Here is a 57,671-nt window from a genome sequence, read left to right as displayed (position 1 = left end):
CCAGTAATTCGACGCGTGGCGGAGCTGGTCGGGGAGTCCATCGCCGCGGCCGAACTCTCCGCCAGCGACCTGGCGGGGATCTATTGCGTCGGTGGCAGCGCCCGCCTGCCGCAGTTGGACACGGTCGTCGCAGAGCACACGGGCATCACCCCCGCGGTTGTTCCCGAGCCTCAGCTCGTGGCCGCCCGGGGTGCCGCGGACGCTGGTGCCTCGAACCCGGGGATGGCAGTCCCGGTGGAGGTTCCGGTACCGCCAGTGCGACGGGCCGTGGCAATCGCGGTGCCCGGCTTCGCGTCGCTGGCCCTGATCTGGCAATGCCTGCTGACTGCCGAAGAGCACAACGTGATGAACGTATACCGCTCGGTGCGCTTGAACTGGGGCGAGTTCACGATGGCCGCCGTGTTCGCCCTGCTGGCATGCCTCGCCGCCGGCACTGTTCTCGGTTCCCTGATCGCCGCGCGCAACCCGACGCCGAGTACCCGAACCGAGGGCGGGAAGGTCAGTATCGGCATCCTCGCCGCAGTCAGCCTCGGCGCGGCGATCGCCGGCCTCTACGCGGTCGTCACCAGCCAGTACTTCGGCGAACCCGTAGGCCCTTTCCTGAGGTGGGCCCTGTGGCCGATCACGCCGATCGTGGTGATGGCCGTGGCGATGGCCGTCGTCGCCGCCCGGCAATGGCGTGCCCCGCACGGCGGCTGGTCGGCGCTGCTGGCCGCACCGACCGGATCGATCGTCACCGCAGGGCTCGGCATGGGGCTGATCCAATACTCGCTGACGGCCGACAGGTGGCCCGACCGGCTGTTATGGATCGACATCGCCGGGCGCGTCGGTGGACTCCTCCTCGGCGTCGGATTGGTCATGGCGCTGGTGGCCCCGCTGATGTTCCGCCTCATACTCTGCGCTCCCGTCGCGGTGATCAGCGCCGCGATCGTCAGCAAGCAGGCCGCAGGCATTCTCGGCGTCAGCTACGCCGTGGCCGTAGCGATGTGGTGGGCGGCCCGGTTGTGGACCAGGATTGTCCGCCCCGCCACCACGAGCCCTGTCAGTGCCCAACGATCAGCGGGTACCGGGCCCTCGGGTGGGGGTGGATGAGGTGCGCTGGCCGCGCCAGCTGATGTCGCTGCTGGTCGTCCTCGCGCTCCTGGCCGGCCCGCCCGTGGTGCTGGTACTTCTGGTCGGACCACCGGTACGCGGGTGGCCGAGCACCGAGCAGGTACGGGCGTGGGTGCAGCAGCCCTTGACCGAGCAGACCCTCACCGCCGCGTTAACGATCGGAGCGTGGCTGCTGTGGCTGCTGCTCGCCTACACCGTCGCCGTACGGGCCTTAATCCGTCTGCGCAGGACCGTGGGATGGCTGCGCCGGCTTCCGCTGCCGACGCCGCTGCAGGCGACGGCAAGCGGAATGGCGGGAGCCGCAGTGTTCGGCGTCGCCACCAACACGGTCACCATCGCCCCGCCGCAGCCGTCGCCTCCGCTTACAGCAGGGATGCCCGAGGATTCCGACGGGGTCAGCCCCATCCATGAGGACACGGCGGCGAGCGATGACGGGATTCACCTGGCCGGCGGCTGGCTGCCTGATGAGGTCGCCGAGCAGGTCGCTGCTGCCGCAGCCCTCGTCTGGCTGCGCCGCCGCCGCGACTACCGACCCCACCAACCCGACCCGAACCGCCGCGAGGAACTCAACGCCGCAGGACTGCCCCCGACCGTCGCGGCCGTGCAGGCAGCCCTCGCCGACGCTCCCGCCCCGTCGGTTGCACCGGAGCCGTCGGGCAGCTTCGCCGCCCTTGTCGGTGTCTTCCCGGTCGGCGGTGTGGGCGTCAGCGGACCAGGGACGCTATCGATCGGCCGAGGTCTGCTGATCACCGCCCTGCTGGCCGGGCAACACCTCCGCACCCCAACGCTGGTCACCACCAGGGCAACGCTGACCAGTCTCCTGGGCGGCAACGCGCAGGCGCTCGACCGGCGTCTACCACAGCTCAATGCCGTGGAGACCATCCACGACGCAACGCGGCTTGTCGAGTCCGCCCCCTCACTGAGGATCGTCCTCTTGTTGGAGGAGGAATGCGACGGCTACAACGTGAGGGACCTCGCTGACATGGCGGCCATGGCCGGTGGCCGGGCCGTTGTGCTGGGAGGATGGCCGGCGGGCCCAACCTGGCAAGCCGCACCGACAGGCCATCTGCACGACCCCTCGCGCCCCGAAGAGCCTGGCCCTCGACTGTGTGTCCTGGACCAGGTGGCGGCGACTGACCTGCTCGCCGTCATCGTCCACCCCGACCCGGCACCGCCCACCCCAGCAACCCCGCATCCTCCCCTGCCGCACGTGGCGCCACCGAAGGCCCGGCTGCCGCGGCAGGCGACCCGAGGCGAGCCCCGCAGCCGGCCCGATGCTTCCACTCGGCGGCTTCGCCTACGCGTCTTGGGCGAGCCCACCCTTCTCGTCGATGGCGAACCCCTCACCATCCGCCGCAGCGCCGCCCTCCAGATCCTCGTCTTCCTCGCCGCCGCCCACCCCACCGGCGCCGACACCCCGCAACTGACCGACGCAATCTGGCCGGGCGTACCCCGCCGGTCCCTCACCGGACGCCTCTACACCACCCTCAGCGAACTCCGCACTGCCATCCGAGATGCCAGCGGGCTGCACGTCATCGAACACACCGACGACCGCTACCGCCTCAACCCGGCACACCTGAACGTCGACCTGTGGCAGCTGCAAGCCGCCATTCACCACGCCGCCACCGCCGTCACCAACACCACCGCTGCCTGGCAGACGGTCGTTGACGCCTACCCCGCTGACCTCGCCGCCGGACGCACCTGGCCATGGCTCGACCCCATCCGCGAAACGACCCGCCGGCATGTCATCGACGCCTGCGCCGCCCTCGCCGACGCCGAACCCGACCCGCAGCGCGGCCTTGCCGTGCTGCAGGCGGGCCTCCGCATCGACCCGTACAACGCAGACCTACACGCCCGTGCCCGCAGCGCGCTCACCGCTCACGGTGACCACGAAGCGGCCACCGAACTGCACGACCATTACCTGCGCCTCCTGTCGCACGCTGGGCTCGACGACAATGCGCTCGATCGTCTCTCGAACAGCCCAAGTAGCAGAACCGGCGCCAGCCACGAGTAGCTCGGCTCGACGGATCTGCACTGCTCATTCCCCGACCCCGCTACCGACAAAGCCACTGAGCCGGTGAGGCAGCAGGATCTCGGTGAGTGATGCTGACATCGGCGGGTGCGTCCATCTCGGGATCATGTGGCTTCGCAACTTCATGATCACCGAAAGGTCGCACCCGTCCTACATGGACCCCGACCCCCGCTCAAACTCCCAGCTCAGTCGACCTCAATCGACTACGCAATAGCCCTGGCTATACCCCTGCGGTGCTTCCAGTAGCCACGAACTCCTTTGCAACCGCTAGCAGCTTGTCCAAGAACGACTGGAAGTCAGGCGCGATATGGCGTGGGTTTTCGAGCCCGCCAGTATAGAGCCCATCCGCAATGTGACCCGACGGCAGATAGTAAATTGCACCGCTATCACGAATTACGCAATAGAAGCCGCCACCGCCGTCGGAGCCGAATGTCGCCACATCTGCGCTAATTGAGGATTCAACCCTGACAGGCTGCCCCCAGTCGATCGCTTCCGCAAGTCTCTTAGCCGGATGAATGAAGTATCCGATGTGAACATCTGGAAGGGAAACCTCACCGACTTCCGCGTAGAAGCTGGCCAGGGCGGGCGGGAACAGTGCATCGTCCTCGCCCACCTGAAATCCCAGGTCAGCATCACTTACGAAGTTGGCGTCAGGGTCGGCCGGGTAGCCAAACCTATCCTCGAACACGGCTTCTAGTTCGACGACTGCCGATCGAACGTCGGCCTTCCATTGCCTGAACGATTCCATTGAACTACTTCCAGAATTGTCTGCCGAAGAGGTTGTCTATGTGTCCTTCAAACATTTCAATTGACGATCCACTTGCGTTGGGGGCAGCCCTTTGGAAGTCCGCCCACATGTTAGTGATCTGTTGATGGACGTTGTTTCCAGGCCCAGAACGTGAACCTTGTACGCCCCGCATGTTGGCAGGCGAGTCGAAGTCGAAGTCCGCGAACTCCGGGTGGTCCCGATAATACTGCGGAATCGAGTGGTGAGCGTCCCAATCGCTAGGCAGTCTCGATTGGCCATTCTTGGCAAGGTCAGCGTTGAATCGCCCACGATAGTTGTCGGCTCCGATATTGCAACTACATGGGTTTCCACAATGATCGACACCGCCGCCGCAGTTGTGGACGAGGGCCGGAGTTTCACCGGCGATCACATAGTACGTGTGGCCTCGTTACGGTGGCTGCAGCGACGTCACATCACTGATCTTGGTGGGGAGCTGGGCTTTCGTTCAACTGCCTGTCGGCAGTTCATCGACTGGCAGCGATTTTGACAGCGGCCGTGACAGCAACGTGGGCGCACGCTGGGCTGAGCGCACGGGGTGTGACGTCGGTCGGGCGTCTACTCGGTCCGTTGCCTGCTGCTGGTGGCGGGCTTCCTCTGTGCACGACGGTCGATGAGCCGGTTTACGGCGGTGATGCGTCGTTGGAGGCGTGCGGAGCCGGCGTCGACGGCGGTGGTGTCGATGCGGGCGAGAACAAGCCACCGAAGAACTCGCCACCCTCCAACAAGCACACACCGACCTCGCCGACGACCTCGCCGCCTACGAAGCCAACCTCGGACGAGCCGCCAGCAGCGAAACGCCCGAGCCCGCCGACCAGCCGGCACCGAAGAAGCAGCGACCCAACCCCAAGGCATAGCCCAGCAGCCCCGCCACCCACGGAGCCACTGGGCTAAAAACTGCTTCACCAGATCAAGTACGGCCCGGCAGAGCCGGGCCGCGCGCACGCGCTACGGCCTACAGCCCCGCGCGCACGCGCCCGCGCACCGGGCCACCGGAACGCGCACCAGAGCCAGCCATCGGCACGGCGAAGAACGAACATCAGGGTGTCGGGCCGCGACGATCGCTTCAGAAGGCAAGCACCGTGACGCTTGCGGCGATCGACGCCGCGACGCTACGCGCCGCGCCACCGGCCACCAAGGGCCCCGTCGAGGCCTGGCAACCATCCATAAATGAACATACATACTCGTCGCCTGATATCAGCCGTGACAGCAACCGGCCTACACAACCACGCACACCAGTACACGAAATCGCGACGCTGCTACGGATCGTAGTGACGACCTGGCCATCCTCACGTCGATATCAACGCCCTATGCGGAGCCCCTTTGTCAAGGCAAATTCATAGAAGTCGGCAGAGTCAAACTGAACACTACCCTCCTCATGGTCAAGGAAGCTCACCTGCTCACGACACACGCCATTCTCGGACACGAATCCCCACCAGTCACCAGTACCGACCGGTGCAACCGCTACGAAATTTGGCGCGGCATATATGCCAGTATTCACGGACAGCAGATCTTCGCTACGGCCATCAGGCGATTTGGCGGGCAGCAACTCCACAAACGAAAAGACGCCGCCGCCGAACACCCGCATGAATCTCTTGTACTTCGATGGCAGATGCGTCCCCAGCTCCGCCTCCACCTCGGCAAGATCAGCATCTGTTGCGGTCCAGGAGTCGAAGAGCTGAAACCCAGGAGGGTACTGCTTACCTGCCCTTTCCGTGCGGAAGGACTCAACCTGGGCTTCAAACTCTTCGAACTCCATCGCGGTCTCCTTATCGCCTTCTAGTCGTACCAAAGGTCAGGTCCGTAGTGACCCCAACCCTGTTCCTGCGAGCGATACCACCAGTGTAGTCGCGTGTCTTCCGCTCGCATCGCTCCGGTAACGCCCTGGTGAATCGCGTTTGGATGGAGCTGAGATCCGCGGCCTCTATGTACAACCTGATCCAATTCATGAATTGGCGATCCCGGCATCTGGTCTGCGTGGTGAATCTCAATCCGGCCACCCAGATGATTTGGGCGCAATCCATGCGCACCGCGACCAATATCGCCACGAGTCCACGGCCCCTCAACCCGAATTGGCGGAACATTCGGACCCGCGCCCGTCGCCGGGAAACAACTGCAACTAACGCCTGGAGGCGTATCGCCGCAGTTGTGGACAAGCACGGGAGTGTCACCAGCCACCACATAGTACGTGTGGATGTCGGTAACGGTGAGGTCGCGCATGGTACGCGAGCCAAGATAGTTGTGAACTTCAACTACCCGGATCGGCGCGCTGTCGTCGGAAAGGAGCCCTTCGCCGGGGCGCAGGTCTTTCGCTTCTACCCAGTCGCTGCGGTCGACGCTCCAGAACGGGTGGTTTTGGGTGGTCTCGAGGACCGTGTGGTGCTCGTTTGCCGCTTGAACGGTGACGTTGGCAAGGTCGATGTCTTGGTTGAGGTGGAGCTGTTCGACCTGCTCGGTGTCAGTCTCACCGGTTTCCGGATCGAAGGCGAGAACCTCGTCGCCGATCTTGACGTCGCCGATGGCACGGGTCGTGCCGTTGGCAAGTAGGACTGGCGTCTGGGGGGCAAAGCTGTGGCAGGCCTTACCAGGCTTGGGTATGCCGCCCGACATGGCGGCCTTGGCCGCGTCTTTGCCTGCTTGGGCCGCCAATTTAGGCCCTGCGCCGCGGGCAATTGCGACTGTTGTGGCGACGACTGCTGGTGCGCCAACTGCCGTTACTGCGCCGACGACGAAACCTTCGACAGCGCCGAGGACGGCGCCCTTCACCACCTCTACCGGGGTTTCCTCTTCGCGGTCGAGGGCGTCTTCGGTGAGTGATCCGATGGCGCCTCCGAAGGCTGCACCCATCGCGACGCAGGCGACAGAGCCAACGCCCAGCGTGCTCCCCAAGCAGACGCTGGTGGCCCAGACACCGGCGCCGACACCGGCCACGACACCAACGACCTGAGCGTTGTCACGGGCCACCTTGACGACGCTGTTGTAGGTCTTCTTCACGTTGCACATCGAGAAGAAGCCACACTTGCTCTTCTTCGGGGGCTTCGTCACGGTTCCCGACGAGGGGGTGGTGCCTGAAGTTCCCGACGTTCCTGCGGTTGCTGGGGCAGCGGCCGGCGCGGTACTGCCACCACCACCGTCGGCGATGATCATTCTGCCGGTGGGGTCGGAGAAGGTGATGGGGCTGTAGGAGGAGTAGGAGTACCCCTGCATCTGCTGCGGGTTGTTGAAGTCGATGAGGGGGTCGACGCTGACGAACTGTCCGATGCTCGGGTCGTATGAGCGGGCACCGATATGAGTTAGCCCGGTGGGGTCGCTTTCACCGTCGACGTTGCCGCCGACGAATCCCTTGTCGTTGGGCCACGCCGGGTTGGTGCCACGGGGGGTGCCGTAGGGGGTTTGGCGGCGCTTGGTGATCGTCTGGTTGCCGGCGTTGATGGCGGTTTGTTGGGTGCCTTGGTGGTCGCTGACGAGCCAGGTCACTCCGGTGCTGGTTTGCCGCATGGCGCAGGTTTCGCCGGCGTAGGTGTAGTACCGGGTTGCGGTCTTTTGTTGGGTGGCGGTGGTGTAGCGGATTTCCGTGCCGGGCAGGTAGAGGGTCGCTCCGGTGGGGTCACGGGCGACGAGCCGATTCCCGTCGCCGCCGTAGAGGTAGGTGTGAGTCTTGGCGCCTTCGGTGAGACCGGTGAGGTGGCCTTCGACGTCCCAGGTGAGGTTCTGGCTGCCGGCGCCGGGCGGGCAGGTGTTCGTGGTGGCGGTGCTGGTGGGTCGGCAGGTGGTACTGCCGCTCTCGTCGTACCGGTACGTCTCGGTCCCCGCGCCGACGCCGGTGGCGGTGATGCTCGTGACGGCGTGGGGGCGGCTTGTACCGGGGTTGGGGTAGGAGTAGCTGCGATTGGTAGTGCCGGCTGGAGTAATGCTCCGGTCGCTGCGGAGGTTCCCGGCGGTCGGGGTTCCGGGGGCATCGAACGTCCAGGTCGACCAGTAGGGTGCCGGTCCGCCGAGGGCGTTGGCCTGCGGGGTGACGTCACAGTCGCCGGACGTCGGCGTCCACGCCTGGGTCAGGCGCCGGAGATAGTCGTGGTCGAAACACTGCACGTCGGCAGCCGCGCCGGCGGGGGTGTCGGCGATGCGTTCGATATTGCCGGCGTTGTCGTAGTCGTAGTGGACGTCGGACACGTACTGAGGTGCGATCTGGCGGGTGGTGGTCGCCTGGGCGAGTCGGCGGGTCGCATCGTCGTATTTGAAGCTGCGGTCGACGTAGTTCTGGGCGGTCTGTTGGTAACGAACGAGCCCGAGCTCGCCGTACTCGGTGTATCCGGACTCGACGACGTACGTGCCAGTGTTCGGGTAGTTCGACAGGAGCTGTTCGGGTTGGCCGGTAACCGAGTCATAGGTATGAGTTACGGTTTCACCGCCGAGACCGCCCGCGTTGGGGTAGGTCTCGGTGTCGACGCTGCCGTCCTGCTTGTACTGGCGGGTGAAGATGTAGGTGCCGGCGAGCCCGGTTTCCGAGGTCGGGATGACGTAGTCCTCGCCGGTGGACTGGTATAGCGGGCTGTAGCCGCGGATGCGGACCTTGTATTCCTGGGTGCGGGTGGCGCCGGTCCAGCGGCTGGTGGAGGCGAGTTGCCCCTTGGCACCGCTCGGGTCGTACGCCCAGGTAATACGTCGGGTGGCGTCGGAGATCGTGCTGTCGTAGAGACCGGTCCGGCGCCCCAGCAGGTCGTAGCCGAAGACCAACTTCTCACCACGGGCTTTGGCTCGGGCGTCGACGACTTCGGTAACGTCGCCGTAGTCGTTGTAGGCGGTAGTGGTGAGGCCCTTGTCGGGGTCGGTCGCCGAGGTCTGCCGGCCGCGGATGTCGTAGCCGTAGGTCCAAGCGTTAGTGGCGGTGGCGTCCTTGACCGCGGTCAGCTGGTTCTTGCGGTTGAAGGTGTAGGACGTGGTGTCGAAGGCCCCGTCGGTGGTGCCACCGGCGTGCTGACGCAGTTCCACAGTGTTGCCACGAGCGTCGACGATGGTCGTGGTGGGCGTGCCGCCTTGTGAGGGTCTGGGGCCTTGCGGGGGCGTCACGTAAGTGCGGTCGCCGCCGTAGCGGGTCTTGGTGCGCCACTTCTCGGTTAGTGCATTGTTGACCGAGGATCGGAAGATCGTTTCGTTGACGCGACCGGCGCGGTCGTACTCGGCGACCGTCTGACCCTTGATCAGCCACTCGTCGATCGTCTTCAGGTTGACGCTGGGCGTGATGTCCATGTCGTAGTGGTGGTCGGTGCTGGTGACGACTCGCCCAGCGGCGTCGTAGGTGTTCTCGGTGAAGATCGTGCCGGTGCCGGCCTTCGCTGCGGTTTGGGTTTGCCGGTCGCGTAGGAGGCCGTCGTAGAGAGCATAGGTAGTGAGGTATTTGCCTTCAGGGTTGATCGACTTAGTGGTGACAGCGTTGACGCCCCCGGACGACCGGAGTGTGTAGGAGAACTCCGTTGACGGAGAATCCTCGTGGGTGCTTTTGAGCCGGTTGGGAAGCCATACCTTCGTGAGGCGGCCGTGCGCGTCGTACCTCTGGTCGGTGCGCTTGGAGTTGACGTCAATGTTGCCGGTGGCGCTACCCCACGCCCCTTCGAGTTCGGCTGTGGTGGTCCAGGTTTGCGTGCCGACCGTCTGCGCGGTGTCGACCTTGGTAACGGGTCCGCCAGCCTGCGGTGTGTAGGTGGTGGTGCTCTTGTTGCCCCGTACGTCGGTGCTTGCGGACACCCGACCGTAGGGGTCATAGGAGACAGTGCCGGTGGTGAGCCAGGTGGTGGTACCGCCGTTGACCGGAGTCCAGTCCTTCAGCTCCTCAGATCTGGTGAGGTCGCCCTTGGTGGGAGACGTTCCCCCTGCTTGCCCATCGGCGTAATAGCCGTTGCCGTCGTAGCTAGTGCGGGCGTCGCCGATGATGTCGTCGGCACTGGTCGGGGCTGTGCCGCAGGGCAACGCAAAGGTCTGCATCCGGGCGGTCAGCCCCAGAATGTTCAGCGACGGGTTACGGGCGTAGGTGGTCTTTATGCAGGACTCGTCACCGCTGACGGCGAGGTCACCCTGGTTGTCAACCTGCTCAGGCGCGCCGTAGGGATCGAAGGTCGTGGACGCACGGGTTACTCGCCACCCGCGGGCGGCGTCGAGCTTGACCGCCTGCCAGGTGGTATCGGTGCCGGAGTGGCGGGCGTAGACAGTGGTATCGCCCATGTCGCGGCTCGCGGTCGGCGCGGACTGCCACGGCTTGTTGACAGACGTCGAGATGGGATCGGTGTCGACGCCGTTGAAGACGGTCTGCTGCCGGGGCATGCCAGCCCAGGCTTCCTCATCGTTGGCCTGGGGGGCGTCGCCGGAATCAGTGGTGTCACCGTCGGCGTTGACGTCGACAGCTGGGAGGGTCACCGTGCTGGTGCTGGTGCCCCCGGCGGCTGTCTTGTCGCCATGCAAGCCGCGGAAGTAGCGGGTTTCGGTGAGAGTGTCCTTGCCGGGAATGCCCTGCCGGACACGAACTCTTCCATAGCCGCGGTAGTCGGCCCAGGTGCGGAGCTTGTCCTTGGTGAGCCCGTCGTCGTCGGTGTGTCGCCAGCCGGCGCCGCCGAGGTATTCGTAGCTGGTGATCTTGTCGGTGCCGCCGCCGGTCCAGTCGGCCTCGGTCACCTGGTTCACGACGTACTTGTGGAAGTACTCCGTCTCCATCTTCTTCGTGTACGGGTCTTCGGACAGGACGGGGTAGCAGCGCAGCGTGTTCGTCTCAGGCGACGAGGGCATGGTGACGTCTTTGACGCACTGTGGGTCCGAGTACGTTATGGAGATCTTTCCGCCAGACTCGGTCCAGATGGTTCCCATCCGCATCCAGTGCATCGGCGGAGCATCGTCGCCGAGCGCGTCGACGCGATTGGGCTTCTGTACCCAATCGAAGTTGACCTCAGGTAGGGCATCACCCGACCCCTTAGGCAGGCCGACATGTCCCGATTTGACGATGCTCTCGAGCCACATGCCGTCTCGGCTGGAGTCACCGTTGTTCGGGAAGGTGTGTGTGAATGCCCACGAGTCCACGTCCTTGTAGTCGACGGGCACTGCGGCCGGATTCCAGACCTGAGTGGTGATCTTCGCGAGTCGGCTGGTCGTCCAGAATGTCGGGCTGTACTTGCCCTCGCAACTGGTCTCGGTGCACTCCTGGTCCTTCGGAGTGTCCTTCCAGTTGGCGTCCTGATCACAGGCGCTCAAGCACCGGTCGGCGGGGGTGAACAGGACCCGCATCGGCGCCTTGGTCGTCGTGTAAACGGTGTCGACGCCGGCGCGGTTGTCGGTGCCGTAGTCAATGTGTTCCAGGACGCCGCCGCGGACGTAGCTGACGTCGTCGGAGTCGGTGACGTTGCGGGCGTACTTGTTGGTCTGGGGGGTGTACCACATCGACATGGTGTTGCCGTGGACGTCAACCACGTAGTCGAGATTCCACCGCCACGCCTGGTCGCAGAACGAGTCGATGAAGGCAGGCTTGCGACAGGGGTCCGTCGCGTTGTTGCCGGCCACGGGCACGGTCCACGTGGATTTGGTGGTCGGCTTGCCGGACGTCCACCCGGTGAGTCGATTCAGGCCGAAGAAGTACTGGGTGCCCTCGGCGTCGGTGACCTTCCAGTACTCGTTGTCATCATCTTCGTTATCCGTGTCGGTCAGCCGCTGGATCCGCGAGCCGTCGTCGACCTTCGGCTTCCATACCCCGGTGGCTCCGTCTCGCACCAGCTCGTTCGACGACCCGTTGAGTGACATGACGGCGTTGTCGGTGCCCCAGCACTCGTCGTAACTGTCGGTGGTGTTGTTGGCGTCGCCACCCTTGTCGTCGTTGCACGCCTTGTACTGCCGCTCGATGAAGCCCGGCCAGTAGTCGAAGCCCTCGCCGATCCACGACGGCTGGTTGTTGGAGGCGTCGCTGCGACCATCCACCGCCGACGACGAGTAGGACAGATTGAGTTCCGGCGCGGGACCACCGAGCGAGGGTGGTGTCCGCATTGGGTACGACCAGGAGAAGTCGCCCGAGGAGCCGCCTGCAGACCAGCTCGACGACGCCTGTAGCGAACTAGCGGAGTAGTCCCCAGTACTCCCAGATGGTGCTGCCGCCAGTGCCAGCATCAGTCCCGAAGTCTCGGAACGCCCCGTCCCCGAGCCCGTGGTCGCACCAGCTGCGAGATCGACGTCGGCGGAGACCCGCTTGTTCGCCAGATCGTTGTGGGAAGGCAGAGCCTGCGCTCGGCAGGACGCGGACTGCACCTGGGTCAGCGCGCATTCCGGGACCGCGAGCAGCCGCAGGCGGTTGGACCAGTCGCCGCCATAGGCGTTGGCGAAGGATGAGTAGTCGACGGCGAGGTTGACCCGTCCCCTGCTGGTGACGGCATGTGCCTGCTCGAGACGCAGGAGCAGGCCGTCCTTCCAGCCTTCGGGGGTGGAGGCCCGGTCGAGCAGGTGCACGCGTACCTGCGACACCTCCGGCAGTGGAGCCCTGGTGGCGAGACCTGGCGTCGCTGCGCCGGGACTGCCAACCCATACAGGCAGCGATCCCGCCTTCGCGCTGACCGTGACATCCTGTTCGCCAGCACGCCGCGCGGCCTTAGCCTGCTCGACGGAGAGGCTGACGTCCGCAATGCCACCCGCGGGCCAGACCGGTGCCGGCTCCGCGGCAGCGCTCGCACCCTGCGAAAGATCCTTGGGTCGAGGTCTCGCCTTCACGGGATGAGACTTGACGGATTCACGCTCCTGCACCTGGAGGCGGACCACGTCGGGCGTCTCGGCCCGGGCCGGCACGGCGCTGAGCAACCCGGCCGTCAAGGTAAGGCTCAGGCTAAAAATCAGCGCGTGGCGTGCCCTGCGCCGCACGTCGGCGACTGCCCGCCTGACGCGCCAGGCGCGAGGCGAACGGCCACGACCGGATGTGGACGGACCAACCATGATCAACCTCCGTGCGTGCAAAGGGCGAGGTGCTCAAGCCGTGGCAGGAGCAGACAAAGACGTAGGGGCGAGGTGTCACTGCCGCGCGGCGGGTTCTGCCGCCGCGCGGCACCACAGAAGCGAGTTCGACAGCGGTCAGCAGCCTGGGAGGTCGCGCTTGGCTTCCCGGTCGGACATTGCGCCGGCGTAGACGGTGATCTCATCCAGGCTGCCGGCCATGAAACCAGCGTCGCTGTATCCGCTGCCGACATAGACTGCGGCGGTGGATGGGCTGCCGATAGCCCCGGTTCCCTGGCTGGTTTGTCTGCACCCGTTGACGTAGAGGCGGACAGTGCCAGCAGTGGCGTCGAAGACACCGCGTAGGTGGACCCACGCACCAGCTGCCGCCCCGACATTCGACGAAGCGGTCGACCATGAACCGCTCGGGGATTTCACCGCGAAGCCCCACTTGCCGCCTTGGACCGCGAGTTTGACTTCGCCATTAGCTGAACGAAGGAGGGACTGGTCAGGAGTGACGGCGTCGAGTCGCACCCAGGAGCTCACTGTCAATGACTGGTCAGTAGGCACCACTGGACCCGAGGTGACCGCGTGGCCCCTGCCGTCACCGTTGGATCCGTAGCCGTCAGGCTGGGTGTTGTTGAACCACAGGGCGCTGTTGCCGTTGTGCGACTCGCCGGTGTATCCGACGGTCTGTTCCGGTGAGTACGGGTCAGTGCACCCTTGCAGGTGTAGGTCAGGGATGGGCGACCAGTAGGTGCCGTCGCTGATGGGGTCTTCGCACGATCCAAGACCGCTGTCGAAGGTCCAGCGGGCCACCTGCTGGGGTGCCAGCAGCCCGGGATAGTCCTGGGTTCCGGCCTCAAGGTCTTTGTCGGTGCCCAGGATGTCGTCGGATGCGATTGCCCGGTTCCACAAGCGTAATTCGCGGACTTCACCGGTGAAGCCGTTGCCGGGCACCCCGGAGGCGCGGTCTCGCCCAACCGCGAGCTGCCCGGTGGCCTTCCAGCCGCCGCCCCGGGTGGACAGCCATGTCGCGTCAGGCGTCACGTCCGCGACCCGCTGCCCATTCACGAAGAGACGAACACGCTGTTCGGTCTCGTCCCACACCCCGGCGAGGTGGACCCACTTGCCGTCCGGAGCAGGAGTGCTCGCAGAGGCATCAGCCAACAGGGGAACGGTCTGGTCGAGGTTCGCCACCCGAAGGTGCCATTTTGCGGTGGCGCAGTCGTAGGTCAGGCGGAAGGCGCTGGTGTTGCTGCCGTCGATGGACACGGCCGACTGGTTGCCAGTACAGGCCGCTGCGGGTCGCTTGACCCAGGCGGCGACGCTGAAGGAGCCGGATGTATCCAGGCCGGTACCGGCCGCTGACAACCAACCCTGGGTACCGCCCGGGGTCGCGTCGAGCCGCAACGTGCTCTCGCCGAGCAGCCAGGTGTCAGGGGTCCAGGAGACGTCGTTGACTGCGGAGTCGACGGCCAGCACAGCGGTCCCGATCTGCGGGTTCAACCGGTATTCCGACACGGTCGTCAGCGGCCAGTGCGCCACAGGCGCGGATGGCGAGCCGACGAGGAACTGATAGGACTCGCTTGCCCCCGGCACACCGGCGGCGTTCTTCCCGACCACAGTGAGTGCGTTGAGGCCATGCCGTGGCGGCGTCAACGAGGTGGAGTAGGAGCCACCCGCAGGGACAATGACGGTTTTCTGGGCTAGGCCGACCCAGCCGAAGGTGTAGCTGACAATGTTCGATGCGCCAGCATCCCCCGGCTCGGGTTCGAACTTGAACAAGCCCGGCACCCCTGGGCCGCCATGGGCGACCTCATCCGCCGGGTAGGTGGAGGAGGTGACCTTCACCGCACCGGCGGTCGTGTTGATGGTGAAGTTGCACCACGCCGTGACCGGCGAGGAGTCGCCGAGCGAATCCTTGGTTTGGACATGGAAGGTATAGGTTTTGCCGTTCGCGCCCGCCCCGAAGTCGAGTGTCACCTCGCCATAGTTGTTCGCCGGGCGCACCACCGGATCGCCTACTGACTGATGCGTGGCGGCGGAGGCTTCCTTGTAGCCGTACCAACCGCGGATGGTGTTCGCCGCGCCGTCGGCGTCGATATACTGGGCCCTGAGCTTGACGACGGTGGTCCCGATCGTGGAGCCGCACGGTTTGCCAGCGGCGGTCAGGTTGATGGCCTTGCCCGGGACGGTGTTGTACGTGACCTCGAGCCACGCCTTGTCGGTGTAGAACTTCTTCCACCGGTCCTCGGCGGTCTCCCACTCACCCGTCTCGTTGCACGCGCACAGCCCGACGGTGAAGACGTCCCACCCCTCCGTCGCGAAAAGCTGCAGATCGGTGGTCAGTGCGGTGTTGGTGAACTCGGCATCCTTGTCTGGCTGGGCCGTGCCGCCGCACCCGCCGGCTTCGTTGGCGTTGCCCTCCCACGAGTCGAGCCACACCCCCGACGGCAATGGTCGAGTGGTCCACGCCATCCTGCCACCGGAGGCGACGGTGATCGCCGAGGTCCGGAACAGGTGCACCCAGGTCGGCGTACACGACGACGAGTGGTCGAGGGTGATGCGGGTGACCGCACTAAGGACATGTTTGCCATTGAGAGCGTTGACGTCGAAGCCGTAGTACGACCGGTACAGCTGCCCGTTGCTGCTGTACTCGTCCGGCGGCTGCTTGCCCACCCGAGCTGCAGATCCGTCGTTGTTCTCGCCATTACTCGTCGCGTACGCCCACTTGTTGCGCTGCTTCTCGAACGGCGGGTCAATGAACAACGGGTACGTCAGGTTCGGATCGGCCATCATCGTCGCGTCGGTGGAAACTTTCAGCTCGCCAGCGGCCACCGACACGTCCGCCTCAGCGACGCGTGAGGTGACCGCTGGCTCCGCCGCAGTGGCCGGCTCGCCAATCGGCTCGGTGCCATCACTGATCGAGCTCGACCGTGCGCCCGCCAGTGACGGCAGAACCTCGCCGCCCCTCGCCGGATCCGCCGACGAATCCCACATCGTCGCGGCACGACTCACCGCGACCGTCCGACCGGCACGGCTGATCATGCGCAGCGTTCCATCCCCCGGCGCGGTGATCCGCATGTCCCCGCCGGTCAGGTACCGCAACGTCCGCACCTCGGCGCTGTGCGCGGCCGTAGCGCTCTTGACCTCCACCGTGTGCCGGTAGCCGTCCCGGGTCGCCATCACGTGCAGATTGACGTCCGGAAGCACCGACTCGTAGATGGCCGTATTGCCCTCGATCCGCGGCGCCGGCAGCGGCGTCGGCCAGGACAGCGTGAAAGTGGACCCATCCTCCCGCCAAGTCACCAGCGGCCCACTACCACCGCCTGAGAAGGCCACATCAGCCAGGCTGACCGCAGGACGGTAGGTGCCGTCAGATCGACGGGACAGGTTCGTCTCGATCGCCGCCCACGAGCCGTCGGCCTTGCGGACCCGCTGCGGCACCACCGACGTCCGCAACCGCCGCACCCCCGACGGCTCCACGAACACCTGAGACCGCTCCGTGCGCTCGGACACAGCCTCCACGGCCGCGCCGCACTCGACCGCCAACCGACTCGCGGCTGCCTCGTCGGCCGCCTCGGCAACGCACGTCTCTGCCGCCATGGCGGGATCCTGCAAAGCGGGCAACCCGACCGCCACCAGTGTGCCGGCAACCAGCGTCAACACCACGGCAGCGCCGACGGCCTTCCGGCGCTCCCGACGGCGCGACCGGGCCCGAACACCCGCCCCGGCCTGTATGGAGGGTGCGGCGCCGTCAACCACCGGTGGGTGCATCCCCACCCCACGTCGCACATGCCAGACCGCCACAGCGTCTCCCCGTTTCAACACAGCAAGCAAAGTGATCGACACATTGAGCTATGAAAGATCCACCTGTCAAGGAACTGATCCGAAGATCATCTGAACTGCCCACCCAGACCGGCTCGAAACTGGCAAAACAGTTGTTTGGACTAAATCGATCAAGACGGTTGAGGGTATAGGAAACGGAAAAAATTTTTCTCTACTGGATCGAACAGCCCGAGCCCTCTTCCGCACCGAATATCGAGGGCTGACCACCGAATTCGCAGCATTCGAACCAGCAGCAACGATTTGTTGGCGGAGGAATCAGTCGGCCAGATCGTCCGGCTGATAATTGCCCGACCAATACCGCTCGGGCCTGAGGCTGAACGACGAAGTGCTCGCCTTAGGCAACGGCCGCTACATTAAGGCCGCCAAACACATTGATTGATGAAGTTGCTGTGCCTGCGACTCCGCCGAACGCACAGCCTACTCACAATCTACTCCCTGGAAGGGCCGACGAACGGCACACAGCGACCCCGTCGCCGCCGCAGAAGCCGCCCGCAGAACGCCGCCCTGCCCGCCTGGGAACCGACTTTGCGGTGGCGGCCGTGGTCCACTGCAGCTCGAGCCGAAGCGGCGCGGTGACGGCGGTGGAGGCTGGTTCCCCGATGACACGACCACCATCGGAACCTGCACCGGGAACATGCCCCGCGTGCCGAACCTGCTGTTTTACCTATCGCGCAGGCCGATCGATTCGCCCGGGCCTACCGATCGACGGCTTGGCAAGCCGCGCGTCGGGGAAGGTTCTACGGGAATCGTGTCAGCCGGAACGGCGACCGCCGGATGCAACCAGGATTGGTCAGACGGGGTGCGCCACCGAGATCAGGGATCCGAGACTTCTCCCCACAGCCGCATCGAAGAGCGCGTTTGTGAAGAGATGAGAAAGCAGCAACGAATCCGCATCGTCACCTCACTCCCTCACATCGTGAGGCACGGACGAGCGGGAAGGCCGTGACCTGCGGGTGTAAGGCTTTGTAAGGCCGTGTGAGGTGCTGTGAGCACCGGCATCGGCATCAGCAGCGCATCAAGCTTCTACGGTCTGTCTCACCGCCCCTTGCACACCCTGGGAGGGAGACACGCCATGGCGAGACGAACCTCAGCAATACTCGTACGCGCCGCTACCTTCGTGCTCGCGCTGGCACCGCTGGTGCTGCTCTACCAGGCCGGCTGGATCAGCCCCGGCACGGTTTCGGCGGACCAGTTGCGCGTGTGGCTCAACCAGCCACTGACCGGCGATTTCCTCGCCGTGCTGGGGCAAATCGGGGCCTGGCTGCTGTGGCTACTCCTCGCCTTCGCTATCACGGATCACACCCACCAATACCTCGCCGACCGCCTGCGGTGGCACACCGTGCTGCACTTACCCCGGCCACTGCAAACGCTCGCTGCGGTGTTGCTCGGCACCACTGCCGTCACCACGGTGGCCGCTTTGCCCGCTGCCGCCCACAACACCACCGCGATGGACGCCGAGCCGCCACCAGACGCCCCATCGTCGGTAGGCGAAGGGCCACTCAACCTCGACACCGTGGATGCCCCACCGGCACCCGCATCACGAGTACCACGCGGGGGAACCCTGGGAACGCTGCCGGCCCCGACCATCTCCGTCCGATCCGCCGCGCCGCCGACCCTTCGCCAGGATGCCGGCGCCAACGTGGCTCGTTCCGCCCCGGGTGGGACGTGCCGAGTCGTCGCCGCAGACACCCTGTGGGATCTCGCCGCGAAGCATCTCGGTGACCCGAAACGCTGGCGGGAGATCTACACACTCAACCGGGGGCACAAACAGGCCAACGGCTACGCCCTCACCGACCCCGATGAAATCCACGTCGGATGGACACTCGCGCTTCCCGCCCCTGAAACCACGCCAGCATCTGCTCCACCCGCTCCCACCCCTGGCAGCCCTGACGTCGCGGCACCCGGGACAACCGACACCACGCCCACCGCGCCGCCGCCGGCACCACCAGCCAGCGCCATACCGGCCGCCGACAACGAGACAACGAGTACGCCGAGGCCGCCCACCCCCGCGCCGGCCACGCCGAGCGTCCCTGCCGACGGTGCGGCGTCCGCCTCCGAATCGCCCCCCGATCAACCAGGCGACGAGGCTGGGGTCGCACTGCCGACGCAGGGCTGGATCAGCCTCGGCCTGGCCGTCGCCATCGCCGCAGTAGCCGTACTGCTCCGTCTCCACCGACGCCGCCACGCCCGGCTGATCTTCCCGGCACCCGTTAGCCCCGGGCCGCAACCCACCCTGACACCGCCGTCTCTCACTCACGTCGAGACCATCGGCAGCCGCGACCTCAACACCGCCGTCGGTGGCCACCGCCGTGCCAGCCCCGCCGTGCCGGCTCCTATCGGCGTCGACCTGGAGGGCAACGAGGTGAGCCTGTTCCACCTGCCCGGTCCTGGCCTCGCCCTGGGGGGAGCCGACGCCATCCCGGCAGCGCGCGCCGTCCTCGCCGCTGTCCTGACCACCGGCGTCACCGACAGCGCCACCGCCCGCCCGGTAGTAGTCACCACGGCAGACCTACTCGCCCGACTTCTGCCCCCAGGTGCCCCGCTGATGGGGCTGGATCCCGACGGCACCGCCTACGACGGCGACCAACTCATCGTCCTCGCCGACACCGCCGCCGCCGTCACCCATGCCGAGGAAGAGATGATCGGCCGGCGGAGGCTGTTGGACGCCTTCGACACCACCACCATCGCGGATCTCAACGCACGCACCGACCACGCCGAGACGCAACCGCCGTACGTGCTGCTCATCGACGCAGCCAGCCGGCACGCCGCCCGCGTCCAGGCCGTTGCCACCCACCGCACGGTCCTGGACCTGCACCCGGTTCTTCTCGGCCAACACGACGGCATGCCCAACGTCGAGATCACCGGCGAGGGCACCATCACGGGCGAAAACCCGCACCCGGTGGCCCGGTGGTCCACCCTCGGCGCGGACGATCTGGCCGCCGTGCTCGCCATGCTCACCGCCGCCCTGGCCCGGCCCGAGGCCGGCAGCGACGTCGACGACCCGCCCGCCGAAACTCCGCCGGCCGCGGCGCCCACCGAGGCGACCGAACCGGTCCCGGTCCAGCCCGACGACGCGGCGGCCCTGGTCCGGCTCCGGGTGCTCGGACCGGTCACCGTCTCCACCGACGCCGGACCGATCGCCACCGGCATGCGCAGCGGCTCCTACACCGCCCTCGCCGTCCTCGCCGCCCACCCCGCCGGCCGCACCCTCGACCAGCTTGCCGACGACCTGCACCCCGACGTCGACCCCAGCGCAGCCGTCAAACGCGTCCGCACCGACATCGGCACCGCCCGCCGGGTCCTGCGCACCGCGACCGGCCACAGCGAGCCCATGTTCATCGTCTACGACCCCGCCACCGGCCGATACCAGCTCGACCCCGAGATCGTCACCGTGGACCTGTGGCAGATGCTCACCGCCATCCACCGCGCCACAACCACCGACGACGAGGCCGACACGCTGGCCACCCTGCGCCGGGCAACCGAGTTGTACGCAGGTGACTTCGCCGAAGGCCACGACCACACCTGGGCCACCGACTACGCCACCAGCCACCGCCACCAGATCCTCACCGCCTACGCCCGCATCGCCGAAATCCTCGAACCAGACCACCCCGACCAGGCCATCGCCGCCCTCGAACGCGCCGCCGACCTCGACCCGTTCAACGAGGAGCTGTACCAGCGGATCATGCGCATCCACGGCCGGCAGCAACGCCCCGACGCCGTGCGGCGCACCCTGCGCCGGCTGGAAGAACGGCTCGCCGACCTCGGCGACGCCGAACCGTCACAGGCCACCCGCCGAGTCGCCGAACGCCAGCTCCAGCCCACGCCCGTCAGCGGAGGACGGCCATGACCGAAACCCAACTCCGGCGGATGCAGTGGGCAGTGCGGGCGACGCTGGCCCTCGGTGTGGCCGCCTCGGTCACCGCGAACATCCTGCACGCGCAAGCCAACCCGATCTCCCAGGCCATCGCGGCGTGGCCGCCCCTGGCCCTGCTGATCACCGTTGAGCTGGTCACCCGCGTACCTGTGCACCGGCGGGCACTGGGTGTCCTGAGAGTCGCCGCTGCCTCGATCATCGCCGCCATCGCCGCCTGGATCAGCTACCACCACATGACCGGTGTGGTTGCCCGCTACGGCGAGACCGGCACCGTGCCTTATCTCCTGCCCCTGTCGGTGGATGGGCTGATCATCGTCGCATCGGTCTCCCTCGTGGAACTCGCCGCCCGCCGCCGCGAACTCGAACGCCCACCACACCCAGCACCGACCGAGGCACCGCACACACCACGCCCGACCGCCCACTCAGCACCGGCACCGGCACCGGCGGAGCCGATGCCGAGCACCAACGGTGCCGTGCCAGCCGTTCCAAGTTCCCCGCCCGAGCGCCCACCCGTCGACATCGACGCCGACACGTCGCACCCCGACGAGATTCCCCACGCCACCGCGCGTCCGGCAGATGGGTCTCGACCGGACGACGGCCGGGGCGACTACGACCCTGACAACGATCCGCACGACGACGACCACGATGAGGCTGACGAGGCTGACCGAGACCTCGCCCCAGATTTGGTGCCGCTGCTGCCCGCTGCCCGCGCCGCCCGCGCCGAGCTGACCCGCGAAGGCCAGACCGTCAGCCGCGACGCCCTCGCCCGACGGCTGCGCCGCAACGGCCACTCCATCCGTAACAGCGGCGTATCCGCGCTGCTCGCCGCGCTGCGCCGGGAAGAGCGCCCGGTCAACGGCTTCCGACCCCCTACATCCGTGTAGCGCGCCGACATCGGCTCACCACGCACGACCGCACCCGCGAGGAGATCCGACATCACCGCCCTCTGCTGGGAGCCGCCGGTCCCTGCCCCAGGTCGCCGCTACCGGCAGGCTTGATCGCGCTACGGAGGTCGGCGTGGATGTATCCGGATGTCCGACCGGGCATCACACCGAACACTGCCAGGAGGAACCATGATGAGCGACCAGCCGGCCGCGTCCCGGACCGTCGAGGTCGATACCGACGTGTACGACGTGCTGGAGCGCACTGCCGCCAGCCGAGGCACCGACATCAACGGCGCGCTGCGCTACCTGATCGAGGTTCCGACGCCTCGAACCGATTCCGACGACCGGGCCGAGGACATCTACGGCTGATGCCCTGATCGTCCGAGCAACATCTCTATCGTTGGGTGGGTGACGTCCTGGAGACGCCACCCACCCAACTCGCATCAGCGGCGCATGACGGCGTACTCGGCGACCAGATATGACCGATAGGTGATTACTGCGGGGATTGTTACGTTCAACATGCCCGCCCTCTCGGTCAACACCGCCTCGTAGCCGAGCAACACGCCGGACCCAGGGTCGACGATCACGGTGTACTGGGCGGGCAGGCCGTGGGCGTCGGACGTGATCGAGAACGCCTCGCCGGGTCTCCCGGCGCGGTCGGTGACGGTGCCAGTCACCGCGATGCCCGGAAGGTCAGCGAGAAGCCGAAGCGCTGCCGCCCGTTGCGCCGGGTTCAGCAGGCGCACGCCAGCGAGTTCGGCGACACCCTCCAGGTACTGCACCGGGGCCTCGGGCGCGGACGCGCCCGCGGTGAGCCACCCGCGTAGCGCGGTGGCGTCCGTAGGCACCGCGCCACGCCAGCGGCTGTAGAACTCGCCGGCCGCGTAGTCACGCGCCTCCTCTGACGAGTCAATCCGGCCGCCACGCTTCTTCCACTCCCGGCGGTCAACATCGGAGCGGAACGTCGGGGGCAACGCCTTCCTGACCTTCCGGCCGGCGTCGTCGTCGGTCCGCCAGGACCGCCACTGCTCCGGTACGACAGCGGACGTCGTTCGTTCGCCGGTGATCGAGGAGTTCAGGAACCAGTTCGCCGACTCCAAGTGCTCCACCGTGCCGGCCGATCGCTGCGGTGCCGGCTGACCCGCCGCCACTTCCGCCAGGCGCCGCAGCCGAACACTGGCCGGTTCCGCGCTCGCTGGCGGCCCGTAGGTGAGGATCGCGGGGGTTGCCGCGTACGCCGGCTGCGGTTCCCGAGCCGTCTCCAGCGCTACCCCACCAGCAGCCACCGCCAAGACCGCCGCGCCGGCCGCCAGCACGAGACGACGTCGCGGCGCCGCCCGTCTTGCTGGGCGCTCGGAGGCGAGAATGTACGCCAGGTCGCGGGCGCGACGTTCCTCATCCTCGGGCCGGCTGTCCTGTGCGGGATCCAAGCCGCCCAACAGTTGACGCACCTCTTCGGCAGCGTTCATCTCATCCGCTCCAATTCGACATCGACGGCACCGTCCGCAGCGCCTGCCCTGCCTCGAGACCGGCCACACTCAGTTGCGACCGAAGTCGGCGGCGGGCTCGCATCAGCCGCATCGCGAACGTCGCCCGCGAGCAGCCGAGAACGACCGCGGCCTCCGCAGCGGTCAGGCGCTCCCAGGCAACCAGCCGAAGGACTTCCCGATCGGCGTCCGGCATCCGGTCAAGCGCCACCGCGACGTCACGCTGGCTGATCACCTCGTCCGCGTGATCAGCCACCACCGACTGATCCGGCTCCGCCGTGACGCGCAGCGTCAATTCCCGCCACCGTCGACGACCTCTGGCCTCGTTAGCCAGCACCAGCCGAGCCACCCCGTACAACCACGGCAGAGCGGACTCCGCCGGAACCTCACGCAGGCGACGCCACGCGACGAGAAAGACCTCGGCAACCACATCGCCAACGTCAGGCGCGACAACTCGTCGAGCCACATACCGCCACACGTCACCGTGGTGACGCTCGTACAACTCGGTGAAACGGTCCTCGCTGCCGTCCATGGCACCCCCTACTGTGCTTATGTCCGGCACCAGCCGTGACATCACCAACAGCAACGAGGAAATCACCCAAGAGCGTCAAATGCTCCCGGCCGATGACCAGTGACCCGGCCGGCCGCCCAGCCGTCGCCGGCTCGCCGAGTTCCTCGATGACGGCACCGGCCGCATCCACCCGAGGCTGGTTCCGCTCCCCGAGCAGCTGCGCGGCGTGGACAACCCGCTCTTCGGCCTGACCTGGCTGACCTACCGCCGCCACGCGGGCCCGGCGACACATCTCACGTCGAAGCACCAGGCAGGGAGGGGTATGCGCTCGCGTCGGAGGCGGCGGCAAGAAGCCGCTGCGCGGTGCGCGGCGTGACGCCAAGTTTCTGCGCGAGAGCAACGCCGAGCCCGCGCCGGTCGCGCCCGGCGGCGTCAGCCTCGGTAAGTAGCTCGACCGCGCGATGAAGGCGCGCATCGTGGGCGTACGGGTGCGGCTGGCGGGCACCGGTCGCGCCAGGAGTACGGCCGGTGGATCGCCGCCCTGTGCGCGCGTCGGCCACCGCCCACACGGTGCGCCGTCGCCACAGGCGACGGACCCGCCCGTCCGACAGCTCCTCGACGCGGTCGGGATGGTCGAGCAGGGTGTCGGGCAGGTTGCGGTACGAGCTGTAGCCGAGGACTTTCGCCGCCGCGCCGGAGCCGATGAGGTCCTCCGGGTCGCCGCGGCGGTCGACCTTCGTCAGCTCGGCGCGTTTCGCGGCTTGGTGCGCAGTGCGGAACGCCTCGATGTCGTCGAACCAGAACCAGTCGCGGCCGTCGTGGCGGAAGCCTTCTGGGAAGTCGAAGCGGTCGCGGTGGCGGTGCCAGTGGTTGACCGTGGAGTACGCCGCACCGGTGTGTGCGGCGACGCCCGCCCGGTCGAAGGCGGTTCGTCCGCCGATCATGCGTCGTGCCACGGTATCCATCCTGCCCTGTGGAGGGTGCGCCGCCGTCGGCTGAGGCGAGCGTCTCGCCGTAGGATCGGCGGCACGCCCGGCCCGGGTGAAGGCGGCTGTTGTGGTCCGCTGGTCCGCCCGGGACGGGCGAGGTGGCCGGTCGGGAACTGCACACACCTTTGGGTGTGCCCGCCGGCCACCGACCCGCCCTGTCTAGACGTGCGGGCGCAGCAGCCGCCACGCCACCTGCGCCATCCGGTCGATGCGCAGCGCGGCCAGTTTCGCCCGCGTGGCGGGTTTCAGCGCGTCGTAGACGGTCAGGATCGCGGCGGCGGTGGTCATGTCCACCAATACCCCGTCGATCTTGCGGCAGTTGCCGCGTGTGACCTCGCGTAGCACCTCGATGACGCGCGGATCGCCTGCGGTGGCGTCGTCGGGAGGCGCGTCGAACTCGACCAGTCCTTCGCAGTCCGGGCAAGTGACGAGGTGCGGGTCGTCGGTGATGCGGGTCAGCGGCCCGTCGTCGGCTGCGCACACCGCGCCGAGGCGGCGTCGGGCCTTCGCATGGGTGAACGCCGGCCGCTCGCGCCGTGCGGTGTCGGTCATGATGTCTTCTCCGTCGTGTCGGGCCAGATGCCGAGGGGGTGGCCGGGTGCGATCCGGCCTCGGCTCGGGGTGAGGGTGTCGAACACCTCGGAGTAGGTGTCGTGCAGCTCGCCACGGGTTCGCATGAGGTGTTTGCCTCGGGTGAATTTGGCGGGCAGCGAGTCGGTCACGCGGCGGATCAGCCCGTAAAGGTCGCGGGCCTCGACGAGGTCGGCGCAGCCGCCGCAGGCCGACCACCGTTCTCCCCATGCCTGGGTGAAGGCGTGCTCGGTGTCGGTGCGGTGCACCCGCGCCGCGCCGTGGCGAGACCGGTAGTCGCTGACGCCGACGACTCGTGTGGTGACTCGGCGGTGCTCGCTGAACTGGTTGGCGCACCGGTAAATCCAGGCGGCGTCGGGCGCGGAGCAGAAGTCACACTCGATGATCGGGTCGGAAATCTCGGTGACCGGCACCGGCTCAGGGTCGTGGTCCTGGTTCCTGTGGCCGCGCTGCTCGGCCGCGTGCAGGTACTTCACGACGCCGAGGTCGCTGACGCGGATGTTGACGCCTCGTCGGCAGCGCCGGCAGTACAGCGACTCCGGGATCGGCGCCGAGGTCGAGCCGAGCGCTCTCAGCTCGGCGGGAACGCCAGCCCCGTCGGGCGTTGGAAGGTGCGGCCTCACTGTTCGCCTCCGGTCTGGTGCCGGTTGTGCGGGGAGGCGGGGTTGAGGGTCAGCCCGAGGCGCAGCCGGGTGAGGTCGACCAGCCGCCGGAGCAGGCTCGTGGTGCCGGCGCTGAGGTCGGGGTCGTAGTCGTGGGCGATGCGGCAGGCGTCGCGCAGAGCCGCGCTCGTCTGGGTGAAGGCGGCCTCCAGGGCGGCGTGGTCGTCGGCGCTAGTACGCCGAGCAACGCGGTCAGCCGGGTAGGTGCGCTCGGTGCCGTTGGGGAAGCGCAGGGTGTAGCGGCGCGCTTGGGTGGTGTGTGGGGTCGAGTAGGTGACGTCGGTGACCGTGCCGAGGCGGTGTTCGGTGGCATCGGACGGGGTGACGACGCGGGCGGTGTCGCCGACGTCCAGGGACCGGTACATCGGTGCTCCGTTCACAAGGAGGGGTTGGTCAGGTGGTCGGTCTCGCCGTAGCCGTTGATCTCGAAGGCGATGAGCCGGTCGTCGGTCTCGGTGGTGTCGGCGTGCAGGTACAGGCCGTCGGCGCGGCGTTTGACGCCGATGGAGACGCCGTGCACGTCGAGCACCACGTAGGCGGTGCGGTCGCCGGGCTCGCCGGGGTAGACCCGCAGGTTGAGACGGGCGAGCACGTCGGCGCAGACAGGGTCGATCGAGCCGAGCAGGGCGAGCGCCCCAGCGAGCTGCTCGGCGCTGACCGTGCGTTGCCCGCCGCCGATGCCGTCGGTGTTCTCCGAGGGGTCGATCCAGGCCGTCATGCCCGTGTCCCGTCCTCGTCGCGAGGCTCGTTGCCGGCGTTCGTGGTGGGTGGGAAGGTGGCGAGGATGCCGCCGAGGATGCCGCCGCCTCGTTGATCGGTCAGGGTCGCGAAGGCGATGAGCGCGGTCCCGAGGGCGACCGCCTGCGCGGGGCTGTAGCGCACGCGCACCGGGGCGGCGTCGAGGGTGATGGCGCGGACCTCGACGTGACGTCGCTGCCAGAGGGCGACGGGCAGCTCCTCGTCTGGCGTGGCAGTGACGGTCCCGCGCGATGCCTCGCGCAACCCGATGCGCAACGCTTCGCGTCGTTGGGCGGCGATGCCCTTCCAGCTCGACGCCTTCACCGTGAGAGCGGTGCGGTCATCGCCGGTGGCGCAGGCCGCGCGGGCATGGAAACGTTCGGCGTTGCCGGTCGCCTCGGCGAACTCGGCGGCAAGGTTGAACAATCGTTCTGCGGTCATGCGGAAAACTCCGTGGTGAGTTCGAGGGTGATGTCGCCGGGTGTGCCGCGCGGCCCGGGGTGCGACCGTGGCCGCGCGGCATGTCACGGGCGGTCAGGGATGGGCGGGCGGTGGCCCGGCGGCACCGTCCGGGGTGGCCGGTGCACCGGCGGTCCCGTCTGCGTCGAACGGCGGTGCGGCCTTGACGTGGGGTAGGCCGGGGTCGAGTTTCTGGCCGCTGCGGTCGAGGCTGATCGCCCCGTACGCGGTCAGGTGCGCGCCCACGGCGAGGGCCTGCGCGCCAGTGAGCAGCACGACGAGGCGGCGGCCTTCCGTGCTGTAGGCGTGCAGCTCGACGTGGCCGTTGGTCAGCGGCCGGACCGGCAGGAATCGCTCGACCGTCGCCCCGCCGGGTGCGGTCGCCCAGATCGCTGAGCAGAGTGCGTTCCACTGCTCGTTGACGAGGGCTTCCCACTGCTCGGCGCGGGCGATCAGGTGGGCGTGTTCGGCCTCGCTCGTTGAGTGTTCGGCCATCGCGCGGGCGACCTCGGCCGCCGCGTGGTGGGCGGACACTTTATTAGCCAGTCCGATCATGGAGGTGGCGGTGGGCTCCGGCGCGAGCGTTGGCTCGGCGGTGGGCGTGGGGACGGGCGCGGTACCGGTGGCGGGGTGCTCGCCGGTACCGGGGCCGGGCGTGGTGGCCCGGCCCCCGTGCCGGGCCACGTCAGACCGCCAGCAGCTCGAACGCGCGGGCCTTGAGGTCCGCACCGGCACCGGTCAGCGCCCGCGTGGCGCGGGCGAGGTCGGTCTTGGCGGGAGCGAAGTGGTCCACGTACTCGGTGATGGCCTGGAAGCCGGCCCACCGGGTGCCCTTGATCGCCTTCTGCGTATCCGCGTCCCGGATCAGGTAGCGCAGCGTGGCCGTGCGCTGCTTGGAGTTGTTCTTCGCCACGTCCGAGGCGTCGTTGGCGAGGGGCCATACCTGCGCGACGATCTTCTCGAACTCGCCCATGGTCAACGACTCGTTGATCATGTTTTCGGCTTCGGTCTCGAAGTCGTGGAACGCTCTCCACATCAGGCCGAGGGCCTGCCGGGCCTCGGCGATCTTGCTGGTGACGTTCGAGGTGTGCCGGAACGTGTACGAGCTGACCGACCGGGCGAAGGCAAGGTTCTGCGTGTTCTTGCAGACGATCCGCACGGGGGTCGCATCGAGGCGTAGGGCTGCGGTGCCGTCGTGGGAGGTGGTGGCCGCGAGGTACAGGTCCATGTCGTCCACCCCGGCGATCTGCATCGCGGTGGGCAGCTTCATGGTGACGAAGACCGAGCGTCCCTTGCGCATCGAGCCGGCGGTCTCGAAGTGCGCGCCGGAGGCGTCAACCAGGAGATTAAGGGTCTCGGCGACCTGCTCGTTCTGCACCACGCTGTAGTCCTCACCGACCACGCCGAGGTACTCGGTCTCACCCGTGACCGGGTTGGTCCGCACGGTCATGTACTTATCGGAGCAGTCGACCTTCGTCACGCCCCGCTCGGTGACCTCGATGCCCTGAAGGGCGATCTTGCGGACCTCCCACCCGCCGAGCCACGCCTTGCTCATGACCTCCTCGGCGGTCATGCACTCGGCGGCCACAGTGCCGAGCTGATGCCACGCGGTCACCCGCGCGGAGGCGAACGCCGTCTGGCCGTTCGCGAGAGTTTCGAGTTCGTGTGCCACGGTGGCACCCCTTCCAGGTTGTGGTTGATTCGGTCCGGCGGTGCGGCCGGGGGCTGCAACCCCCGGCCGTGCCGTCAACAACAATGTTTCCTACCTCAACGGGTCGATCAAGGCGATCGGGTGGAGTCGATGAAGGTTTCTGCGGCGAATCTGACGCCCGCCGCCGGGGCGGGGCCTACCGGGTGTCTGCGGCCGGGTGTAGCTGTCCGTCCGGGCCGTACGCGTAGGCGCGGACGGTTTTGAACGGGGCCGGTAGGTACACGGTGAACCCGTGTTCGGGGATAAACCGGGTCCGGTAGTCACGCGTGATGCCCAACAGGTACCGGTCGGGTTTGTCGCCGTGCGACCCCGGCGGGATGATGCCCGCCCCGGGACGGTCGGCACGGGCGCGGCGATGCCGCCCGAGCGCCAGATGGGGGCACAACGACAGTGCGGCGGTCATGCACTCGGGGTGCCCCGGCGGATCGGCGTAGCGCATCAACTCGGCCGCCCGAGGTCCGCCGAGGAACGCCACCCAGTACCCCATCGGCTCACCGCACAGCGAACACCTCCGTTCGACCGCGAGGCGGGTTGAAGTGGTGGTGTTGACCGTGGTGAAGTCCACGTGCGACCCGTCGCCGGTCGGGTCGGGGTGGATGTTGACCGGCGGGATGGGCAGGCCGCGTCGCGCGTCGTGGGGACGCGCGGCCAGCGCGGGCGGTAGGTCTGGCACGTCGCCGGACGGGCACGTCATGACTGGCCGCTCACGGATCCGGGGCGGCTGTCCCTAATGACGAGGCCCGGGTTGACCGCACGCACGAGACGGGCCACCTCGTGCCATTCGGCCGCGTTGAAGACGTGCACCTCGGCCGGCACCTGCGCAACCCGCAACATCGTCAGGACGTCACCCGCGCTGTCCGCGTCGTCGAACACGATCAGGAGGTCCGCGCCGAGGATCGCGTAGACCCGGCTGTGATCGGGCGGCCAGGACAGTGAGGCGGCGCATTGGTGCGCGGTGAGCCACTGGCCGATGAGGTCTGCCGGGTCGCCGTCCGGGGTGTCGGTGTCGTAGCCCTCGCCGTCGAGCCACGTGAGGTGATCCGTGACGGTCCAATCGGGGTGAGCGAGCCAGGTCTGCCGCACGGCTTGCCACAGCGTCAGCCGGCCCGGCGCGCCCACCGGGTCGGCCGGTTGCGAGCCGTTCGGGCCGGGCACTGGGCACAGCGGCGTGCCGTCGGTGTGTGACGCGGCCGGGCGCGCGGCGAAACCGTTCAGGGGCCAGTCACGCGGCGGCACCAGCCGGGCCGGTTGCTCGCATTCCGGGCAGCGCAGCGACCCCGGGCCGGTTGTCTGCCCGTGGTCGGGGTGATTGTGTGGGGTGGTCATCGGTCGTCGTCCCTTCCGGTTGTTGGGGGCGTGCGGATGCCGGGGCCGGGCGTGGTGCCCGGCCCCGGCGGGGTCATCGGTCAGGCCGCGACCGGGGCGGCGGCGGCCTCGTCGGTGCGGGCCTCGTCGCCGGTGGCGGTGTCGTCACCGGTGGGCGCGGCGGGGGTCTGGGGCCGGGTGAGAAACGCGCGCACCTCAGCGGTTGGGACGGGCGCGTCGTCGGCGAGGGCGTAGGTTTCCGGGGCCTCGCGGGTCAGCACCAGCACCCCGGCCGTGGCCATCTTCCGCATGCCGTTGCCGACCGCGCCGGGGCTCCGTCCGCCGATCTCACGGGCGACGGTGCCGGGGGTCACGTCGTGGCCGGGGCCGAGGTCGCGCATGAACGCCTCGACCCGGTTGCGCAACTCGTTCTTGCCCAACTTCGCCGACCCGTCGCTGTTGATCTCACCGAGGGTGCGGCCGGTTCCGGCAGCACGCCGGACCGAGGGGCGGCGAATCTTGCGGGTGTGCCCGCACGTCGGGCACGTGGTGTGCGTCGGCGCGTTGGCCGGGTCCACCGTGGCGAGGTCACCGTCGGCGATCACCCACAGTTCCTCGCCGTCCTCAACGACCGGCAGGCGACGCGCGGCACCGGCAACCTCCATCGCGGCGAGGACCGTGTCACCCATCGCGACCGACAGGCCGCTCTCGCTGATCGCCGCGTCAGCCGTAATCCCGTCCGGGTGCCCACCCAACACCCCCGCCATGATCAATACCTTCAGGTCGGGCTGACGCGGCCCGACCGGCGCACCCGACACTGGCACCCCGGACACGGGCACCCCCGACACCGGGGCCTCGGGCAGCGTCGGCTCGCCCGGCGTCGCGTCGTCGTCGGCCGGGGTCGGCTCGTCCGCCGCGTCCGGCGTCGCGTCGGCGGTGGCCGGTGTGTCCTCGGTGGTCGTCGGCTCGTCCGCCGTCGCGTCGCCGGTGGCGTCGTCGTCGGCGAGGGTCGGCTCGTCGGCGGCCACCGGCGTCGTGTCGGTGGCGTCGCCGGTCGGGGTGGCGGGCTCCCACAGGTCGGCGCTCTTGCGGTTGCCGTTGGTCGGGCCGGGGGTGCGGGTGGCGGTCCCAACCGCTTCCATGTGCCTGAGCGCCTCGGTGACGACCGGCAGGGACAGGTTTTCCTGTCCGGCCAACTTGCGGGCGGTCAGGCCGGGGTGGCGGCGCAGCGCCTCGGCGACGACAGCGCGGGCCTCGTCGGTACCGGCGGTCAGGTTGGCGTTTGCGGTCATGACAATTACCTCCACGGAAAAGGGGTGGCAGTGGATTCCGCATTGCGCTCAGCGCGGTTGTTTGCGGTTCCGCTGGGGCCGTTGTTTCGGTGCCCACGTCCATGGACCCTCTGCACCGGATGATTGTCAACCCCGTTGTGCAAGACTCTTTCCGGCCACCATTCCGGGCGTCACCACCTACCTCTGCTCCAGGGATGACGGCCGGTCCGTCATAGGCATTGCGGGCGCTGTGGTTGCCACTGCCGGACGTTCGCCGCTCACAGGTGCGCGGTGTGGGTGACGTTCCGCCGGGCGCGTACGCCGCTGCCACAGGCGTCCGCCAAGAGGGCGAACGCGGCAGCGGCGGGGCCCACACCCAACCGCACGGGGTGCCACGCGCCGGGTCGCACCAGCCACCATCGAGAGACACACCTCGATGAGCTGTGGCGAAAATCACTTCACAGCCTGTCGTCTCATATAATTGTTTGGCGACTCTTTGGCGCGTTCTCTATTCTCCTTTGTCAGCTCGGCACGATGCGTCGGATTTCCGCTACCTGGTCAGCCCATCCCGACAATTTGCTGATGCGTACCACGTCACCGGTTTTGGGGGCCTGCACGATGAGACCGGAGCCGATGAACATGCCGACGTGTCGGGGGTCGGCGCGGGTGCCGTCGCTGCCGGGGATCAGGATCAGGTCTCCGGGGCGTAGGTGCGCGACCCCGGGTACCGGGGTGCCCTCGTGTACCTGGTCGCGCGTGGTGCGTCCGATAGTGACTCCGGCCGTCCGGTACGCCCGTTGCATGAGCGAGGAACAGTCGCACTGTCGTCGGGGGATGCCCGCGTGCGGGTCGGTGCAGTCACCACCGAAGGTGTACGGGGTGCTGAGCTGGGCGAGCGCCCACCCGATAGCGGTGATCACCGGCGGCGGGGTGCCCGCCGGGAGGGTGAAACCCGGCGGGAGGGACGCTGCCACGTCGGGCGGTAGCCCGTCACCACCGTCGCAGACGACACCGCCGGTGTAGCCGGCCACGATGGCGGCGGCACGGGCCTCGTGTGGGGCGTAGGCGTCCGGGTACGCGGAGCGTTGCACGGCTTGCGCCGCGTCGGTGAGCGGCAGCTCCTCCCACCGGGGCACCCGTTGGAGGCGCTCATAGAACTTGCTGGCGGCGTAGTCGGGATTGGTGACCTGTTCGGGGGTGCCCCAGCCTTGCGACGGCCGCTGTTGGAACAGGCCCAACGAGTCATGATCGTTGGCCGGGCCGAGGTGCCCGTGGTTGATCAGGTTGGACTCTTGCAGCGCGGTCGCTACGGCGATCACCCACCCGCGCGGCGGCACGCTCATGCGCTGCCCGACCGCCACGATCGCCGAGGCGTTGCTCGCCTGTTCGGTCGTGAGTCCGTCCGGGGTGGCGCCGGGGGTGGTGACGGTGGCCCGGCATCCGGCGGCACCGCCACCACCGGAGAACACCCCCACGACCGCACCGGCCCCGGCCCCGATAATGACCACCAGCAGGGCGACCACCGCGCCGACCGCCCACGAGATCACCCGTCCCACGGCGCACCGTCCCCCGTTGCGGTGCCGGGTAGGTCGGCCAGGGTGACCCGTGCCGGGTCGCCAGGGACGCGCCACACCGGCCCGGTGGGGCCACCGTGCCCGGCGGCGTAGTCGTCCGCGCCGGTCGTGACGCTCACCCCGTCCGGCACCCCGGCCCGGGACAGGTGCGCGTGCAGGTTGGCCTCCCGCGCGGCGGTCGGCAGCCAGAACAGCACCGGGTACGCGCGACGCGGGCCGAGCGCGGCGTAGCCGGTGAGTTTGTCCGCGACCCGCCCCAGCGTCTCGGTACCGAGATCCATCTCCAGCCAGAACGGCACCGCCCGCCCGCCGGTGACCCACACGCCGTGACCGTCCGGGCGGACGAGGTTGCCGGTGGCCTCACGGCAGCGCGTCTCGTTCCACCACCGCGCCAACCGCACCCCGGACCGGTCCCGGGCGTGTGCGGTGAGCGCGACGAAAAACCCGTTCGTGGCGAGGAGGTGGTTCAACCTCGGAGACATCGCCAGTCGTGCGGTGGTGTCGCGCACGGCGGCGGGGCGGGGCATCGCGTCACCTCGTCCGGCCGCGAGCAGGGCCGCGCCAACCGGGCCGAGGGTCCACCGCCAGGCTTGCGAGCCGGGCCGTTGGTAGTGGCGGAACCGGTCGAGGATGTCGCGGGCGTACAACAGGTTGAGCCGGTTGCGGGCACGGCCGACCGAGCCAAAGGCGAGGTGCGCCAGGTGGTCGGTGGTGAAGGTGCAGTGCTGGCCGAGCAGGTCCAGGAGGAGACGATCGCGGGGAGTGAGACGACCGAGTTCACCGGCGACGACGGACGCCGTCAGGCGGGAGCTGCTGGCAGCTGGTGTACCGGCAGGAGGGATATCTCTTATCAGTCGGTTCCGGTCCACCAGTCCTCCTCACCGTCGTCCACCAGCAGGTATGACGCGTTCATGGGCGAGGGTTCAGGCGAGCGTTCCCGGTCGTTGGAGTCCTCGTTGGACCGCTCGTTAGAACCCTCTAGTGAGCCCGCCGGCTGAACAGCGAAGGTGTTCCGACCGAGCGCCAGACCAGAGCGATCACCGGCGCCGACATCGAGGTCGGTATCCGAGTGGCCGGTGGCCGCGTCGCCGAGCAACTGCCGACGCTCAGCCATCGGCAGACCGGTGTGCTCACGAGCAAGCCGGCGCAGCTCGGCGGCGCGGCCTCGGATCGCCTCGGGCGGTGCGATGGTGTCCGCGGTGACCGGTGGAACGACCCGCCCACCAGCCACCGGCCGTAGCACTACCTCGTAGCCGCCGAGGCGTATCAGGTCACCCTGATCGAGGTACGGGCGTACGTGGTGGGCCTGGTCGACGGCGTCTTTGGGGGCGAGTGCGAAGTACACCTTGTTGCGGGCGTTAGCGTCGATCGCCTCGGCCATGTCCCCGGACAGCTGCCCAAGGTACTGGTGGGCGAGGACGAAAGAGGTGTGCAGACCGCGGGCCTCGGCGAGGGCATCATCGATGCCGATTGGCAGGTGCAGGAAGTTGTGGCACTCGTCGAGCACGATGCTGGCGTCGAGCCGGTCGGCCTCACGGATACGGGCGCGGGCGGCGGTGGCCTGCCACAAACCCGCCAGGAGCAGCGACCCGATGAGGCGGGTGCCGTCCTCACCGAGGACCCCCTTGGGCAGACGTGCGAGGAGGACGCCGCCGTCGAGGATGTCGGCGAACCGGAACGTCGTGGCCGGCACCCCGAACAGGGCACTCGCGAGGGGGTGCGCGAGGACCAGGCGCAGGCGCGACAGCAGGGGCGCGACGAGCCCGGCCCGCTGCCCGGCGGGCAGACCGTCGAAGCCTTCCCAGAACTCGCCGAGGGTGTTGCCCTCCCACGCCCCCAGGCGGTTCGTGGCCGCCCGGACCCGCCCGGCCCGCCACTTGCCATCCGAGAGCAGGCGTGGGAGCTGCGCCAGGGTGGAACCCGGTAGGTGGGCCAGGGTGAGCAGACCGTGGTAGCAGATGTCGGCGGTGCGGTGGCCCCACCACCGCGCCCACACCTTCGACATAACGGAGGTCACGGCGGCGGCTACGTCGTGCGCGGTGCCACCGTGCACCTGCGGGTCGAGCAGGTTGATCGCCGGCGGGGCCGACCGCTCGTCGGGGTCCACGATCACGAGGCGGTTCCCGCACTCGGCCGGCAGGACGTCGAGCAGATCGCGGATCAGGTCGCCCTTGGCGGGGTCGAACGCGGCGACCCCGCGACCGGCCTCAACGTCATCGAGGATCATCCGCAACAACAGGCTGGTTTTGCCGGTGCCGGTCGGACCGCAGACATGCAGGTGATGGCGGCAGTCCTCCAAGGCGATGCCTACGCGCACGGCGGGACCCGAGTTGGCGACGCCGATCACCTTGCCGGGCAGGCCGCCCCGCTCGGCCGGCGGCACGAGGTGCAGGCCACGCCGCCGCTGGCCGACGGACGTGAGGAGGCTCCTGTTTGTGGTCATTGCCCCACCGCAGGTACATCTCCGTCGTGTAGACCAGGTCGTGATACTTCAGTCGGCGCGTTGCCAGCGGCCGGCCTGTCCTGGTCCGGGCCGGTGGAGTCAGGTGCCGGGCGGCGTTTCGGGCCGGTGGCCGGGGCTGGTCCGGCGGTGAAGACTTCGCGGCTGGCGGGGCGGCGCCGGGAGGCGGCGGCGGGCATGCCGTGGGCGGATGGCTCGACGGGCAGTCCAGCCAGGGCGGCGGTCTCGTCCACGGACGCGAGGGTCATCCGGGATGCGGACACCCAACGCCAGGTCGCGGCGGGTTGGGCGCGGCGGAGCCGGCGGCGGGCGAAGTGGGGTGAGAGCAGCCCGAAACCGGAGGTGATGTCGGCGGCGGCAGCGCGGGCCGCCGCGACGGTCGGGCCGGTGGTGGTGGCATGCACCGCGACGAGCAGGTGCGGCGCGGCGGCCAGCTTCCCGCGCGCTTGGCGCGCCAGCTCGGCCAGGTAGGGGTCCGTGCGGTTGGTCTGGTGCTTGCGGGTCCTTGGGCCGGGAGTGGCCAGGTCGAGGACACCGATGATCATCATGCGCAGGCTGTCGGCGAGCAGGCCGATAGCGCGGAATGCGCCGCTGCGGGGGCGGGGGGCACGGTCGGGGTGGGTGGTGGCGCGGCGTAGCCCGGCGACGCGGCGGGCGGGGGCGCGGGTGACGTGGACCTGCAGCAGTCCGCCGCCGGTGCGTCCGGCGGCGGCGAGCCCGTCGTAGACGGCGCGCAGGCGGTCCTCCTCCGGCGGTGCACCGGCCTCCCACCGCTGGCCCCGGCTCGGCGCGGCGTCGTCTACCAGGGGTAGCCACTCCGGCTGGGTCGGCAGCAACGCCACGGCGGCGACCGGGCTACCGGGTGCGAAGGCCGGTGGGCGGGTCTGTTCGGCGCGGGCACCGGGCCAGGCGCGTTGCAGCAGCCGGAGCACGGCGGTCGGGTTCATGCCCGGGGGTAGCCACAGACCGCAGCGCATGCCCTTCGGGTCGGCCTGGACCTCCCAGACGAGGCGGTGCGGGCGCCACGACCACCAATTCGATGCGGGCAGCGCCGTAGCGAGCAACCGCCACAGTCCGACGGTCGCGGCGGGGGTCGCCGACACCGGCGGGACGACCTCCAGCCAGCGGGCTCGACGGGCGTGGACACGCCACACCCGCCGCCGCCCTAGCGCCCATCCAAGGCGCGCGGCGACGAGGACGACGAGGGCGGCGAGCAGCAGCGGCCAGTGCGCCCGCATGAACACCGCCGTTGTGGCGGGGGCGTCGTCGGCCCAGGAGCCGCAAATCAGGTGCCCGATCACCGCGTCCGGGATGCCGTCATGACCGGGTACGCAATTCACGGACGGCGGCGCGGGGGTCGGGGTCTGCGGCGGTGTCGGCGTGGGCGACTGCGGAATGAGCTGGGGCAGCGGGGCGGGCATGGCAGGCTCCAAAAGTCAGCTGAGGTTCAGTGGCAGCCGGCGGTGGGGCCGGTAACGACGAGCTGGTGCTCGACGTCGGAGGCGAGGCTGTGAAACGCCATCCGGCTGTTGCCACACGCGAGCAGCGCATCTCCGCGCGCCGCGGACAGCAGGAAGGCCCGCTCCCCCTCAGTGAGCCCGAACGCCTCGGTGACCGCGTCAATCGCCTGGGGTGCCTGGCGTAGCAGCACCTGCGTGGCCGCATTGGAGACGACGGCGCGGCCGACCTCAGTGCCAAGGACGTCGGCGGCGTCTTGGGTGACCACGGTCAGCCCGGCCCCGTACTTGCGGGCGGACTTGGCGAGGCGGAACAGGAACTTCGCGCCGAGCCCGGCTCGCAGCATCAGCCACGCCTCATCGACCAGCACCATTCGCCGCACATCCGGCGAGGGAGAGTTGGCTACTGTGCGCCAGATCGCGTCCAGTGTCAGTAGCGTCCCGACCGGCTTCAGCTCGTCGGGCAGGTCCTTGATCGCGTACACCACCAAGTGCCCCTGCGGGGCGGTGGTCGTCGGGCCGGCGAACAGGCCGGCGAACGACCCGGACACGTACGGATGCAGGCGGGCCGCGAGGGTTCGTCCGGCCGCGCCGATCTCCGTCAGCGCCTGCGCCACGTCCGCCAGCAGCGGCGCCGGACGCCCCCAGGTACGCGGGTCGGTGGTGATGCCCTTCGCCCGGTACGCGGCCAGCACGGCGGCGTCGAGAACCGGCACGTCGTGCGGGTCAAGGGCCGCGGTGGTGTTGTCGCCTGCGGTGAGGACCGCGACGAACGTCTGCATGAACAGGGTCCGCCGGAACAGGGCATCGTCGCCGTCGGCGGCGGACAGATCGAGGGGGTTGATCCGCACACCAGGCGCGCCGGGCCGGATGATCGTCCCACCGACCGCCTCTGCCAAACGGAGGTACTCGTCTTCGGGGTCGATGACGAATGCCTGCACCCCGAGGTAGAGGTTGTGCAGCAGGTCGAGCTTGGCGAGGTAGGACTTGCCTTCGCCGGAGCGGGCGAGGATGACGGCGTTGAAGTTCGACTGCGCCCACCGGTCCCACACGACGACCCCGGCCGAGGCGAGGTTCAGGCCGTAGAGCACGCCCATGCCGCTGTCCCCGGCGGTGACCGCCAGGTCCGGGCTGGTGAACGGAAAGCTCGCGGCGAGGGCGTCGGTGTCGAACACCCGGCGCATGCCGAGGCTGTCGAATGCCAGGGGCAGGCTGGTGATCCAGCCCTGCAACTGCCGCCAGGTCGCCGGGGCCACATCGAGCAGCAGCGACGAGGCTAAGGCTCGCACCTCGGCCACCCGGTCGGTGAGGTCGGTCTCGGTGTCGGCGTGCACGGTCAGGTACAGGCCGAGGCGGAACAGTCGGGCTTCGCCTCGGGCGACCCGAGCGGCCAGCTCGGCGGCGTCCGCCGCGGCGGCGTCCAACTCCGGGTCATCCAGCCGACCCTTGCCGGCATCCGAGCGCCGTGAGGACTCCAGCCGGCCGCGCTGCTTACGCAGCCGGTCGGAGGCGACGACCGGGGCGACGGGTTCGATGTGCAGGGCAACGTCGACGCGGCCCGGGTAGGACAGGATCGGCTCCAGCCAGCCGGCACCGACTTCGGCCGGGTAGCCGGTCACCGCGAGGGTCGCGGAGTAGTCCTCGCCCACGTGCACGGACCTGCCGCCGACCTCGACGGCGTCGGGGCTGCCGGGCAGCACACCGCCGGTCTCGGCTGCGGGACGGCGGCGGCGGGGCAGGGTGGGCAGCTTCATGCGTCGTCACCGCCTTCCAGGTCGGTCGTCAGGTCCGGGATCTCCGGTGCCGCCCAGGCGGTGGTATTGGCGGCCGGGTCGAGGCAGGCGGCGAGGGTCATCTGGGTGTCGTAGGCGTCCAGGACCGTCCCGGCTACCTCGCACCCCGCGAGGGCTCGCACCGCCTCCCGCGCCTGGTGGGCGGTGTGGCCGGGGCCACGCCGTCCGCGCACGGCGATGGTGACCTGCCGGTGCAGCAGCTCCCGTTGGGTGGCGAGATCGTCGAGGAACCCGGCGTGCGAACGGGCCGCCTCTTCCAGCGCGGGGTGCGGCAGGGCCGGGGCGCGGTGCTCGATGCGGTCGGCGACGTGGGTCAGGTCGACGCGCTGTGCCCGCACGAGGATCTGCGTCGGGGAGTCGAGGCTGTTCAACCAGCGGGCGAACCCGGCGACGAGGCCGTTCTGTTCGCCGGGTGAGCGCAGCCCGAATGCCACCGTTGAGGCCGAGACGAGGGCGGTGGTGCCGTCGGTGCCGAGGTCGATCAGCCCGTCGGCGGTGATGCCCTTCGCGGGCAGCCGCAGCGGTGCCGGGAGTGGCAGCTTGTCACCGCGCCCACCGGTGGTGGTGATCCACGCCGGGGCCGGGTGGATCGGCTCGTCGGTCGGGACGAGGCGGTGCGGGGTGCGGCGGTGCCGGATCGCGGAGAGTAGCCAGGCGTCGAGGCTGATCCCGTCGCGGCGGCCGACCGCGAGGAAGAACGCCGCCCCGGCGACCGGGATCGTCCCGGCGATGAAGTACAGCGGGTTGACGACCGTGGCGAGGGCGGTCCAGACCGCGTAGAGGATCAGCGCGGTAACGGTCAGAACGACCACCTGGCGCAGGGTCAGACCGAAAACGATCCGGTCGGGTCGTTCTACGTCGGCCGGTACTCGTGCTCTTAACGGCTCATCGGGCGTTCGTCGTGGCATCGGTGATCACTCCTGTCGGGGACGACGACGGACGGGACGCTGCGGGCTGCTGGGCGTGGGCGGGCGCAGCGGACGGGCGGGCGGCTCCGCACGCGGCAGTGCCGCAGGCACGGCGGCGCGAGGCGATGCGGACGCCGGAGTCGGAGCCGGGATGGGGACGGGACGGCGGGCCGGGGGCGGGACCGCCGGGCGCACGGACGGGGACGGACGATCCGCTGGGGACGGCCGGGCGGTCGGGGACGGACCGATCACCGGGACCGTCCGGGTGGCCGGGGCGGGACGGGACGCCGGGGACGGGACCGTCGCCCGTATGGGTGGGGACGGACGGGCCGCCGGGGTTGGTGGGGCCGCCGGTGCTGCGGTCCGGGTAGTCCTGGGCGGGGTGGCCGGGGTAGCACCGGTGGGCCGGGGCGTGCGTGTGGGCGTCTCCGGTGCTCGTTTCGCGGCTGTCGGACGTGGCCGAGCAGGTGTCGCCGGCGCGGCCGAGAGCGTCGGCGTGACCGGTGCCGGAGGTCGTTTCGGCGCGGTCTGGGCCTGCGGTGCTGCCGAGAACACCACCCCCGGTGCCCTGGTGGAGGCCGGAGCGGAGCCGGTCACGGTGCTGCTCGCCGCCGGGGTGGTCGGTGGGTGGCTGAATGGCAACGCACTCGGCGGTGACACCCGCGCGGGCGGTTCCGGTTGCGGACTCGGCGTGGCTGAGAAAACGGCGGGCGGGACGGCACCCGTCGGGGTGGTGCCTGCGGTAGCGGGCAAGTCGGCGTGACTGAACGCCGGGGCGGCTGTGGTTGCGGCGGGCTGCGCGAGAGGCGTGTGCACGGACGGGGCGTGACTGAACGCGGCCGGTCCGGCGGGCACTGGGGACGGCTGGGACGGTCCCGACCGGGACGGACGGGGCGGGCGCGGTGTGCCGGGGCGGAGCGGACGGACCGGTCCGGGACGACCGAGACCGGGCCGAGGTACCGTCCCGCCCTGGCGGGCGGCCGTCCCCGCCGCCCGTCCGGCGGCCTTCGAGCCGCCGAGCACGCCGGCTGCCAAGCCGAGGGTTTTAAATGTCAGGTAGGTCGAGACGAGTTGGCCGAGCAGACCTCGGCCGCGGGACTGACCGAGCGGGCCGAGAATGAACTGCTTCATCCAGCCCGGCAGTTTGATGAGGACCCACAGCATCGTCAGGCAGACCCCGATGCCGAGGAATCCGTCGGTGGTGATCGGGAGGCCGAGGATCGCCGGGCCGGTTGGGGTCAGGAACACCCGGATGGTGGCCAGCATGATGAAGGCTTGGGCGAGCTGCATGCCCAGGCACGCGCCGAACGCCCGCCACCAGGTGTAGGCCAGGCCCTCGGTCTGCGGGGTGGCATGGCACATCAACGCGAGCGGGGACACACCGATCAGCAGGATCACGGCCGCCACGCGCAGGATGAAGGTCAGCACGACCACGATGGCCATCACCAGCGCGGCGAGGATCATCAGCGTCAGCAGGAAACTGTTGCCCTGGCTGGCGTTGGTCAATGCTTGGGTGAGCGCGGTCGCGGCGGCCGGACCGTCGACGCCTTGACCGGCAATCGCGGCGGTCAGCGCGTTGACGACGGTGAGGATCTCGGCGCACATCAACAGCGACAGGTTCGCCCCGACCCCGCCGATCACCAGGCGAGACAGGATCTCCTTCAGGCCGTGCCGGCTCTGCAGGGTCTCCCGTGAGGCGACGATGAACCCGCCGATGACCACGAACAGCACGAAGACCGTGTTGGCGATGACCAGACTCGTTGTCCACATCGCCTTGACCTGCTCGTTGTTCGTCAGGTCTGGGGTCGACAGGACGGTCTTGCCGAGGGTGTCCATGACCGGGGCCAGGCCGGTCTCGACTACGTAGGCGAAGAAGTCGTTGATCGCCTTGCGGATCTGACCGGGAATGTCGTACCAGGCCGGGTCGTCGGTCGAGGTGGCCGGCGTCGGCGTCGGACTGGTTCCGGGTGACGGGTCCGGTGTCGGGGTGGGGTCTGGGTTGGGCGTTGGGTTGCCCGTTGGCGGCGGGCCGATAGAGCTCGGCGTCGGAGTAGGAATGGGGATCGGGCCGGTCGGTGACGGCGGGATACCCGGGTCGGGCACACCCGGCGCGGGCGCGGGGGCGGGAACGGGCTCGGCCCATGCGGGCGAGGCCGTGATCCCACCGGCGAGGCCCATGCCGAGCAGCAGTGCCGTGGCCAGCCGGGCAGGATTGACCAGGCTGCGCCCGGCTTGTGGTGACGTCGGGGTCATGGCTACTTCACCCACTCGCCGACGATGGTGATGAACAGCGGCGCCAGCAGGGCCAAGGCGTAGCCGATCGCGGCGGACCTCATCGCGAGCTTGCCTTTTTCGATCTCGCTGGGGTCGCCGTTGGCGGCGAGGTAGCGCAGGCCACCAACGGTGAGGAACAGAGTCGCGACGGCAACAAGGATGCCGACCAGCCAGACCCGAATGTTGTCGATCACGACGGTGAGGGATTCGGGAGAACCCGGCTCCGGCTCCTTGGGCTCAGCGGCGTAAGCAGCCGTGTCACCCAGCACAATGACGGTGGCGAGAACTGCGGCCACCACGACCAGGACCGGGATCAGACGGGTGGCCTGGTAGAGCATCCAGTCGCAGGGGTGCAGCCGGGGTCGGCGAGGACGCCGGGACGGCTTGCGCCACGACGGGGGTTCGCGAGTGGGCTTGCTGCTCATGGGTGGAACACCTCCGAGCTTGGGCCGCAACCGGCCCAGGGCCTGGCGAGGCTCGGTTGCGGCGCGGTGGGTGACAGAGGCGGAAGCGAATCGATCCGCACGTGGTGACCAGGAGTTCCGACCGGCGCGAGGGCCGTCCTCCTCACGAAGATCAGGTGGGCCGGGCGAACGGTGTGTCAGCGCCGTCAGCGGGGCCGGTCGGGAAGGTCACCTATGCGGGAAAGCCCGCACTAGGGGAATACAAATCCGAGGGCTGATTTGGAGAAGCGCAGTTCAGCAGGGGTGACTCACCGGCGGCCGGGTGCCGCCTCCGGCGCGGTGGTGCCGGTTGCCTCGGCGATGACCTCGGCGGTCGGATCGCTGAGCGCACCAGACCGGATCGCCGCGACGAGCCGCTCCACGGCGGCGCTGCGCCGCTTGTAGACACCCCACCGGGGCAGGCCAGTGCGCTCGGCGTACGCGGCGACGCTGGTGTCCTCCAGGAACGTCCCGCCGATCAGATCCGCCTCAGCGACGGTGATCACCCCGAGACGCACCGCACGAGCCAGCACCAAATCCGGGTGACCGTACGGGGCGGGCGGCAGCGCCGAGCCGGGCGCGAAGTTCGCCTCCCCCGACGCGGCCGGCTCTTGGCCGCGCAGTGCGGCGCGAGCACCGGAGAACGCGGCGTTGAGCAGGGCGTTCACAATGCCCGGCTGGTCGATGTCGACCGAGTTCAACGCCTTGAGGAACGCCTCCACCAGGGCGGCGTGCAGGTCCCCGGACGACAGCTTCGACAGCAGGTGCGCCCGGTGCCGCAGACCGGGCAGGGCCACCCCGACCGCGCCGACAACCCACGCACCGTCGCCGGTGCGGGCTCGGGTGACGAGGAACCTCCACGCGGCGTCCTGCGCGGCGGCGCCGCAGGAAGGGTGCATGAGGATCGCCGACAGCTCGGTCAACACGATGGCGCGGCGCGGCAGGCCGTGGCCGAGCTGCCGGCCGTCGACCGCCTGCGGCTGGGGGCCTTCGCCGCGCAGCCGGAACCGGTAGTCGATCGCGTCGAGCAGCGCCGCGCCGGGCCGTGCTCCCGAGTGACCGGCGAGCGGGCCAGTAACCGGGCGAGTGTTCGCAGACATGGATGTACTCCCTGATGGTGAGCGAGGATGCCGGACCGGCGATCGAAGGCCGGTCGGCGGTGCAGCACCCACGCCACCAGGGCGGTTGAACACACCTTGAACACCGATGATCTTGTTTCAGGTTGAACACAGCGTGATCAGCCGAGGCGTCTATGACGGTCCTCGATGCGCCGGTCAACCAGCGCGCGGCCGGTGCTCGCCGATGTGTGCAACCTCGTGGCTGCCCGTTCAACCGCCGCTCGCCGGACCTATCGCCCGCCTCGTCGACGGGCTCGGTCGGCCATGAACGCACCCAGAGGCATCGACGCGAGAAGGGCCCGCGCGGACCGCGCGGGCAAGAGGTGTTCATGGTCGGCGGCAAATGTTGACTGGTGGGTGAAGCCTGTTCAGGGCATCCCGCCGCAGAGTCGATCTTGTTCAAGCCGAGACACCGAACTTGTTCATGGCACCAGGAGGGGCACCCTGCGGCGCCTGGCTCGCCATCGGAGCGACATCGCCGCGATAGCTACAAACTTCGATAGGTTCCGTGGTCTGTTGGTGGCGGTGTTCAACCTCGGACCTGCGGTTCAACCTTTAGCTGATCTTGTTCATCGGGGTTGAACACGCCCGGCGCGGCGGGCTCGGCGACCGGCGGTCGCGGCAGCGTCCTCCAAATCGAGGCCCGGATCTGTATTCCCTTAGTGTCAGCGCTTGTCGGTGGACGTGGCCCATCACCCATGCCGCAGACCCACCCGCACCTTCCCGAGCCCCGCGCCGAACGCCCGCCCGTCGGGTTGTTCCTCGTCCCCGCCCACCGCCGCGATACGCCGCTGGTCGACCCGGCGGCCTGGTACGGACTCGACCCGCAGCGCCTCGCCTGGTTGATCCGGCACTACACCCGCGACGGCGATGTCGTGGCCGATCTCGACAGCCACCCCACCGTCGCCAAGGCCGCCCGGTACCTGCACCGCCATCCGGCCATCATCACCACCGACGGTCACCGCATCCGGGTCACCGACGACCGCCCCGCCCGCGCCCGCTGCCTCGCCGAAGACGGCATCGCGCTGCTGCTGGCCGGACTACCCCGGCCCGACAACGACGACCTCGCAGTGCACGCCACCACCGAGGCGATGCACCTGTGGCACCGGCTCCTGCGCCCCGGCGGATTCGTCCTCGTCGCGCTGCCCGCCCGTGCGCCTGAGCCGGGTCGGATCTCGCGGCGCAGCACTGTCATCAGCGCCGCCCGCATCGCCGGGCTGCGCTACCACCAGCACATCCCGGTGCTGATGGTTCCGCTCCCGGCGCACGACCCGCGCACCGACGCGGCCACCGCCACCAGCACCCCGCCCGCGCTGCTGGACGGGCGGCATCTTCGCACTCACATGGACGTCCTGGCCTTCACGGCGACCACCATTGACCAGGAGGCCACCGATGCGTGAACCCATAAGCACCGGCGCGTTCGCACCCGGCCTCGACTTCGACGCCACCGACGTCGGGCAGCTGTTCGCCCTCATCGCCGACGGGGTCCAGGGCTCGGTCCTGTTGACCGGGCAGACCGCCTCCCGCGACCTGCGGCGCGGCCGGTACACCCCCGCCTCCATAGAACACCCGGGCAAGATGCTGCCCACCATCCCCCGCTACCTCACCGCCACCTACACCCAACCCCGCGACCTGGTCGTCGACCCGATGGCCGGCATCGGCACCACCCTTGTCGAGGCCATGCACCTCGGCCGACACGGCATCGGCGTCGAGTACGAGCACCGGTGGGCGCAGCACGCCGCCGACAACATCCGCCTCGCCACCAGCCAAGGCGCCACCGGCACCGGCGAGATCTACACCGGCGACGCCCGCCGGCTACCCGCACTGTTCCCGAGCAAGGTCCACGGCCAGGTCTCGCTGGTCATCACCTCACCGCCGTACGGGCCGTCCACCCACGGCCACGTACGCACCCCCGGCCCCCGAAGGGGCAAGGTCCGCAAAATCCACCACCGGTACGGGGCCGACACCGGGAACCTCGCCTACACCGAACACGCCGAACTGGCCGAAGGATTCACCCAGATCCTCACCGGCTGCGCCGCCGTCCTCAAGCCCGGCGGATACGTCGCGGTCACCGCCCGCCCCTACCGGCGACGCGGGGACCTCATCGACATCCCCGGCATGGTCGCCGCCGCCGGACTCGCCGCCGGACTGACCCTGGTCGAGGAACTCATCGCGCTCATCGCCGGAGTCCGAAACGGCGTACTGGTACCGCGGACCTCGTTCTTCCAAATGAAAAACGTCCGCGACGCCATCAACACCGGCGACCCGCAATGGCTCATCCAGCACGAAGACCTCCTGCTGTTTCAGCTCGGCGGCTCGCACCACAACCCGCACGACTCCGCAAAGAGCGGGTCCACCCTCGCCGCACCGCACGCCGGCCACGGGCTTGATACCTCAGCCCCCGCCAGCATGGATCGACGGGCACACCCGGCGTACCCCGCCAACCCCGGCGGCAGCGCCACCGACCCCCGGCCCCACCCGGGCCGGGACGCTGAAAGGACACCCGAACCGTGCCCGCCCCACCCACACACCATTCCCGGGTCCGAACGGCCCGACACCACCGCCCACCAGCGACCCGCCGACCCCGACACACCACGCCCGCAGACCGGCCCGTCCGCCCCGGCAGACCAGCCATGAGCGCCCCAACCGCCGCCGAGTGGCGGCCCGACCCTCTCCTAACCATCGATGACCTAGCGGGCTGGCTCGGCAAGCCGAAGAACACCCTCTACGCCTGGCACAGCCGAGGCAAGGGACCGCGCGCCATCCGGGTCGGCAACACCCTGCGCTACCGGCGCAGCGAAGTCGAACGCTGGCTCGACGACCACACCGACCCGGAGCGCTGAGCCATGGCCCGACCTCCACTACCCATCGGCACCTTGGGCACGATCCGTACCGAGAAGCTCGGCCCCAACCGGTACTGCGCCCGAGCCCGATACCGCGACCACGACGGCAAAACCCGCGACGTCGAGGCCACCGACACCACCGCCCCCGCTGCCATACGGGCGCTCAAAGTCAAAGTCCGCGACCGTGTCGCCCCTAACGACGACGAAATCACCAGGGAGACGCACGTCAGCACGCTCGCCGCTCTGTGGCTGGAGGAGATAGCCGCAGAGGAACGAGTATCGCTACAGAGCATCAGCAGGTACGAGATCAGCGTGCGCGTCTCGATCGTGCCCGCTCTAGGCGAACTACGAATCCGAGAGGCCAGCGCAGGCCGCCTCGACAAGTTCCTGCGGAAGATAGCCGAGGACCGTCCCTCAGCCGCCAAGAGCGCCAAGGTCGTCCTCGGCCAGATGTTCGCCCTCGCCGTCCGCCGGGGTGCGCTCACGACAAACCCCATCCGCGACACCGGCCAACTACGAAAGCCCCGCAAGAAGGTCGTCGCGCTTGATCGGGAGCAACTGGACGACGTTCGTTCGGCGATCCGGAAGTGGCAGCAGCCCACCCCCGGCAAGTCGGGGCCTCGGCCCACGAGCGACCTGGCCGACATCGTTGACCTCATGCTCGCCACCGGCGCCCGCATCGGCGAGATCCTCGCAGCGCGGTGGGAAGACGCCGACCTCGGCGCCGAACATCCCATCCTCACAATCTGCGGCACCATCATCTACATCAAGGGCAAAGGCTTCTTCCGGCAGGAATGGACAAAGAGCGATGCCGGTTACCGGTCAGTCGTCCTGCCCCGATTCGCCGTCGGGATGCTCTTGGAGCGCAAGCTCACCGCCGCCGCCGACCCCAACGACGCGATCTTCCCCTCCCGACGTGGCACCTGGCTGTCTCCGCCCAACGTTCGCCGTCAGTGGCGCGCAGCCCGCGCTGAGACCGGCCTTGAATGGGTCACTCCCCACACGTTCCGTAAGACCGTTGCCACCTTGATCGACAAGGAGGCCAGCACCGACAGCGCCGCCGCACAGCTCGGCCACGGGAGTAAGGAGACCACCAAGAAGCACTACATCGTCAAGCCAGCCCTTGCCCCCGACAGCTCTGCCATCCTCGAACAGCTCGGGAGCAGGCCGGAGCCAGGTGATTCCGAACCCCGCAACCCTGGCCCGGCCCCGACCGGATAGCCGGGGGGCGGGTGGCGGGTGGTACGCCTACCACCCGGCCTGCCGAACCTGATCGCCCCGGCCGTTACCGAGGGGTTTTCGGGGGAGGGTTCGAAACTACATAGACAACCATAAAGGCCCTGGCCAGCTTTTTGCTGGCCAGGGCCTTTAATTGGTGCGCCGCCAGGGACTCGAACCCCGAACCCGCGGATTAAGAGTCCGCTGCTCTGCCAGTTGAGCTAGCGGCGCTCGTCGGCAACGGAGAGAACATTAGCACCCCTCCGAGCGGCGCTCCAATCCGGTTACCCGGCTCCCCCCTTCGGTCGAGCTTTGCGGGCAAAAAGCTACAAACCGACCCGCGCGCCCAGGACGGGGGCATGGGTTGCGACGGTGATGCGGCACGATGTCCGCCAGGTACGCGAGAACAGAGGTGGGGATGGCACGGTTCACGCGAGCCGGGGCGGTGGTGGGCGCTCTGACCCTGGTGGCGTCGCTGGCACTGACCGGGTGCGGCGACGGAAAGAAGAAGCCGGAATTCGTTGGCGGGGCGTCGTCGGACGTGAGCGCCGGACCCGGCTCACCCGCGCCCTCGACGTCGAGCGCGCCGAGCGGACCGGCGCTCGCGCTGAGCCCGGCCGACGGCACGAAGAACAGGCCGGTGAGCACGGAGATCAGCGCGAAGCTCCCGGACGGCGGGAAGGTGTCCGGGGTCACCCTGACGGCTGACGGCGGGGGCGCGGTGGAGGGCAAGCTGCGCACCGACGGTTCCTCCTGGGTACCGTCCGCCCCACTGAAGTACGGCACCCGCTACACCGCCACGCTGACGGCGAACGCGGCCGACGGCACGAGCAGCCAGGGCACCAGCACCTTCACCACGATGGCCAAGCCGAAGTCGACCATCGGGTCCGGCCTGTACCTCTTCGACGACAAGAGCTACGGGGTGGCCATGCCGGTGGTCACCGAGTTCCACCCGGGCATCCCGAAGAAGGACCGGGCCGCGGTGCAGAAGCGGATGTTCGTCCGCACCGACCCGCCGCAGCCGGGGGCCTGGCACTGGGTCGACAACGGCACGCAGGCCTACTACCGGGCGCCGGAGTACTGGCAGCCGGGCACGACCATCACCGTGCGGATCGCCCTGGCGGGAGTGCCGCTGAGCAACGGCCGTTACGGCGACGTCGACCGCAAGGCCACCGCCAAGATCGGCCGGTCGTTCGAGATGAAGGTCGACAACGCCACCAAGAAGATGACGGTGTACGAGAACGGCGCGCTCGTGCGCACCATTCCGGTGAGCCTGGGCAAGAAGAGCACGCCGTCGTCCAGCGGCACGATGGTCGTGATGGAGAAGAAGGAGGCCACGGTCTTCGACACCCGCGACGACCCGGACCCGGCCAACCGCTACGTCACCGACATCGAGTTCGCCCAGCGGCTCACCTGGGGTGGCGAGTACATCCACGCCGCGCCCTGGTCTGAACACGTCCAGGGGCGGCGGAACGTCTCGCACGGCTGCGTGAACGTGTCCACGACGAACGCCCGGTGGCTGTTCGAGAAGACACGGATCGGTGACCCGATCACGGTGAAGGGCACCGAGCGCAAGATCGCCGCCGGCAACGGCTGGACGGCGTGGAGCCTAAGCTGGTCGGCGTTCGTCAAGGGCAGCGCTCTGCCGGTACCCAGTGGTGGGGCCGGTCCGGCGCTCTGAGCCTTCCGGCTTCACGCGCCGGCCCTGCCGATGGTCGGGCCGGCGCGTACCCTTGCACTCCCATGACGTGACGAAGGTGCGACGACCCTCAATCCCGGTACGGAGACGAGCCAGCCTCACGAAACGCCGGATAATAGCAAATTTCCGGCATGATGGTCGGCGTGTTTCGGTTCACCCTCGGCAACCGGGGCCGGCTCTGGCGCGTCAGTAAGAGACGATGGGTCAGCGACCACGACTGTGAGGGAATCATGCGAGCTAGCCAGGACCAGCTCATCCGGCCCGGTGGGCGACGCCGCGTGTTCGCGGCGGGGCTCCTCGCCGTAGCGCTGGCCTTCACCTCTGCCTGCACCGACGGAAACGGCGGCAAGCCGTCCTCGTGGCACGGCGGCGGCGAGAGCCCGGCACCGAAGGCGGCGGCGACCATCAGCGAGCCGGCGGCCGACGCCAAGGACGTGCCGGCGTCCACCGGCATCACCTTCACCACGAAGGACGCCCTGGAGACCTCCGTCGAGCTCAAGGACGCGGCCGGCAAGGCGGTTCAGGGCGCCCTCGCCGCGGATGGCAAGACGTGGCTGCCCGCCGGCGCACTGGCGTACGGCACGAGCTACACGGCGACCGTGACCGCCACCGGCGACGACGGCCGTCCGGCCACCGCGACCAGCACCTTCACCACCATGGCCAAGCCCAGCAACCAGGTACGGGTGAGCAGCTTCCTCGGTGACAACCAGGTGGTCGGGGTTGGCATGCCGCTGATCGTGAAGTTCAGCCGGGGCATCCCGGAGGACTACCGCGACGACGTGCAGCGCCGGATGACGGTGACCTCGACACCGGCCCAGGAGGGCATCTGGCACTGGGTCAGCCCCACCGAGATCCGCTACCGGCCGAAGGAGTTCTGGAAGGCCGACAGCAAGGTCTCCTACCGGGTCCAGGCCGGCGGCCTGCCGATGGGCGACGGCTGGTACGGCCGCGCCGACCTCAGTGTGGACGTCAAGATCGGCGCTGCGGTGGTCATGACGGTGGACAACAAGACCAAGCGGATGACGGTGACCCGCAACGGCTCCGTGATCAAGACCATCCCGGTCAGCCTGGGCAAGAAGACCACCCCGTCGTCCAGCGGCACCATGGTCGTGATCGAGAAGCTACGCAAGACGGTCTTCGACACGTTCGAGGAGCTGGGCCCCGAGGAGGGCTACCGCACGAAGATTGACTTCGCGCAGCGTCTCACCTGGGGCGGCGAGTTCATCCACGCGGCACCCTGGTCGGAGGGACAGCAGGGCAGCGTGAACGTCTCGCACGGCTGCGTGAACGTGTCGATGGCCAACGGCGACTGGCTGTTCAAGAACACCCAGATCGGCGACCCGATCACGGTCAAGGGCACCGAGCGCAAGCTGCAGAACGGCAACGGCTGGACCGACTGGAACATGAGCTGGGACGAGTACGTCAAGGGCAGCGCCCTCCCGTACGAGCCCCCCGCCGACCCGGACACCTCGCCAAGCCCGGACGGCGCAACCCCGTCCCCCACGCCCACCGCCTGAGCACACGACGAAAGCCCCCTCCACCGGAGGGGGCTTTCGCGTGGGCCCCCACAACGACTCAGGCCCCCTCGGAAGAGGGGGCCTGAGCAGCGCATCCAACTGGGTGACTGATGGGAATTGAACCCACGACAACCGGGACCACAACCCGGTGCTCTGCCAACTGAGCTACAGCCACCATGCCGCCGTCGCCCGGTCGATCGCCCCGGGCGGGGTGCGGACCAATAATAGCCACACCGCCGCGTACCGCGTCCAGCGGGTTCCCTGCTCCCCGGGGACATCCGCCCGGGTCAGAGTTCGGCGGCGATCGCCTTCGCGGTCTCGACGTCCGGGCCGGGCAGCGGGACGAAGACGGTGCGCCGGTAGTACTCCAACTCCCGGATGCTCTCCCGGATGTCGGCCAGCGCCCGGTGCGCGAGGCCCTTCTGCGGCTGACCGAAGTACACCCGGGGGTACCACCGACGGCTGAGCTCCTTGATCGACGAGACGTCGATCATCCGGTAGTGCAGGTGCGCGTCGAGGCGGGGCATGTCGCGGGCGATGAAGCCCCGGTCGGTGGCGATCGAGTTGCCGCACAGCGGGGCGGTACGCGGATCCTTGACGAAGCTCCGGACGTAGTCCAGGACCAGGTCTTCGGCCTCGGCGAGGGTGACCACCGAGCGGCGGACCTCTTCGGTGAGGCCGGACCTGGCGTGCATCGTCTGGACGATCTCCGGCATCGCCTCCAGAGCCGCCTCGTCGGCGTGGATCACCACGTCGACACCGTCACCCAGCACGTTGAGGTCGGGATCGGTGACCAGTGCCGCAACCTCGATCAGTTTGTCCCTGCCAAGGTCCAACCCGGTCATCTCACAGTCGATCCAGACAAGGAGATCAGCCACCGGGACAGCCTACGCGCAGCCCACGCCCTGCGGCTGCGCGCTCTCGGCCGAGCGGACCGCTAGGGTTTCGGGGTGCCAGCAGAACCCGTCGCACCGCCCGCCGTCACCGACGACGATCCCGGCGGCCGTACGGTCCGTCGCCTGGTCGCGGTGGTGGCCCTCACCGCCGTGCTGCCAGCGCTCTACCTGCCCGGCCTGGTGCACAACTTCTTCGACCTCAAGATCTACATGTCCGCGATGGACTGGTGGCGCGTCGGCCACCCGCTCTACGACTACGTCCAGCCCGATCGGGTGCAGGGCGAGTTGTACTTCACCTACCCGCCGTTCAGCGCGCTGCTGCTGTGGCCGTTCGGGCTGCTGCGGCTCGGCGTCACCGTGACGATCTTCACGGTGCTCACCGTGCTGGCCGTGGTGGTGACGACCCGCTGGCTGGTGGCGCCGGTGATCGCCCGGCACAACCTGCCGCAGGCGTTCACGCTCACCGTCGCCGTGCTGCTGGTGCTGGCGGTGGAGAGCATCCGCGAGACGATCACCTTCGGGCAGATCAACATGCTGCTGGTGGTGCTGATCCTGGCCGACCTGCTGTTCGCCGTACCGCAGGCGCGACGTTGGGCCGGGGTGGGCGTGGGGCTGGCGGCGGCACTCAAGCTCTTTCCCGGCATCTTCATCGTGTACCTGCTGGCCACCCGGCGATGGCGGGCAGCGGTGGTGGCGAGCGTGACCGCGGCGGCGGCGACCCTGCTCGCGGCGGCGATCGCACCGAACGACTCGTGGCGGTTCTGGACCCACGAGTTGTGGGCCACCGAGCGCGTGGGCCGCACCGACATCGTCGGCAACCAGTCGTTGTTCGGTCTGCTCAGCCGGTTCACCGCGCCGGAGAAGCCGGATCGGCTGCTCTGGCTGCTACTGGTCGCCGTGGTCGCCGTCTACGGCCTGTGGCGGGCAGCCCACGCGGCTCGGGCTGGTGACGGTGTGACGGGCCTGACCCTGACCGGCCTGGTCGGCGCCCTGGTCAGCCCGATCACCTGGACCCACCACATCTACTGGTTCGTGCCCGCGATGGTGCTGCTCGTCGACGCGGCGTTGAGTGCCAACCGTCCGGATGAGGTACGCCGGCGTCGGTGGCTGGCCGGGCTCGCGTTGGGTACCGCCGCCCTGACCATCTACGGCGTGGTGACGTTCCAGGCCTGGGGCACGGCAGCGGTCCGCACTCATGACCCGGTGGACTTCGCCCTGCAGAACACCTACGTGCTGCTCAGCCTGCTGCTGCTGGTAGCCCTGCCGGTGCGCTCGCGCCGCCGCGAGGAGAACGTGGGCCGCCCCGAGGAAGACGCGCGCCGCCCTGAGGAAAAGTCGCACCAAATGGACAGACCTCCCCACTAGCCGCCATCGGCGCTAATCTGACCTCATCTACCTCAAGCGTCGCTCGGGTAGCACCGATCCCCCGGTGAGGGTGGCCCTCCGCGTCGGCAGCGCGGAGGGCCACTCGTCGTTTCGTCCACCACCACCGGCCGGGCTGTGGCCTCCACACCGGCCGGCGGCCACGCGAGACTCAGCGTCACCTCCGGTGGGCGGGGCAGACGGACCGGTTCGTCGAGATCGGCGAGCGTGGCCGGCCGGGCCGGCTCGGCAAGCGTGGCCGGCCGGGCCGGTTCGGCGCCGATCGCCGACCGGGGCCGCTCCCCCGCACCCGAGCCGACCGGGGCGAGCTGCCGCACGGCCGGCAACGGTGGGGTCGAGGCGGGATCCCGGGCGCTCAGGCCACTCAGCGAGGTGACCCCGAGCCGGCCGGCGAGCACCGGCACCTGATCCGGCTCGACCACGAAGATCACCTCGCGCGGACGCAGCGGTCGCAGCAGGAGCAGCACCGCGCACACCAGCAGCAGGACGCCGACGGCCAGCAGGCCCCAGGTGGCCGGGCCGGTCCACCCTGCCCGCAGCTCGGCACGCAGGTCCAGGGCAAGATCGGCACCGCCATCCGGGCGCATCACGACCAGGCTCATGGGCTCGTCGGCCAGGTCGCCCACACTCCACTCCAGCGAGCCGATCCCCTCGCGTACCCAGAACGGCTGGCCCAGAGGGCTGACCGGCACAGCGGCAGCCGGAGCTGTCGAGGGACCGACCGGGTCCAGCCGGACCGGCAGCGGGCCCTGGGCCAGCGCCACCCGGCGGACCGTGGCGTGCGGCACCGGCTCCAGCCATCGGCGCACCTCGGCGGTGGGCGCCAGCCCGACGAAGGCCGGGCCGTCCGGGGTGCGGGCGTCCAGTCGCAGTCGGGTCTGCGCGGTACGCGCGAAGGCTGCCTCCTGCCGCAGCAACCGGTCGAGATCGGTGACCACGACCGCGTGGCCGGGTGTGCGCACCGTCTCGAAGCGGGCGGCGAAGGCCCCGTCGGGGTCGGCGTGTCGGGTCACCAGCCACAGCGCGCCACCGGCGAACAGCGCCGGAATCCCCACGACCAACAGCAGCACTCCAGCGACCACCCGCACGAAACGCATTCGCACCGTCTCCCTCCGTAGCCAGATACCCGGCCGACCTTACCGACGTACGCCGTCTGATCAGGGGATATCCACGGCACGGTCGGTCCCGACCCGCGGAAAGCGCGCTGGCCCGCCGGATCCTCCGGCGGGCCAGCGGGTTTGACGGGTCAGGACTTGGTGACCGGCTCCCGGCGGGTCCGGGCGAACGCCAGCCCGCCGAGCACCAGACCGGCCAGGCCGGCGACGAGACCGGCCACGCCAAGGCCGACCGCGAGCCCGTCGGCCTCGTCCTTGACATAAGGCATCGGAGTGGCCGCCTGCACGGTCGGCTCGGCCGAACCCGACGGCGCGGCGGCGGTGAGGGTGAGCACCGGGGCCGGGTGCTCCGGCTCCTCGCCGCCCGGCGCCGGCTCGTCGATCCAGCGCGAGATGGTGCCGTCCGAGTAGGTCTGCAGGGTCTTGAAGACCATCGAGTCGACCTGCGGCAGTGGCCCCATCGAGACTCCGAACTCCTGGAACTGGCCCGGCTTCACCCCCGCGTCGCCGGTGGCCGTCCAGGTCAGCTTGGCCACCGCCTCGGTGATCGGGCTGCCGTGCACCTCGATCGGCGGGTCCACCTTGCGCTTCTCCACGGCCACCGTCCAGCCGGCCACCGGCATGGTCGACACCGAGCCGACCGGCGCGTTCTCCGGCAGCACCACCTCGAGCTTGATGGTCGACGCGCTGTCGCTCTCGTTGGGCACCCGGAACGCCACCCGGGCGTAGCCGCCCTGGGTCGCCTCCTTCGGGTTCACGGTGACGTGGGCGGACGCCGGTCCGGCGAAGCCGAGCACGGCGGTGGCGGCGGCGGTGAAAGCCAGAGCGGCGGCGGCGGTTGCGGTACGCCGGAGTCGGGTCATGGGGTTCGCGAACCTCTCTAACGGATGGGCACGGTGGCGGTCACCGTGGCCTGGTCGATGTCGGTCGTTCGGGCGGTGATCTTGATTTGCCAGTCGCCGGCGGCCGGCAGGCTGATGTCGCCGTACGCGTGGTTGTCAGTCAGCGGCAGCAACGGAACCTCGATCGGCTCGATCCCGGCCGAGGGCAGCGCGGCGGTGGCCCGCCACTCCACCACCGGTAGCGGCTGGTTGTCCTTGCCGTACGCGTACAGGTGCACCGAGTTGTTGCCCCGCTCGGCCGGGCTCAGCTCGACCTCCAGTGCGAAGAGCGGGCTGGTCAGCCTGGTGCTGAAGAGGCCGGCCTCGGTGCCGGACGGCTCGACCACGGCGGTCCGGGCGGGCGTGGTCTGCACGAGAGTGGCGGACAGGCCCAGCACCACCACGGTCACGGCCAACTCGACCCAGACCGCCCGGCGTACCGGCGCCGGGCGCTGTGCCGCGGTGCGGCGGCGCACCAACTGCCGGGAGTACGCGGCCACGGCGATCACCAGCGCGAAAAGGCCGATCTTGGCCAGCAGCAACCGACCGTAGGTGGTGGTGAACAGCGCCTGCGGGGTGGCCACCTCGATCAGCGCCTGCACGGTGCCGGCCAGCAGCAGCGCCGAGACGGCGAGCGCCGCCCAGCGCGACCAGATCGGCAGGATCGCGCCCAGCTCCCGCTCGTCGGCCTGACGCAGCAGGAATCCGGCGAGCATCAGCAGACCGCCCAACCAGACCGCCATGCTGCCCAGGTGGACCGCGTCGACCACCACGGAGACCGCCGGCGCCGGGGAGGCCGCCGGGTGCCCGGCCAGCGGCCAGGTCAGCAGGGCGGCACCGCCGAGCACGGCCAGGATGATCGCGTCGGCGCGGCCGGTCGGCCGGGCCAGCAGTGGCCGGAGCAGGAAGGCGGAGGCCGCCAGCAGGCCGAGCCGGACCAGGTGGGCGGCGCCGAAGGCGCTGCCGAACACGCTGCCGAAACCCTCGCCGGTCACCTCGAAGAGACCGCCACCGGCCGTGTAGGGCACCTGCAACCACAGGTCGGCGAGGGTGGCGACGGCCACCAGGCCGAGGCCGGTCCACGCCAGCCGGGTCGGCCCACGGCGGGAGAGCCGCCGTGGCCACAGCGCGGCGAGCACCAGTGCCGGCCCCACCAGCAGCACCAGGCCGGCGTAGCCGAGGAAACGGGCCACCTTCACCGCCGTACCCACCACCGGGTTGGCGCGGCTGTCCGTGCCGGAGTCGACGGGTGGCGTCGAGGGTGCGCCGACCGAGTAGGTGAACGCCCCGGAGACCGGGTGACTGTCGGCGGAGATCACTCGGAAGCTGACCAGGTAGGTGCCTCGGTCACCGGCCGGGTCCACCGGGATGGTCACGACACCGTCGTCGAACGACGGCTCGCCCCGGTCGGCCCGTGACCCGTCCGGCGCGATGACCCTGATCTTGCCCGGAACCTTGCGGACCGACTCGCTGAACGTGAGGACCACCTCGGACGGCCCGCTCGGCACCACCGCGGAGGCGGACGGGCTGCTGCTCTGGAGCACCGCGTGGGCGCTGGCCGGGGTGGCCGGCGCGATCAACAGGGCGACGACGGTGACCAGGAGGCCGGCGGCGGCGGCCAGCCGGGCGACCCAGCGGCGGGGGGCGACAGTCATGCCGGCCATGGTCGCCGACGAGTGTCACTTTCGGCGACCCGAGGCGGTTGACCGCGTCCGTGGTCGAGAGGCATGACCGGGTAGTCGGCCGATGGCGGGGAAAAGTTCCCGACGTGGCGCAGACCATCCATGGGCCGAAGGACCCTGACGCGCTGTCGGGCGCCGCGTAACCTGGTTTGTCGTGATCCCCGTCCCGCGTGACACCGGTGCTGCCGGCCCGGCAGAGCCGGCTGGTGACGTCGCCCGGGACCCGGCAACCGAGTGGGCGCTGACGGCGCGTGCCGGTGACCCGACCGCCCAGGCGGCGTTCGTCCGGCTGACCCAGGTCGAGGTCTGGCGGTTCGCCGCAGCCCTGGTCGACCCGGACAGCGCCGACGACCTGACCCAGGAGACGTACCTGCGGGCGTTTCGGGCCCTGCCCACGTTCGAGGGTCGCTCCAGCGCCCGCACCTGGCTGCTCGGCATCGCCCGGCGTGCCTGCGCCGACCACCTGCGCACGGTGATCCGCCGCCGCCGGCTCGACGAGCGCCTGGCGGCGAACGCGTACACCGACCGCCCGCACCCGGACCCGGCCGGCCAGTTCGGGACCGCCGATCTGGTCCGCCGGCTCAGCGCCGAGCGACGTGCCGCGTTCGTGCTCACCCAACTGCTCGGCCTGTCGTACGCCGAGGCCGCCGCCGTCGAAGGGGTGCCGGTGGGCACCATCCGTTCCCGGGTCGCCCGGGCCCGCGACGAGCTGGTCGAGGCGGTCGGCGACGCGTTGACCGGCTGAGTGCGGAACTTCCGGCGAAGACGGGACGACAAATGAGCGTGACTGCACCTCCCACCCGGGCCGGTCGCTGGCCCGTCGTCCGGCCCTGGCTCGGCACCGCTGCCCGGCTCGGCCTGGCCGCCGTCTGGCTCGTCGCCGGCGCGTCGAAGGTCAGCGACCTCGCCGCCTCCGGGCGGGCCGTCAACGCGTACCAGGTGATGCCGTACGACGCGGCGAGCGTGATCGGTGCGGCGCTGCCCTTCGTCGAGCTGGCCCTGGGCGTGCTGTTGCTGCTCGGGCTGGCCACCCGGCTCGTCGCCGGGGTCTCCGCCGCGCTGCTGGTGGTATTCATCGTGGGGATCGCCTCGGCCTGGGCACGTGGGCTGGCGATCGACTGCGGCTGCTTCGGCAGTGGCGGTCAGCTGGCCGAGGGGCAGGCCCCCAGTTACCTCCCGGAGATCCTGCGGGACCTG

Annotated in this window: 44 protein-coding genes, 2 tRNA genes and 1 pseudogene (2 of these 47 only partly in view); 14 read left to right on the top strand and 33 right to left on the bottom strand. The window is 69.2% G+C overall.

What is annotated here, in order from left to right:
- Positions 1–1,092: the 3' portion of an Hsp70 family protein gene (locus tag ACQEUX_RS33550; RefSeq protein ID WP_433056946.1), read on the top strand. The gene continues 807 nt to the left of window position 1, outside the view; 1,092 of the gene's 1,899 nt are visible here — the last part of the coding sequence; the start codon falls outside the window, past its left edge; the stop codon is at positions 1,090–1,092.
- Between the two features lies 1 nt (position 1,093).
- Positions 1,094–3,127 carry an AfsR/SARP family transcriptional regulator gene (locus ACQEUX_RS33545; RefSeq protein WP_433056944.1) on the top strand — a complete coding sequence of 678 codons (2,034 nt, stop codon included), beginning with the start codon at positions 1,094–1,096 and terminating at the stop codon, positions 3,125–3,127.
- A gap of 238 nt (positions 3,128–3,365) precedes the next feature.
- On the opposite strand, the gene ACQEUX_RS33540 is transcribed toward ACQEUX_RS33545, so the two are convergent.
- The 5 genes and pseudogenes from ACQEUX_RS33540 to ACQEUX_RS33520 all read right to left on the bottom strand — a co-directional run bounded on the left by ACQEUX_RS33540 (position 3,366) and on the right by ACQEUX_RS33520 (position 16,553).
- Positions 3,366–3,893 carry a hypothetical protein gene (locus tag ACQEUX_RS33540; RefSeq protein WP_433056942.1) on the bottom strand — a complete coding sequence of 176 codons (528 nt, stop codon included), beginning with the start codon at positions 3,891–3,893 and terminating at the stop codon, positions 3,366–3,368.
- A 594-nt stretch (positions 3,894–4,487) separates the two neighbouring features.
- Positions 4,488–4,625, bottom strand: a pseudogene (locus ACQEUX_RS33535) (transcriptional regulator); the annotation flags it as partial.
- A gap of 604 nt (positions 4,626–5,229) precedes the next feature.
- Positions 5,230–5,688 carry an SMI1/KNR4 family protein gene (locus tag ACQEUX_RS33530; protein WP_433056940.1) on the bottom strand — a complete coding sequence of 153 codons (459 nt, stop codon included), beginning with the start codon at positions 5,686–5,688 and terminating at the stop codon, positions 5,230–5,232.
- A gap of 20 nt (positions 5,689–5,708) precedes the next feature.
- The gene (locus tag ACQEUX_RS33525) at positions 5,709–12,881 is read right to left on the bottom strand and encodes a polymorphic toxin-type HINT domain-containing protein (protein WP_433056938.1); all 7,173 of its coding nucleotides are present in this window, start codon (positions 12,879–12,881) and stop codon (positions 5,709–5,711) included.
- Positions 12,882–13,016: 135 nt separating this feature from the next.
- A complete protein-coding gene (locus ACQEUX_RS33520; RefSeq protein WP_433056936.1) occupies positions 13,017–16,553 on the bottom strand; it encodes a LamG domain-containing protein in 3,537 nt (1,178 codons plus the stop codon).
- Between the two features lie 1,249 nt (positions 16,554–17,802).
- On the opposite strand from ACQEUX_RS33520, the gene ACQEUX_RS33515 reads away from it, so the two are divergent.
- From ACQEUX_RS33515 to ACQEUX_RS33505, 3 genes are all read left to right on the top strand, one after another.
- The gene (locus tag ACQEUX_RS33515; RefSeq protein ID WP_433056934.1) at positions 17,803–20,577 is read left to right on the top strand and encodes a BTAD domain-containing putative transcriptional regulator; all 2,775 of its coding nucleotides are present in this window, start codon (positions 17,803–17,805) and stop codon (positions 20,575–20,577) included.
- The gene (locus ACQEUX_RS33510; RefSeq protein WP_433056932.1) at positions 20,574–21,488 is read left to right on the top strand and encodes a DUF2637 domain-containing protein; all 915 of its coding nucleotides are present in this window, start codon (positions 20,574–20,576) and stop codon (positions 21,486–21,488) included. Before ACQEUX_RS33515 ends, ACQEUX_RS33510 begins: the two co-directional genes overlap by 4 nt.
- Positions 21,489–21,677: 189 nt before the next feature.
- The gene (locus ACQEUX_RS33505) at positions 21,678–21,857 is read left to right on the top strand and encodes a hypothetical protein (protein WP_433056930.1); all 180 of its coding nucleotides are present in this window, start codon (positions 21,678–21,680) and stop codon (positions 21,855–21,857) included.
- A 74-nt stretch (positions 21,858–21,931) separates the two neighbouring features.
- Here ACQEUX_RS33505 and ACQEUX_RS33500 read toward each other — a convergent pair whose 3' ends face one another.
- From ACQEUX_RS33500 to ACQEUX_RS33395, 22 genes are all read right to left on the bottom strand, one after another.
- On the bottom strand, positions 21,932–22,957 hold the full coding sequence (locus ACQEUX_RS33500; protein ID WP_433056928.1) for a CU044_5270 family protein: 1,026 nt from the start codon (positions 22,955–22,957) through the stop codon (positions 21,932–21,934).
- 1 nt (position 22,958) lies between these two features.
- On the bottom strand, positions 22,959–23,507 hold the full coding sequence (locus ACQEUX_RS33495) for an RNA polymerase sigma factor (RefSeq protein WP_433056926.1): 549 nt from the start codon (positions 23,505–23,507) through the stop codon (positions 22,959–22,961).
- A 272-nt stretch (positions 23,508–23,779) separates the two neighbouring features.
- On the bottom strand, positions 23,780–24,451 hold the full coding sequence (locus ACQEUX_RS33490; protein WP_433056924.1) for a hypothetical protein: 672 nt from the start codon (positions 24,449–24,451) through the stop codon (positions 23,780–23,782).
- Positions 24,452–24,634: 183 nt separating this feature from the next.
- Positions 24,635–25,027: a hypothetical protein gene (locus ACQEUX_RS33485; RefSeq protein WP_433056922.1), complete on the bottom strand. Its 393-nt coding sequence runs from the start codon at positions 25,025–25,027 to the stop codon at positions 24,635–24,637.
- On the bottom strand, positions 25,024–25,689 hold the full coding sequence (locus ACQEUX_RS33480) for a hypothetical protein (protein WP_433056920.1): 666 nt from the start codon (positions 25,687–25,689) through the stop codon (positions 25,024–25,026). The genes ACQEUX_RS33485 and ACQEUX_RS33480 overlap by 4 nt, the downstream gene beginning before the upstream one ends.
- On the bottom strand, positions 25,686–26,093 hold the full coding sequence (locus ACQEUX_RS33475; protein ID WP_433056918.1) for a hypothetical protein: 408 nt from the start codon (positions 26,091–26,093) through the stop codon (positions 25,686–25,688). The genes ACQEUX_RS33480 and ACQEUX_RS33475 overlap by 4 nt, the downstream gene beginning before the upstream one ends.
- 11 nt (positions 26,094–26,104) lie before the next feature.
- Positions 26,105–26,446: a hypothetical protein gene (locus ACQEUX_RS33470; RefSeq protein ID WP_433056916.1), complete on the bottom strand. Its 342-nt coding sequence runs from the start codon at positions 26,444–26,446 to the stop codon at positions 26,105–26,107.
- Entirely contained in the window at positions 26,443–26,907 is a 465-nt protein-coding gene (locus ACQEUX_RS33465) for a hypothetical protein (protein WP_433056914.1), read from the bottom strand. The genes ACQEUX_RS33470 and ACQEUX_RS33465 overlap by 4 nt, the downstream gene beginning before the upstream one ends.
- A 93-nt stretch (positions 26,908–27,000) precedes the next feature.
- Entirely contained in the window at positions 27,001–27,609 is a 609-nt protein-coding gene (locus ACQEUX_RS33460; protein ID WP_433056912.1) for a hypothetical protein, read from the bottom strand.
- A 1-nt stretch (position 27,610) separates the two neighbouring features.
- Positions 27,611–28,597 (bottom strand): DUF932 domain-containing protein, encoded by a 987-nt coding sequence (locus tag ACQEUX_RS33455; RefSeq protein ID WP_433056910.1) that lies wholly within the window; start codon positions 28,595–28,597, stop codon positions 27,611–27,613.
- A gap of 175 nt (positions 28,598–28,772) precedes the next feature.
- Complete coding sequence (locus ACQEUX_RS33450; RefSeq protein ID WP_433056908.1) at positions 28,773–29,330, bottom strand: hypothetical protein; 558 nt, start codon at positions 29,328–29,330, stop codon at positions 28,773–28,775.
- Complete coding sequence (locus ACQEUX_RS33445; protein WP_433056906.1) at positions 29,327–29,962, bottom strand: hypothetical protein; 636 nt, start codon at positions 29,960–29,962, stop codon at positions 29,327–29,329. The genes ACQEUX_RS33450 and ACQEUX_RS33445 overlap by 4 nt, the downstream gene beginning before the upstream one ends.
- Positions 29,963–30,042: 80 nt before the next feature.
- A complete protein-coding gene (locus ACQEUX_RS33440) occupies positions 30,043–31,233 on the bottom strand; it encodes a hypothetical protein (RefSeq protein ID WP_433056904.1) in 1,191 nt (396 codons plus the stop codon).
- 500 nt (positions 31,234–31,733) lie between these two features.
- Positions 31,734–32,768 (bottom strand): C40 family peptidase, encoded by a 1,035-nt coding sequence (locus ACQEUX_RS33435; RefSeq protein WP_433056902.1) that lies wholly within the window; start codon positions 32,766–32,768, stop codon positions 31,734–31,736.
- Positions 32,756–33,589 carry a replication-relaxation family protein gene (locus ACQEUX_RS33430; protein WP_433057319.1) on the bottom strand — a complete coding sequence of 278 codons (834 nt, stop codon included), beginning with the start codon at positions 33,587–33,589 and terminating at the stop codon, positions 32,756–32,758. Before ACQEUX_RS33430 ends, ACQEUX_RS33435 begins: the two co-directional genes overlap by 13 nt.
- Before the next feature lie 47 nt (positions 33,590–33,636).
- Positions 33,637–35,229: a type IV secretory system conjugative DNA transfer family protein gene (locus tag ACQEUX_RS33425; RefSeq protein ID WP_433056900.1), complete on the bottom strand. Its 1,593-nt coding sequence runs from the start codon at positions 35,227–35,229 to the stop codon at positions 33,637–33,639.
- The gene (locus tag ACQEUX_RS33420; RefSeq protein ID WP_433056898.1) at positions 35,226–36,668 is read right to left on the bottom strand and encodes a hypothetical protein; all 1,443 of its coding nucleotides are present in this window, start codon (positions 36,666–36,668) and stop codon (positions 35,226–35,228) included. Before ACQEUX_RS33420 ends, ACQEUX_RS33425 begins: the two co-directional genes overlap by 4 nt.
- A gap of 26 nt (positions 36,669–36,694) precedes the next feature.
- Positions 36,695–38,458, bottom strand: a complete 1,764-nt coding sequence (locus ACQEUX_RS33415) for a VirB4 family type IV secretion system protein (protein ID WP_433056896.1) — start codon at positions 38,456–38,458, stop codon at positions 36,695–36,697.
- The gene (locus tag ACQEUX_RS33410; protein ID WP_433056894.1) at positions 38,455–39,405 is read right to left on the bottom strand and encodes a PrgI family protein; all 951 of its coding nucleotides are present in this window, start codon (positions 39,403–39,405) and stop codon (positions 38,455–38,457) included. Before ACQEUX_RS33410 ends, ACQEUX_RS33415 begins: the two co-directional genes overlap by 4 nt.
- A gap of 6 nt (positions 39,406–39,411) precedes the next feature.
- On the bottom strand, positions 39,412–41,658 hold the full coding sequence (locus tag ACQEUX_RS33405) for a hypothetical protein (RefSeq protein WP_433056892.1): 2,247 nt from the start codon (positions 41,656–41,658) through the stop codon (positions 39,412–39,414).
- A 2-nt stretch (positions 41,659–41,660) separates the two neighbouring features.
- Entirely contained in the window at positions 41,661–42,017 is a 357-nt protein-coding gene (locus tag ACQEUX_RS33400) for a pilin (protein ID WP_433056890.1), read from the bottom strand.
- Positions 42,018–42,391: 374 nt separating this feature from the next.
- Positions 42,392–43,222 (bottom strand): hypothetical protein, encoded by an 831-nt coding sequence (locus ACQEUX_RS33395; protein ID WP_433056888.1) that lies wholly within the window; start codon positions 43,220–43,222, stop codon positions 42,392–42,394.
- Positions 43,223–43,938: 716 nt separating this feature from the next.
- On the opposite strand from ACQEUX_RS33395, the gene ACQEUX_RS33390 reads away from it, so the two are divergent.
- Genes ACQEUX_RS33390 through ACQEUX_RS33375 form a run of 4 tightly spaced genes read left to right on the top strand, consistent with a single transcriptional unit; the run spans position 43,939 to position 47,304 of the window.
- Positions 43,939–44,640: a hypothetical protein gene (locus tag ACQEUX_RS33390; protein WP_433056886.1), complete on the top strand. Its 702-nt coding sequence runs from the start codon at positions 43,939–43,941 to the stop codon at positions 44,638–44,640.
- Positions 44,633–45,877, top strand: coding sequence for a DNA methyltransferase (locus tag ACQEUX_RS33385; protein WP_433056884.1), 1,245 nt, complete (start codon positions 44,633–44,635; stop codon positions 45,875–45,877). Before ACQEUX_RS33390 ends, ACQEUX_RS33385 begins: the two co-directional genes overlap by 8 nt.
- Positions 45,874–46,083 carry a helix-turn-helix transcriptional regulator gene (locus ACQEUX_RS33380; RefSeq protein ID WP_433056882.1) on the top strand — a complete coding sequence of 70 codons (210 nt, stop codon included), beginning with the start codon at positions 45,874–45,876 and terminating at the stop codon, positions 46,081–46,083. The genes ACQEUX_RS33385 and ACQEUX_RS33380 overlap by 4 nt, the downstream gene beginning before the upstream one ends.
- Positions 46,084–46,086: 3 nt before the next feature.
- Positions 46,087–47,304 (top strand): tyrosine-type recombinase/integrase, encoded by a 1,218-nt coding sequence (locus ACQEUX_RS33375; protein WP_433056880.1) that lies wholly within the window; start codon positions 46,087–46,089, stop codon positions 47,302–47,304.
- A 152-nt stretch (positions 47,305–47,456) separates the two neighbouring features.
- Here the strand turns inward: ACQEUX_RS33375 and ACQEUX_RS33370 are convergent.
- Positions 47,457–47,532, bottom strand: a tRNA-Lys gene (locus ACQEUX_RS33370).
- Positions 47,533–47,719: 187 nt separating this feature from the next.
- Between ACQEUX_RS33370 and ACQEUX_RS33365 the strand changes: the two genes are divergently transcribed.
- Positions 47,720–48,982 (top strand): Ig-like domain-containing protein, encoded by a 1,263-nt coding sequence (locus ACQEUX_RS33365; RefSeq protein WP_433056878.1) that lies wholly within the window; start codon positions 47,720–47,722, stop codon positions 48,980–48,982.
- A gap of 248 nt (positions 48,983–49,230) precedes the next feature.
- Positions 49,231–50,517, top strand: a complete 1,287-nt coding sequence (locus ACQEUX_RS33360; RefSeq protein WP_433056876.1) for an Ig-like domain-containing protein — start codon at positions 49,231–49,233, stop codon at positions 50,515–50,517.
- Between the two features lie 102 nt (positions 50,518–50,619).
- Here ACQEUX_RS33360 and ACQEUX_RS33355 read toward each other — a convergent pair.
- Positions 50,620–50,692, bottom strand: a tRNA-His gene (locus ACQEUX_RS33355).
- Between the two features lie 112 nt (positions 50,693–50,804).
- The gene (gene orn, locus ACQEUX_RS33350) at positions 50,805–51,395 is read right to left on the bottom strand and encodes an oligoribonuclease (RefSeq protein WP_433056874.1); all 591 of its coding nucleotides are present in this window, start codon (positions 51,393–51,395) and stop codon (positions 50,805–50,807) included.
- A 72-nt stretch (positions 51,396–51,467) separates the two neighbouring features.
- On the opposite strand from orn, the gene ACQEUX_RS33345 reads away from it, so the two are divergent.
- Entirely contained in the window at positions 51,468–52,778 is a 1,311-nt protein-coding gene (locus tag ACQEUX_RS33345) for a glycosyltransferase 87 family protein (RefSeq protein WP_433056872.1), read from the top strand.
- A gap of 32 nt (positions 52,779–52,810) precedes the next feature.
- Here the strand turns inward: ACQEUX_RS33345 and ACQEUX_RS33340 are convergent, their stop codons facing one another.
- The 3 genes from ACQEUX_RS33340 to ACQEUX_RS33330 form a co-directional block, all read right to left on the bottom strand.
- Positions 52,811–53,893 carry a hypothetical protein gene (locus ACQEUX_RS33340; protein ID WP_433057317.1) on the bottom strand — a complete coding sequence of 361 codons (1,083 nt, stop codon included), beginning with the start codon at positions 53,891–53,893 and terminating at the stop codon, positions 52,811–52,813.
- Positions 53,894–54,042: 149 nt separating this feature from the next.
- Positions 54,043–54,774, bottom strand: a complete 732-nt coding sequence (locus tag ACQEUX_RS33335; RefSeq protein WP_433056870.1) for a YcnI family copper-binding membrane protein — start codon at positions 54,772–54,774, stop codon at positions 54,043–54,045.
- A gap of 17 nt (positions 54,775–54,791) precedes the next feature.
- The gene (locus ACQEUX_RS33330; RefSeq protein ID WP_433056868.1) at positions 54,792–56,456 is read right to left on the bottom strand and encodes a copper resistance CopC/CopD family protein; all 1,665 of its coding nucleotides are present in this window, start codon (positions 56,454–56,456) and stop codon (positions 54,792–54,794) included.
- 172 nt (positions 56,457–56,628) lie between these two features.
- On the opposite strand from ACQEUX_RS33330, the gene ACQEUX_RS33325 reads away from it, so the two are divergent.
- Both ACQEUX_RS33325 and ACQEUX_RS33320 read left to right on the top strand, forming a co-directional pair.
- Positions 56,629–57,219, top strand: coding sequence for a sigma-70 family RNA polymerase sigma factor (locus ACQEUX_RS33325; RefSeq protein ID WP_433056866.1), 591 nt, complete (start codon positions 56,629–56,631; stop codon positions 57,217–57,219).
- 32 nt (positions 57,220–57,251) lie between these two features.
- Positions 57,252–57,671 carry the 5' portion of a MauE/DoxX family redox-associated membrane protein gene (locus tag ACQEUX_RS33320; protein ID WP_433056864.1) on the top strand. Its footprint extends 105 nt past the window's final position, so 420 of the gene's 525 nt are visible here — the first part of the coding sequence; it begins with the start codon at positions 57,252–57,254; the stop codon falls past the right edge of the window.

The sequence above is a fragment of the Micromonospora sp. CA-259024 genome (assembly GCF_050936255.1).
GTDB lineage: Bacteria > Actinomycetota > Actinomycetes > Mycobacteriales > Micromonosporaceae > Micromonospora.
Note: the sequence above shows the minus strand (reverse complement) of the source record. Positions and strands in the feature narration are given on the sequence as shown.

What these genes read in the sequence shown, in the direction of transcription:
- ACQEUX_RS33540 (WP_433056942.1), bottom strand. Translation starts at nt 3,893, where the DNA reads ATGGAATCGTTCAGGCAATGGAAGGCCGACGTTCGATCGGCAGTCGTC.
- ACQEUX_RS33530 (WP_433056940.1), bottom strand. Translation starts at nt 5,688, where the DNA reads ATGGAGTTCGAAGAGTTTGAAGCCCAGGTTGAGTCCTTCCGCACGGAA.
- ACQEUX_RS33525 (WP_433056938.1), bottom strand. Translation starts at nt 12,881, where the DNA reads ATGGTTGGTCCGTCCACATCCGGTCGTGGCCGTTCGCCTCGCGCCTGG.
- ACQEUX_RS33515 (WP_433056934.1), top strand. Translation starts at nt 17,803, where the DNA reads ATGGCGAGACGAACCTCAGCAATACTCGTACGCGCCGCTACCTTCGTG.
- ACQEUX_RS33510 (WP_433056932.1), top strand. Translation starts at nt 20,574, where the DNA reads ATGACCGAAACCCAACTCCGGCGGATGCAGTGGGCAGTGCGGGCGACG.
- ACQEUX_RS33505 (WP_433056930.1), top strand. Translation starts at nt 21,678, where the DNA reads ATGATGAGCGACCAGCCGGCCGCGTCCCGGACCGTCGAGGTCGATACC.
- ACQEUX_RS33500 (WP_433056928.1), bottom strand. Translation starts at nt 22,957, where the DNA reads ATGAACGCTGCCGAAGAGGTGCGTCAACTGTTGGGCGGCTTGGATCCC.
- ACQEUX_RS33495 (WP_433056926.1), bottom strand. Translation starts at nt 23,507, where the DNA reads ATGGACGGCAGCGAGGACCGTTTCACCGAGTTGTACGAGCGTCACCAC.
- ACQEUX_RS33490 (WP_433056924.1), bottom strand. Translation starts at nt 24,451, where the DNA reads ATGGATACCGTGGCACGACGCATGATCGGCGGACGAACCGCCTTCGAC.
- ACQEUX_RS33485 (WP_433056922.1), bottom strand. Translation starts at nt 25,027, where the DNA reads ATGACCGACACCGCACGGCGCGAGCGGCCGGCGTTCACCCATGCGAAG.
- ACQEUX_RS33475 (WP_433056918.1), bottom strand. Translation starts at nt 26,093, where the DNA reads ATGTACCGGTCCCTGGACGTCGGCGACACCGCCCGCGTCGTCACCCCG.
- ACQEUX_RS33470 (WP_433056916.1), bottom strand. Translation starts at nt 26,446, where the DNA reads ATGACGGCCTGGATCGACCCCTCGGAGAACACCGACGGCATCGGCGGC.
- ACQEUX_RS33465 (WP_433056914.1), bottom strand. Translation starts at nt 26,907, where the DNA reads ATGACCGCAGAACGATTGTTCAACCTTGCCGCCGAGTTCGCCGAGGCG.
- ACQEUX_RS33450 (WP_433056908.1), bottom strand. Translation starts at nt 29,330, where the DNA reads ATGACGTGCCCGTCCGGCGACGTGCCAGACCTACCGCCCGCGCTGGCC.
- ACQEUX_RS33445 (WP_433056906.1), bottom strand. Translation starts at nt 29,962, where the DNA reads ATGACCACCCCACACAATCACCCCGACCACGGGCAGACAACCGGCCCG.
- ACQEUX_RS33440 (WP_433056904.1), bottom strand. Translation starts at nt 31,233, where the DNA reads ATGACCGCAAACGCCAACCTGACCGCCGGTACCGACGAGGCCCGCGCT.
- ACQEUX_RS33425 (WP_433056900.1), bottom strand. Translation starts at nt 35,229, where the DNA reads ATGACCACAAACAGGAGCCTCCTCACGTCCGTCGGCCAGCGGCGGCGT.
- ACQEUX_RS33420 (WP_433056898.1), bottom strand. Translation starts at nt 36,668, where the DNA reads ATGCCCGCCCCGCTGCCCCAGCTCATTCCGCAGTCGCCCACGCCGACA.
- ACQEUX_RS33415 (WP_433056896.1), bottom strand. Translation starts at nt 38,458, where the DNA reads ATGAAGCTGCCCACCCTGCCCCGCCGCCGCCGTCCCGCAGCCGAGACC.
- ACQEUX_RS33410 (WP_433056894.1), bottom strand. Translation starts at nt 39,405, where the DNA reads ATGCCACGACGAACGCCCGATGAGCCGTTAAGAGCACGAGTACCGGCC.
- ACQEUX_RS33405 (WP_433056892.1), bottom strand. Translation starts at nt 41,658, where the DNA reads ATGACCCCGACGTCACCACAAGCCGGGCGCAGCCTGGTCAATCCTGCC.
- ACQEUX_RS33400 (WP_433056890.1), bottom strand. Translation starts at nt 42,017, where the DNA reads ATGCTCTACCAGGCCACCCGTCTGATCCCGGTCCTGGTCGTGGTGGCC.
- ACQEUX_RS33395 (WP_433056888.1), bottom strand. Translation starts at nt 43,222, where the DNA reads ATGTCTGCGAACACTCGCCCGGTTACTGGCCCGCTCGCCGGTCACTCG.
- ACQEUX_RS33390 (WP_433056886.1), top strand. Translation starts at nt 43,939, where the DNA reads ATGCCGCAGACCCACCCGCACCTTCCCGAGCCCCGCGCCGAACGCCCG.
- ACQEUX_RS33385 (WP_433056884.1), top strand. Translation starts at nt 44,633, where the DNA reads ATGCGTGAACCCATAAGCACCGGCGCGTTCGCACCCGGCCTCGACTTC.
- ACQEUX_RS33380 (WP_433056882.1), top strand. Translation starts at nt 45,874, where the DNA reads ATGAGCGCCCCAACCGCCGCCGAGTGGCGGCCCGACCCTCTCCTAACC.
- ACQEUX_RS33375 (WP_433056880.1), top strand. Translation starts at nt 46,087, where the DNA reads ATGGCCCGACCTCCACTACCCATCGGCACCTTGGGCACGATCCGTACC.
- ACQEUX_RS33365 (WP_433056878.1), top strand. Translation starts at nt 47,720, where the DNA reads ATGGCACGGTTCACGCGAGCCGGGGCGGTGGTGGGCGCTCTGACCCTG.
- ACQEUX_RS33360 (WP_433056876.1), top strand. Translation starts at nt 49,231, where the DNA reads ATGCGAGCTAGCCAGGACCAGCTCATCCGGCCCGGTGGGCGACGCCGC.
- ACQEUX_RS33340 (WP_433057317.1), bottom strand. Translation starts at nt 53,893, where the DNA reads ATGCGTTTCGTGCGGGTGGTCGCTGGAGTGCTGCTGTTGGTCGTGGGG.
- ACQEUX_RS33335 (WP_433056870.1), bottom strand. Translation starts at nt 54,774, where the DNA reads ATGACCCGACTCCGGCGTACCGCAACCGCCGCCGCCGCTCTGGCTTTC.
- ACQEUX_RS33330 (WP_433056868.1), bottom strand. Translation starts at nt 56,456, where the DNA reads ATGGCCGGCATGACTGTCGCCCCCCGCCGCTGGGTCGCCCGGCTGGCC.